The following is a 57,671-nucleotide window of genomic DNA, read 5'->3' on the forward strand; positions in this document are numbered from 1 at the left end:
CCAAATTAACAGAAGAAAGCTTAAAGAAACTATGGGGCGACATAGGAAACAAATATGGCAAAGCCGAATCTTTAGATGCAATTCAGAAGCTAAGGCTCAGGGCGAATTTTTTGCGGTAACCGTTGAAGGTAAATTTGCAAAGGGCGATCAGAATTTTATTTTAGGCTTTAATAAAATGCAAAAGATCGTTGGCATCTTTCTGGCACCGCCGAAAAGAACTGCCGTATATTTAAAACCGACTTATGTAGATACCAGTTTGTATAAAGAAAAATCGGTATATATAGGTCCTGCTGGAAAACAATTAGCAGCAATTATTACCACGCCAAAAAATGTTAAAAATTTCCCAATAGTTGTTTTTGTACACGGCTCCGGTCCTGGAGATATGGATGAAACCGTTGGTCCGAATAAACCTTTCAAAGATTTAGCAGGAGGCTTGGCATCAAAAAGAATAGCTTCCGTCCGTTATGTAAAAAGGACATTAATTTATCCAAACGAATTTACAAACGCTTATACCGTAAAAGAAGAAGTATTAGACGATGCAACCGCTGCTATTGCCATAGCAAGAACAACAGTTGGTGCAGATCCAAAAAATATATATGTATTTGGCCATAGTTTAGGAGGAATGCTGGCACCTAAAATGGCAACACTTACGCCAGATTTAGCTGGAATTATTTTAGCAGCTGCGCCGGCAAGAAAATTAACCGACATTATTATCGATCAGAATAAATACATGTTCGATTTAGCCAACGATACCACCGCGGCAGGTAAAAAACAACTTACGGATGCCTTAACAGAAATCGATAAAAGTAAAATAACGCAATTGGGAACAACAATAAAGCCTGATTCTTCTATTTTGGGTTTGCCTGCAAAATACTGGACAGATTTAAATACTTATAACCAGGTTGCAGTGGCAAAAAGCCTGTCGAAACAAAGAATTTATGTTTTACAAGGAGGGAATGATTTCCAGGTGAGCAAAACCGATTTTGATTTATGGAATGCAGCTTTAGAGAAAAAGAAAAATGTTCGTTTAAAGTTTTATCCTGATTTGAATCACCTTTTGAGTTCGCAAACAGGAAAAGGCACAATGGCCCAATACCAGGCCGCTGTAAGTGTATCAGAACCATTGGTTAATGATATTGCCCTATGGATTAAAGGTAAATAACAATATTTTAATATCCTTAATAGGTAAAAGCTCCGACTAATAATCGGAGCTTTTTTTGCTTTAAAATGCTATTATATTCCGCTATTGCTAATGAATAAAAACAATTCAAAAAATATGCGGTTTAAAATTATAGGATACATTTTAGAAATAGTTATGGCGGCAAAGAATAAAATCACTTTAAAAGGAATATGGGGCGTTTTAAAAGCGTCTTTTACAGGATTTAATGATCATAAGGTTACTAAACTTAGTGGTTCTTTGGCTTACTACACCGTATTTTCTATGGCACCGCTATTGGTGGTGATTATTTCTTTGTGTGGGATATTTCTAGGTCGTGAGATTGCCGAAGGCCAGGTTTACGCACAGCTTGAAGGTTTTTTAGGTAGAGAATCGGCTGTTTCTTTACAACAGTTGATTAAAAATGCCTACCTGGATGGTAAAAGTACTATCGCTTTAATTATCGGTATAATCACTTTGTTGATTGGCGCAACTACAATTTTTGGTGATGTTCAGGATTCCATTAATACCATTTGGGGCTTAAAACCGAAACCCAAAAGGGGATGGGTAAAGATGCTGCAAAACCGCTTTTTATCATTTTCGGTAATTATTAGCTTGGGCTTTGTGTTGTTGGTTTCATTAGGTGTTACCGCTTTGCTAGATGCCTTTAGCGATCGCCTGCAGGCAAGATTTGCAGAAGTATCTGTAGTTGTATTTTATATTATTAACCAGGTGGTTACGCTTGCTGTTATTTCTTTAATATTTGGGGTAATTTTTAAAGTTTTGCCCGATGCTATTATTAAATGGCGCGATGTATTAGCCGGAGCCGTAGTAACCGCAATTCTATTTATGATCGGTAAATTTGCCATCTCATTATATATTGGGCAAAGTAATGTTGGCGGTACCTATGGTGCAACTGGCTCATTAATTGTAATCCTGCTGTGGACTTATTATTCTTCGATCATTTTATATTTCGGGGCCGAATTTACCAAGGCCTATGCGGTTGCCTTCGGATCGGAAATTTATCCGTCACATTATGCAGTTACCACTAAAGAAATTGAAGTAGAAACCGAGGGTAAATCTATTCAGGATAATCATCCAGAAATTAAAGAAGAAGTTAAAAAGGCTTAAAGTTATTCTCCCCAGGCCGTAACAATCAATCTTCTCTGTCCGCCGCGATTGCGGTGTTCGCATAAGTAAATGCCTTGCCAGGTACCGAGTGCTAATCTTCCATTTCTAATCGGAATGGTTACTGAGTTACCCAAAAGTGCTGATTTTAAATGCGCGGGCATATCGTCCGATCCTTCGTAATCGTGTTCATAATTAGGATCGTTCTCCTTAACGGTTTTATTAAAGAACATTTCAAAATCTGTCCGAACCGTAGGATCAGCATTTTCATTGATGGTAAGTGAAGCAGAAGTATGCTGAATAAAAACCTGACAAATGCCAATATTTATCTCATCCAATTGGGGTAAAGCATCTTCAATCTCCTCCGTAATAATGTGGAAACCCCTTCTACGTTCTCTAAGCGATAAGGTTTGTTGGTATATTTTCATTTGACTTTGTACTATTTAGCGTTTCGTCATTTCGACTGTTGCATAGCGAAATGGAGAGATCTATGGAATATGATTTATATATCTCTAAGGAGATAACAACTGATCTACCTCAAAAACTCCACATTCCAGATTTTTTCTGCTTTTCTGCCAATTAACCAAAAAGAAGCAGCCAGCACTGAAAAAAATAATGCTTTATGCCAGCTATCCCAAAAATATTCGAAATAACGTGTATAAAGATTGATAAAGAGAAAGGTAATTCCGAATTCACGGGCGATATCATCGTGATATTTTAAACCAAAAAGAGTACTTGCAAGGCAAATGACGGCGGAAATTAAAGCCCAATAAAATAAGCTTAATTGCCTAACCGTATACCATTCTTCTAAACTGGCGAAATTACCAAATACTGATAAGGCCCAAAGTGATACGAACAAATAAACCATACCAGCTATATAGGTTACCTGAAAGAAATGCTGTGTTTTAGGAAAAGCTTTCATTATAAATGATGCAGCAGTTAATGCAGCCCCAAAAACTACAAAACGTAACGGATAATTCATGCCCAGAAAATAATAGTTCCACCGGCTTAAATAACCTGTTTCAGTACCAAACCATGCACCTAATGAGATTAACGCAAAAATCCAGATTAACCGCGAATTGAAGATATATCCTAAAGCGCCATATATAAAAACAGATATTAGAATGAGGATAGAAAAATTACCCGAGCCGTTATCTATTGCCTTCCCGAAATAGGCAATGGCATTTGCAGTAAGTAAAATGGCAGAAAAAACAATGGCTTCGTTGCTAAATTTTAAATGTGATAATTTCTTTTTGCTCCTGAAGCCAAGAATATAAAGCCATCCTGCCAAACCACCAGATACAATGGCAATTACAATGTTTGGGGTGTTATAAACTCTTTTTAAGTAGTTTAAAATTGAATTATCAATCAGTAATGATCCGAGAGCGATAAAGCCACAGGCTAAAGCTACCCAAAAGGCATACTGCGCCAGCCGGAGCCAATCGAAATTTTTGGCTTCATAACTTTTACGGAGCTTATTACCGGTTTCATCATTGATCAGGCCATCATTCTGCCACTGCTCAATCATATCATCCAGAAACTCACTTTTTTCTCTGTCAACTTTCATAGGTTAGGTTATATACGAAGATATAAAATTTGATCGTTATTGATGTATTTAGGCATTGGTAGTCAATCTCTTCATATAATTTACCTTAATTAGATTGCTTTGCCCGCTGAAAAAACTATATCATAACGATGAATACCTTTATATAACCTCTTTAATCTTCCTGTTGTTCCCTACAATCCAGATAATATCACCATTGTCGAAAACGAAATCAGATGAAGGATTCAATATCCGATCAGAACCCCGTTCAATCCCAACAATTAAGGCCTGCGCTTTTTCTCGGATCCCTGCATTTCTAATGCTTAACCCATAAACCGGCGATTCGGTATGTACGACCACCTTTTGAAGTGTCATTTCTTTATTTGGAAAATTATTTTCTTCAGCAATTGCCGGCGCATCTACTTCTAAAAGGGCTTTAACGGCAGCCAATTGATCATCAGCACCAATTAATAACAGTTTATCATTTGGATAAAGCCTTTCATCTCTTCCCGGGGTTGGAATGTTGTTCCTTCCACGTTCTATTAAAGCAATATTAACCCCGTATTTTTCCCTGATCATTAATTCAGTAAGTGTTTTTCCTACCACTTCCGATTCAGGAGAGACGGTAAGCTTCAGTTAAGTGTGTATCCCAGGGTAAAATATTCGGTTTCTGATTTTCACGTGCATTTAAGTTCAGCATGAAACGTCTTTCCAGCTTATCGTAAAATGATTGCAATTTCCGCGAGAAAATTACCATTCCGAGGATAATTAAACCTAGCGCAATTACAGCTGCAACCCAGGTGTCGAAAAATTCGTACATCAGAAATCCTACAAAGAAAATCCCTAAGGCCACCCTAAAAAACTCGATTGCAATTAATGGTCCACGCGTATATTTTTTATTTAGCCAAAGGTGAGAATAAGCTGTTCTTTGAATCCTTCTGATGGATAAGGCCCACAAAAATGGCGACATCAATATAAACGAAACCACTACACTGATGATAATTGAAGTTAAACTATTTGCAATGTTGCGTACAATAAAAGGTTGCACATAGCGGTAAGCTAAAAAGATAATTGCGATGATGATTACAGAATGGATAATGGTATTAAAAATATAGGATCTTAATAAAATTTTCCAATCGCTTAGTGTGGTAATGCCTTCTGTACTGGAGCTATATCTATCAATGCCATCAAGCCATTTTTTGGGTAAAATACGGTTTAAGTACTGGTAAAAAGGTTCAGATAATTTAATTAAATAAGGAGTGGTAAATGTTGTAATTGCTGCTGCGGCTACTGCGATAGGATAAAGGAAATCACTCGTTACTTTAAGGGTTAAACCCAAGGATGCAATGATGAAAGAAAATTCGCCGATTTGCGCCAAACTCATGCCTGATTGGACAGAAGTTTTTAATGGCTGACCGGAAAGTAATGCCCCAAGTATGGTAAAAATGATTTTTCCTAAAATAATGACCAGAGTGGCTACTAAAATTGGAACTGCATATTTAACCAACATGGAAGGATCAATCAACATGCCAACAGAAACAAAAAATACGGCTGCAAATAAATCCTTTACCGATTTTGTTAAATGTTCAATTCTTTCGGCCTGAGCAGTTTCGGCCAAAATAGATCCCATAATAAAAGCCCCAAGTGCCGGAGAAAAACCTACTTTATCAGCAAGTAAAACCATTACCAGGCATAAAGCCAATGATACAACCAGCATTGTTTCATCATTCATTAATTTTTTGGTTGCCTTAAGAAACGATGGAACCAGAAAAATTCCACCTAAAAACCAAAGTACCAGGAAAAAAGCCAGTTTTAATATGGAATATAACATTTCTGTACCTGCCGATTGCTGGCTTACGGCCAGCGTGGAAAATAGTACCAATAATAAAATGGCTACAAGATCTTCAACAATTAACACCCCGAAAACCAAGCCAGCAAACTTTTTATGTTTTAAACCAAGTTCTTCGAAAGCTTTAATCGTAATCATGGTTGATGATATTGATAATATTCCTCCTAAAAACAGGCTGTCCATATCTTTCCAGCCCATGGCTTTACCTACCAGGTAACCGGCCAGAATAATAAATAATACTTTTACAATTGCGGTAATGGAGGCAGAGCCGCCTACTTTAACCAGTTTTTTAAAACTGAATTCTAAACCAAGACTGAACAATAGGAAAATTACACCTATTTCGCCCCAAATATTAATGCTTTTTGTATCTGTAACAGACGGAAAAAATTTCAAGTGTGAGCCAACCAATAAGCCGGCAAGTATGTAACCTAAAACAAGGGGTTGTTTAATTCTTTTAAATATGAGTGTGGTAATTCCTGCTGCGGCAAGAATTAATCCTAAATCGGCTATCAAATCGGGTAAATGCATCTATAAAAAATAGGTAATATGGGTTAAATAATTTATTGCCAGGCAATATTAATAACCTGGTATTTTACTGAAAATTCCACGTGATGTGGTTCAAATAAATGAAATTACTTACCAAAAAACATGTTTTGGATAAAGCATTTTAAAATGGCACCAATAATTATGTTTTAACCTTCTTATTACAACTTTAGCTGTGATGGCTTTGTTTTTTAAAAAAAGAAACATCAAAAAAGAAAGAAGTATAAAAGCGGCGAAAGATATTTTTACAATTGAAGCGTTAATGAAATCTTTTTGCAAGCTTTCATAGTCCTGATTAAAATCTGAAATAAGTTTATTGATTTTTTTATTGGTGATGAAACTTATTTTTAAGTTTTTGGCTGGAGCATCACTTCTATTTTCCTGCGTTGCGAATGACGAAAAATTAGTGGAAATAATAAGAAGAAGGATGATGTAAATAAGCCTCATTGCTGCTAATATAACGAAAAGGAGGCTTTTTTGAAAGGGAAATGTGATTTAAAAATGCTTTTTGGCTTCTATAAGCTTTTATTGTAATCTTAGGTTTTATTATAATTTACGTCATGCTGAATTTATTTCAGCATCTATTTTTAATACAACAGACCCTGAAATAAATTCAGGGTGACGCATGTTTGAGATCTAATTTAATCCATTAAAATAAGCGAGTGTTGCTTCTTTATCTTTTTGTAATTGAACTGTCAGCGCTTCTAACCCCGTAAATTTTACATCGTGACGAAGAAATTTTAAAAAGTTCATCTTAATATCCTGGCCATAAATTTCCTGGTTGAAATCGAAAATATTTACTTCAATGTTTCTGGTCATCCCGTTAATGGTTGGGCGCTGCCCGATGTAGGCCATGCCTTTGTAAGTCCGAAATCCGGAGTCCGTAGTCTGAAGTCTGTTTGTTGATTCTGAACCTTCTTCTTTAAATTCGGCGCTCATCTCTACCGTTACTGCATAAATGCCATCACCAGGAATCAATTTGTAGGTTTCTTCCACAAATATATTGGCAGTAGGGAAACCAATTGTTCTGCCGATTTTATCGCCTTTAATTACTCTTCCGAAAATAGAAAACGGATAACCGAGGTAGTCGCTGGCTAAACCCACATCGCCTGCCAAAAGTGCCTGACGGATTTTGGTAGAACTTACTGCAACATCGTGAATATCCTGTTCCATTATTTCTTCAACCGTGAAGCCATAATGAAAACCAGCCGCTTTTAAATCGCTTAAATTACCTGACCGGTCTTTACCAAAACGGTGGTCGTAACCAATTATAATATGTTTGGTGCCAATAGTATTGACCAATATATTTTTAATATAATCTTCAGGCAACTGATTGGAAAAATCTCTTGTAAATGGTGTAATAATCAGATGATCCACACCCAAACCTTTTAAAATTTCTGCTTTTTCATTAATGGTATTGATCATTTTTAAATCCTGGTTTTCAGGATCGATAATCATCCGTGGATGCGGGAAAAAATGTTAAAATTACACTTTCTCCATGATCAGCCTTTGCCTTTTCTACAAGTTGTTTAATGATTTTTTGATGTCCGAAATGTACACCGTCGAAAGTACCAATGGTTACAATGGCATTGTCTAATTTTTTAAAATCCGAAAGGTTATTATATATCTTCAATGGTAAAATCTATTTATTTATATGGGTTTTGCATGCGGGTAGGTAGCTGGTTAGCATACAACCCGAACCTTGGCATAGCTTAAGTGCTTACCCAAATTTCTGTTGTTTATTAATGTAAGGCATGGCGTTTTACCACCCCGCCTTTTAAATCGGCAATTTGTTGTTGAATCACAAAAGCATCCGAATCAATCTGCCGGATAGCAGTTTGTAATTTGCTCATTTCCAGTTTGGTTACTACGGTGAAAATAATATCGATATCTTTCTTTTCTCCATAACCGCCTTCGCCCTTGTAAATGGTAACACCGCGCCTCATTTCGTTGATGATAAAATTTTTAATGTCTTCCTGATGTTCTGAAATAATCGTTACACCGGTATATTGTTCTATTCCGTTAACGATAAAATCGATGGTGCTCGAAGCTGACAAATAAGTTAATATAGCGTAAAGCGCAGTTTCGATGTTTAAAAAATATGCTGCGAAGGCAAAAATGATGATATTTAAAATTAGAATGATATTCCCGACAGTTAAAATACTGTTTTTACTGATGTAAAGTGCCAAAACCTCAGTACCGTCAATTACGCAGCCGCCGCGCATGGCTAAACCAATACCACCACCTAAAAACAGGCCTCCAAAAAATGCGATGAGCAATTTATCGTGTGTAATGGGCTGAAAAGGCAGTATAATTAGCGCTATGGAAAGTGTAGCGATGGCAATAGCCGTTTTAATTGCAAAACCTTTACCAATTTGCCTGTAACCCAAAATTACGAACGGAATATTAATAATGGCAATAAGATACGATAAATTCCAGCCGGTTAGGGTGCTTAATAGCAGAGAGATACCGGTTACACCACCATCAATAAAGTGGCTGGGCATTAAAAAACTTTTTAAACCGAAGCATGCCGAAGTTACACCTGCAATAATTAACAGAATTTCTTTGATAAACCTGGTTTTTCTGTTTTTAATGTGGTTCATGGTTGAGCTTCAGTTTTAACTTCTTCTTTCTTGCTACGAATATAATTAACAAGTTCTAATACCTCAAACGCATCATTAAGTAAAAAGTTTCCGCTTCGGGTGCGCGTAAGTTTGGAAAGGTACGCGCCACTGTTTAATTGTTTGCCGAAATCAGACACTAATGAACGGATGTATGTGCCTTTACTGCAAACAATTCTGAAATCAATTTCCGGCAGCTCGATCCGGGTGATCACAAATTCCGGAACACTAACAAAACGTTTACGTAATTCTACCTCTTCACCTAGGCGCGCTTTTACATATAAGCGATCAGCCGTTTACTTTAACCGCAGAGTGTGCCGGCGGATATTGTTCAATATCGCCAATAAAAGGTTTGCAAGCTGCATAAATTTCCGCTTCGGTAATGTTGCTGATGTCAAAAGTTTGATCAACCTCAGTTTCCATATCGAATGATGGGGTTGTGGCACCTAAAATCATGGTGCCTGTATATTCTTTTTCTTCAGCTTGAAAATTGTCTATTTGCTTAGTTAACTTGCCAGTGCAAATGATTAATAAGCCTGTGGCAAGGGGATCTAAAGTGCCGGCATGGCCAACCTTCAGTTTTAACGGTTTTAAAGAATTACGGATTTTGCCTACCACATCAAATGAAGTCCATTTGTATGGTTTGTTGATTAAAAGCAATTCGCCTTCAGCAAAATTGAAATCTTTAAATTTTGAATTTTCGGTACTCACAAATCTTTTTTGCGCAAAGATACGGATTCGATGTGGTTTGCTTAAGTTTTTTTACCACAGATGTATACAGATAAACACGGATGCTTATTCTCTGTTTATATCCTTTTTATCGTGGTTGAGTTGTTTCTATATCTATATAATTTGTAAGTTGTGGCCGCTTAATAACAAGATGATAATAATTAAGCCTGCTGCAATTCTGTACCATCCAAATACTTTAAAGCCATTTTTATTCAGGTAACCGATAAAACTTTTAATGGCCAATAGTGCCACAACAAAGGCAACAACGTTACCAATAATTAAGAGGTTGGTTTGATCGTGGGTTATGGTATGTCCTTCTTTGTAAAAATCGTAAAGTTTTTTGGCTGTTGCTGCAAACATGGTGGGTACGGCAAGGAAGAATGAAAACTCTGCAGCAACTTTTCTGCTTAATTTCTGACTCATACCGCCAACGATGGTCGCTCCTGAACGTGATACACCAGGTAACATGGCAATACATTGAAAAAAGCCAATTTTTAATGCAGTTAAATAACTTATATTTTCTTCTTCATTGATGGTTGGCTTATTAAACCATTTATCAACAAACAATAAAATAATGCCACCAACTAAGAGGGAAATACCAACAGCAATTGCGACTCTCCAGCAATTCGTCGATTTTTTTGCTTAAAAGTAAACCAAATACTGCTGCCGGGATAAATGCAACCAATAATTTGATATAGAAGTTTATCGATTTAAAAAATCTTTTAAAGTAAAGTACCACCACCGAAAGTATGGCCCCGAGTTGAATTACTATGGTAAAAAGTTTTACAAAAGGTTCTGATGCAATGCCCATAAAAGATGAGGCAATAATCATATGCCCGGTGCTCGATACAGGTAAAAATTCGGTTAATCCTTCAACAATGGCAAGGACAATGGCTTCGAAAGAGTTCATATTGTTTAGTTAATGGGTTAATCCCATTGTAATTTTACGTTATAGTTTTTTAATTTTTTATCTCTTGAGATTAAAGTTAAATCTTCAGAAATGGCTTGCGAAACATTTATACGATCAAAAGGATCATTGTTGAAAAACTCCTGTTTTAATAAGGTTGTAAGGTGCGTTTCGTTAATAGCGATTATTTCGATCTGATTTCGTTCAGCAAACCGGAAAAGTTCATCAAAGTCTATTTGTAAATCGAGCTTTCCAATTTGTTTTTTTATCGCGATTTCCCAAAGTGAGGCGATACTCAAGATACAGGATTCGCTAACATTAAATAGTGTTTTTTTGATAGAAGCAAGCAACTGATCATCTTTGGCTACAAACCACAAAAAAGCATGGGTATCTAGTAAATATGCCATTAAATGTAATCAGCAAACATTTCCAGCGGTTCATCAAAATCATCAGATAGTTTGATTTTACCTTTTGCATATCCGAACATTCGTGATTTTAGTTTTGGCTTATTATGATGCTTGGTTTTTAAAAATTCTACAAAATCTGCAACTTCCTGCCTAAGGTTTAGGGGAAGAGAATTTATTTCGATTTGCAAACTTGTTGTAGTCATAATAGAAATTTAAAAAAACACACTAGTTATTGCAAGCAATTATTTTTTTAAAATTGCATAAATACCGAAAGCAAAGCCTGCCAGCACCACTACAGGAGCCAATAAAGTTCTTCTAAAATCGTAGATATCGCCAGTTGTACCCATCATCAGGATAAAACCAACAGCCACGATTGCAATGCTGATCAATAATAACTGATAATTTTTTTTGGTAAAAACCAATTCATTTTTAACGTCCTTAACAATCGGACTTGTTTTTTTTTCTGCCATTATCTATAAAGATGATAAGATTTTAAACGTAAATATCTGCTCACTGCAAACCATGTACTAATGCCTGTTATAAAAATACCAACAATTAAAAGGCCTATAAACACAAAGCCAAACTCCTGGTAGTTATTTAAAATAATTATCTCCGGCACTTCTTTACGGGCATAAATTAGCGTAGCCAATAAAATGATGATGGCAATAAACGCAGCGATTAAACCATGTAAAGCAGCATACAGTAAGAAAGGACGTCGGATAAAATTTTTCGTTGCACCAACCAGCTGCATACTTTTAATTAAAAAGCGTTGCGAGTAAATTGCAAGTCTTATGGTATTGTTAATCAGCGCGATAGAAATTATAAGAAGCAATGCAGCAAAGGCTAAAATAATTAAACCAATGGTATTGATATTCTTATTAACCATATCAATTAAAGAACTTTGGTAAACCACTTCTTTAACAACCGGATTTTTAGAAATACTTGCTTTTAATGCATCAATGCTCTTATTGTTGGCATATTCTGCTTTTAAATACACATCGAAAGTAGAGGTTAGCGGGTTGTAACCTAAAAAGTTAACAAAATCTTCGCCTAAATCCTGGGTTAAATTTCTGGCAGCAAGCTCCTTATTTACATATTGTGTTTGCTTTACCGCAGGGTTCGTATTCAGCTCTTTCTGAAAAGCAAGAACATCGGCTTCTTTTGCACCTTCATCAACAATTATGTTTAAAACAATGTTTTCTTTAACGTAGTTAGACAGGTTTTTGGCATGTACAAGTACCAACCTAAGCAGCCCCAGCATCAATAAAACCAACGCAATACTAATTATAGTAGATATATAAACGGTTTTGGTTTTTTTAGATGCATCACTTACTTCGAATTCTTCCATGTATTTCATTTTTGTTTCTGCGAAAATATAAATTATACCTGATAAACACCAATTAATGATTGTTAAATGAATATAAACGAATCAGTAAAGCTTTTAGTTTGAGCATTAATTCGTTAATGAAATTCACTTTTTCTAAAATCACGGTACGAAATTTGTTAAAACGCCGTTAATTATGGATATCTTAAAACTAAATTTAACTATGAAAAGACAAATTACTATCCTTAGCCTCTTACTATTAGTCGCGTCATCAATTATTTCTTGCCAAGAAAGATGATACTTCGTTAAAAGCACAAATGTTGGGCCGATGGACGTTAAATAAGATTGTAACTACAGGTTATACTGATGATAAACTTAATGGAGCGATTACTTATGGTAAAACCACTGATTACATCGACTTCAAATCAAATAATGATGACCAAGTGGAGATCAGTTTATCAGGAAACAGGACAATTGGTGAATATGTAATCATTTATTCTGATCAGTTTAGCATGAGCATCAATGATGGATTGAATTATTGTAAAATCAATAGTATCAATGCCAATAAATTGGAATTTACTGCCAAAATTGATAAAACAAACGTTACTAAAGTATACTCTTTATCAAGATAAGAACTTAATCCCCCGATTATTTGCTTGCGCCATTGGTTTTTAATATCAATGGCGCATTTTTTTGTTTGTTCTCTCCGTACTGACGCGAAAAATACATTCTGCGCATTCCTTATAATAAAGCATAAACTGAATACGGAGCAAGAAGAGATTACCAGTGAATCATTTTTGATGGAATAAATTCACATATTATGATTTCAGTATCTAATTCGATAAAAACAATAGTGTATTTTTTTTTGTAAGATATGCACTTATAGCCCATTAGTGTTCTTTGCGGCTCTCTACAAGTTTTATATCTCTTCCTGTTGTCTCCTAATCTTTCAATAAAATCATAAACGTCATCTGCAAATTTTTCTGCGGTAGCAGGTAAACCTTCAGATTCTAAATACCACGAAACCTCCGCAATACTTTCTGCAACGGTTTGCTTAATTACTATTTTTCTGCTGACCATTTCCTGATTAAATTTTTACTATGGGCTCTTGCCTCATTAATAGAAAATGTTTTTTCAGGATGATGTTTCAAAGCTGCATTTTTTTGCAACTCTTGATAATTTTCTTCAGGAATGAGTACGTATTTCTTATTTTCGATAGTAAGATGTGTCATAACACTCATTTTTATATACGAAGATAATAAATAATTAATAAATGTTAACCTGATTTTGTTCCATTGTTAAAACACCGCATTTCAATCCTAACATCTTCTGATTCTGCATTTCTGTCGGCAAAATATTATAATGAATCTCCTTTTTAAAGCCCCTTAATTTCCGTATTTTTGCACCTTTAAAAATTTAAAACGTGCAATGGATTATCAATTCAAAGAAATAGAACAAAAGTGGCAGAAATTCTGGGCAGATCATCAAACATTTAAGGCCGAAAGTAATTCTGATAAACCAAAATATTATGTGTTAGATATGTTCCCATATCCATCAGGAGCAGGTTTACACGTTGGTCACCCACTGGGTTATATTGCATCTGATATTTTTTCTCGATACAAACGCCTTAAGGGCTTTAATGTATTGCACCCAATGGGATACGATTCATTCGGCTTACCAGCAGAGCAATACGCCATACAAACCGGTCAGCATCCGGCAATTACCACTGAAGCAAACATTGCAACCTACCGCCGCCAGTTAGATCAAATTGGTTTTTCTTTCGATTGGAGCAGGGAAGTACGCACAAGTGAGCCATCTTATTACAAATGGACGCAGTGGATTTTTATGCAGTTGTTTAACTCCTGGTATAATATCGAAAACGATAGGGCAGAGGATATTACCACATTGATTGAAAAATTTAATGCTTCTGGTACTGCAGATGTTAAGGCCGTTTGTGATGAAGATACCAAAGAATTTCTTCCGAGCGACTGGGCTACCTTTACTGATGAAGAAAAACAGATAGAACTGTTAAAATACCGGTTAACATACCTTCGCGAAAGTACTGTAAACTGGTGCCCTGCTTTAGGAACTGTTTTAGCTAATGATGAAGTGAAAGATGGTTTTTCTGAACGTGGGGGTTTTCCTGTTGAACAAAAGAAAATGATGCAATGGAGCATGCGCATCACTGCATATTCCGACCGTTTATTGCAAGGCTTAGATACGATTGATTGGCCGGAACCGATTAAAGAAATGCAACGCAACTGGATTGGTAAAAGCGTTGGGGCATCGGTAAAGTTTGCTGTCGACAATTCACAGTTTGCAGTTGAAGATACTGAAAATGCTAAACCGAAAACTGCAAAATATATAGAGGTTTTTTGCAACGAGAGTTGATACGATTTTTGGTGTTTCTTATCTTGTTTTGGCACCAGAGCATGAGTGGGTGGCAGAATTAACCACACCTGAGCAAAAACAGGAAGTTGCCGACTATATTGCCTTAACTAAAAAGAAATCGGAATTAGACCGTATGGCCGATACCAAAACAGTATCAGGTGCTTTTACAGGTACTTATGTAATTAATCCGGTAAGTGGCGAACGCGTTCAATTGTGGATTGCTGATTATGTTTTGGCTGGATATGGAACAGGTGCTGTAATGGGTGTGCCAAGTGGCGATCAGCGCGACTGGTTATTTGCGAAGCACTTTAATTTGCCAATTATACAGATTTTGGACGGTCAGAAAGATATTGATACACAGGCCGATCCAACAAAAGAAGGGAAATACATCAATTCTGGTTTTATTAACGGATTGGAATATAAAGAAGCTGTTTCCTTTTTAAATAATTGGTTAGAAATAGAAAAAGTAGGTAAAGCAAAGGTGAATTTCCGCCAGCGTGATGCAATTTTTGGTCGTCAGCGTTATTGGGGTGAGCCAATTCCAGTTTATTTTAAAGATGGCTTACCTTATTTGGTAAAAGAAGAAGAGTTGCCATTGTTGTTGCCAGAAATTGATAAATACTTACCAACTGAAACCGGAAGCTCACCTTTGGCCAGGGCCGAAAACTGGTTACCTCAAGATGGTGGGCATTACGAATTAAGCACCATGCCAGGCTGGGCAGGAAGCAGCTGGTACTGGTACCGTTATATGGATGCCAATAACAACAATGAGTTTGCCTCAAAAGAAGCTGTTGAATATTGGAAAGATGTTGATTTATACATCGGTGGTTCTGAGCATGCTACAGGCCATTTATTATACAGCCGTTTCTGGAATAAATTTTTAAAAGATTTAGGTTATACCAAAGAGGAAGAGCCTTTCAAAAAACTGATTAACCAGGGCATGATCCAGGGTAGAAGTAATTTTGTTTATCGCATTAATGATGAAAACGGAAAGCCTACCAATACATATGTTTCTGCTGGTTTAAGAAAAGAATATAAAACTTCGGCATTGCATGTTGATGTGAACATTGTTGAAAACGATACTTTAGATATTACTAAGTTTAAAGCCTGGAGAGAAGAATATGCAAATGCAGAATTTATACTCGAAGGTGGAAAATACATCTGCGGTGTGGAAGTTGAAAAAATGTCGAAGTCGAAATTCAATGTTGTTAATCCCGATGATTTGATTGAGCGTTATGGTGCGGATACATTACGGATGTACGAAATGTTTTTGGGGCCTTTGGAGCAGAGCAAACCATGGAATACCAATGGTATTGAAGGTGTATTTAAGTTCTTGCGTAAGTTTTGGCGTTTGTTCCACAATGAAGAGTGGGTATTTCAGGTAAACGACAATGAACCTACAAAAGCAGAATTAAAATCACTTCATAAAATCATTAAAAAAGTACAGGATGATATTGAGCGTTTTTCATTTAATACATCGGTATCAAGCTTTATGATTGCGGTAAATGAACTAACAGATCTGAAATGTAAAAACCGTCAGGTTTTGAAAGATTTGGTGGTAATTCTTTCCCCTTATGCGCCACACATCTGTGAAGAATTATGGGTACTATTGGGTAATGAGGCTGGAACATTGTCATACACTGCATTCCCTACCTTTAAGCCAGAATACCTGGTAGAAGATGAATTTGCTTATCCGGTTTCTATTAATGGTAAAATGAAAATGAACCTGAATTTGAGCTTAACTTTGGCTCAGCCAGAAGTAGAAAGTATTTTATTGGCTGATGAGCAATTCCAGAAGTTTTTGGATGGAAAACCCACTAAAAAGATCATTTTCGTTAAAGGAAAGATTATTAATGTAGTTGTTTAAGGAGGTAGAAGGCAGAAGGTAAAAGGGTGGATGGTTTTCCTTGCGCTTGCCTAAGCTAGAAATGTAAAAACCCGATTTGTGTTTTGCAAATCGGGTTTTTTGTTGAGAATTATTGGAAGGTTGGGTTTTCAGACCTTAAGCCTTCCTGCCTTAAACCTTCTACCTTTTTTATCTTTCACCTCTTTTTCTGTTTCCACCAAATCTTCTATTGTTGCTGGCGTTGCGTGGTTTGCCACTCATGTTGCCATCGCCACTTTTTTTAGCACCACCGCCACCTTTTGATTGTGCTTGTGGTTTGCGTTTCACCTGGTTTTTAGCCAACATGCTTTCCCAGCTTAACGGGTAAGGATGATCATCAACAACAGGTAGGGTAATTTTAATCAGTTTCTGAATATCCAATAAGTACTCATTTTCTTCGGCATCGCAGAATGATATTGCAATTCCGTTAGCACCAGCACGTCCGGTACGGCCAATTCTATGTACATAAGATTCAGGGATGTTCGGCAATTCAAAATTGAAAACGTGCGATAACTGATCGATATCTATACCACGCGCAGCAATGTCAGTAGCCACCAACACACGGATTTTTCTATCTTTAAAATCAGTTAATGCCCTTTGTCTGGCGTTTTGAGATTTATTTCCATGAATTGCTGCTGCTTTAATGCCGGCATGGGCTAAATCTTTTACAATCCGGTCTGCACCATGTTTGGTACGGGTAAAAACCAGTGCTGTTTGAATATCTTTATCTTCTAGCAGATGGATAAGTAATTTCTTTTTATCTGGCTTATCAACAAAATAAACCGATTGTACAATTGTTTCGGCAGTAGAAGAAATAGGGGTAACTTCTACTTTGGTTGGGTTGGATAAGATGGTATTTGCCAACTTCTGAATCTCATCTGGCATTGTTGCCGAGAAAAATAAAGTCTGGCGTTTTGCAGGCAATTTAGCCACAACTCTTTTCACATCGTGAATAAAGCCCATATCTAACATACGGTCAGCTTCATCTAATACAAATAGCTCAATGGTATTTAAATTGATAAAACCCTGGTTCATTAAATCCAGTAAACGGCCTGGTGTAGCCACTAAAATATCAATCCCTTTTTTAAGCGATTCTACTTGTGAGTGTTGATTTACGCCGCCAAATATTACCAGGTGGCGTAAGTTTAAGTTACGGCCGTAAGCTTTAAAGCTTTCTTCAATCTGGATGGCAAGTTCGCGGGTTGGTGTTAAAATTAAAGCTTTTATATTTTTTGTAGCTTTGGTATTAACGTGTTTTTCGTGCAATAACTGCAACATTGGGATGGCAAAAGCGGCCGTTTTTCCGGTTCCGGTTTGTGCGCAGCCTAATAAATCTTTGCCTTGTAATATTGTTGGGATGGATTGCTCCTGTATTGGTGTAGGTTGTGTATAACCTTCGGTCTCAAGGGCCTTTAAAATTGGCTCAATGAGGTTTAATTCTTTGAATAACATGTATGTTTTTATGTAATATTTATCGAAGAAGCTAGAACGATCATTTATTGAAGGACTAACTTGCGGAGAGAATATGCCATTGAGAACGACAAGCCCTTATTCCTGCTTCGGGGGCAAATATACATAAAATGTTTCAAAATCCGCTTAATGATAAATTTTGTGCTGGATTATTATATAAGATCTTCCTTTATATGCTATGCAAGGCATTAAATATAAGTAAGAATCAATTAATCTTTTTGCTAAATTATTTTTTGTAGTATAATTATTAATTATATGTATATTTATTTTAATTGAAGTGTATTTTGTACACTAGCAAATTGTTGACTAAAAAATACCAATATGTAATTAATCAATAAAAAACCAAATATCCCTAACTAACCAAAATCCTTATGAGAACAAAACTACCCATTATCAGGAGAAATCTTTCCTTTTTGGATACGCGCCTATTTTTCGGCAATTCAATACCCTTACAACCCAAAATACCCGATCTGTTGCCGTAAAAACCGCGACAATGAACTGATGCTGTTTTAAAGATCAAATCTTTAAGCAGGTCAGCTGTATGAGTAAGCTTATTCACCTAATCACTTATAAACTATGAAACAAAATCTATCTTTTATCAAGAGGAGTTTTCTTCTCTTGTGTTTGGGGATGTTATTTGCCCTTGGCGCAACGGCCCAATCAAAAATTACGGGTAAAATTATTGGCAGTGATGATAAACTACCTGTGATTGGTGCTTCAATTAAAATTAAAAATGCAACCGGAGGCACCACATCAGATGAAAACGGAGCTTTCTCATTAACTGCAAAACCTACTGATGTTTTGGTAATTTCCTTTGTTGGTTATGGTAGCAAAGAAGTTGCTGTTGGTAAACAAACCAATATCACCGTAGTACTACAAGCCGATAATAACAACCTAACAGACGTTATTGTAACGGGTTATTCTTCGCAGCGCAAAAAAGATTTAACCGGTGCAGTTGCGGTGGTAAACATGGATTTGTTAAAAGCTCAACCCGCGGCAAGTGCAGTAGAAGCCTTACAGGGTAAAGCTACTGGTGTACAAATTATTAATGATGGTGCACCAGGATCTACACCACAGATCAGAATTAGGGGTATTAGTACCATTAATAATAACGAACCACTTTATGTTATTGATGGCGTGCCTTTTGAAGGTAAATTGTCATGGCTTAACCAAAATGATATTGAAAGCCTTCAGGTATTGAAAGATGCTTCTTCGGCTTCTATTTATGGTTCAAGGGCAAATAATGGTGTTGTTATCATTACCACTAAAAAGGGTGTGGTAGGGGCACCAAGAATTACCCTCGATTCTTATTATGGTACCCAGGTGCCAAGGAAAAACAGTTTTCCGGAGATGATGAACCCTCAACAATATGCCCAGTATATATTTGATGGTTATACCAATGCAGGTTTACCTGTTGCCGCAGGAAAAAATTATGGATCAGGTTCTGTACCTGTGTTGCCAGATTATTTGGTAGCGGGTTTAAAACTTGGCCAGGATGTTACTGCCGCCGATGCTGATCCTTCTAAATACAATTATAACCGCGATCCTGATCTTTTTTATCAAATTACAAAAGCAAATAAGGCCGGTACCAACTGGTTTGATGAAATTACTGAGGTAGCACCTGTTCAAAATTATCAAATCAGTGCTACAGGAGGGGGTGAAAATGCCACATATACCTTTTCAGGAGGTTATCTTGATCAAAAAGGAACAATTAAAAATACCGGGTTTAAACGGTATAATTTCAGATCGAACACCAATATCTCGGCATTTAATAAGAGGGTTCGTTTTGGCGAAAATGCTCAGTACAGTTATTCTGAGGGTTTTGGTTTAGGGGTAAATCCCAATGTTTCTGGCGATTATCAGGATCAGGGCAGTGCATTGGGCTGGGCATACCGGATTCCTACCATTATTCCTGTTTACGATATTGCAGGTAATTTTGCAGGGAGCCGCGGCAGTCAGTTAGGAAACGCAGAAAATCCTGTTGCCTTTCTTTATCGCGCAAAAGACAATAAGAATAAAAGTAATTTCTTTTTTGGTAACGTTTATGCAGAAGGCGATATCATTCCCGGCTTAGTTTTAAAAACAAATTTTGGTATCCGCTATGAGAACTTTAATGGTTTATCGATGCGTTATCCGAATCTTGAATTTTCTGAAGGTAATAACTCAAATAGCCTCAATGAATACCAGGGATATAACACAGAATGGACTTGGACGAACACTTTAAATTATAGTAAAGTTTTTAATGAAAAACACAGGTTAAATGTATTGGTTGGTACGGAGGCCATCCGATCGAGAACAAGGCAACTCAATGCCGGTAGAAATGGGTATTTCATTTTAGGCAGTCAGGATTATTATTACCTCAATACAGGTTCGTCTAACATCAGCAATTCGAGTTATGGATCAATAGGATCACTCTTTTCATTGTTTGCAAAGGCAGATTATTCTTATCACGACCGTTATTTAGCGAGCGTTACCATTCGCCGCGATGGTTCTTCCAACTTCGGGCCTGCAAACAAATACGGTTATTATCCGGCAGCAAGTGCAGCCTGGAGGTTATCTGAAGAAGAATTTATGAAGGATGTTAAATGGATAAGTGATTTAAAATTACGCGTTGGATATGGCCAAACGGGTAACCAGCGGATTCCTCCATACCAGTACATCAACAGATACCAAAGTTCTATTGTTAACTCGGCTTATGCTGTTGGCGGGGGTAATGGCCTTACCACTGGTGTTTGGCAAAATGCCTATCAAAATGCTGATGTAAAATGGGAATCGTTAAAAGCACTAAATATTGGTCTTGATTTTACTTTCTTAGGAGGTGCTGTTGATGGATCATTAGACTGGTACAGCAAAAAAACATCCGATATGCTTTATAATCTGCCTCTACCCTCCAGCGTAGTAGGTTTAGGAAGTTCGCCTTATGTAAACATTGGCGATATGAGCAATAAAGGCGTCGAATTTAATATAGCCTATCATTATGGAAGAACAGCAGAGCATCCTTTTAAATTTGATATCGGTTTAAACCTTTCTAAAAACGACAATAAAATCGTGAGGTTGGCACCTGGTATTTTTAATCAGATTTATGGTAATTACCGAAGCTTACAAACCAGTGTATTACAAGAGGGAGAAGCTTTCGGATCTTTCTTTGGTTACAGAACTGCCGGAATTTATCAGAGTACTGCAGATATAAAAAACAACCCATCGTATGCGGGTGCAAGGGTTGGTGGTTTGCGCTACCAGGATATTAATGGCGATGGTATAATCGATCCTAAAGACCGAACCATTATTGGTAACCCAAACCCTGATTTTACCTACGGTGTAAACTTAAATGCTTCTTATAAAAACTTCGATATTTCTGCATTTGTATATGGTGTACAAGGCAATGAGTTATTTGAGGCTACGCGTTATTTTACCGATTTCCCATCATTTGCAGGTGCAAAAAGCACCAGGCTGTTAAATGCATGGAGCCCATCAAATCCATCGAGCCTTACCCCATCAGCATATGTAGGTGCATCAGATGTTGAACTGGCTTCTTCTAGTTACTATGTACAGGATGGTAGTTTTTTACGGTTAAAGAATTTGCAAATTGGATATTCAATTCCGGTAGCTAAAGCCTTTGGCGAAAAAGTGGGTATCAACAGGTTAAGGGTATATGTAAGTGCAACCAATCTTTTCACCATTACCAAATACACAGGTCTGGATCCAGAGGTAAGTCAAACCAGGGATGCTGCTTCTTCAGTAGGCAGTTCAGGTCCGCCGGCAGATACTTTTTCTGCACTAGGGGTTGATAAAGGAGTGTATCCTTCACCACGTCAGTTTTTAATCGGTATTAATGTTGGTTTTTAATTAAAAATATATCAAAATGAAACATATAAAATATATTCTGCTCTCCCTATTAATTTGCAGTACCTTTTCCTGCAAAAAGGAGTTTTTAACGCTTCAGCCACAGGGTGAATTAACGGAAGATCAGCTTACCACACAAGATGGTGTTGAAGGTTTATTGGTAGGGGCTTATGGCTTGCTAAATGGCAACGTAAATGGAACATATGGCAATTATGGCGCAGCACCAAGCCAATGGTTGTTTGGGGAGGTTGCTTCGGATAATGCACATAAAGGAAGTGAAATAGGCGATCAGCCACCAATGAATGCCATAGAACAACATGCACCAACCAGTACCAATGATAATTTATCGAATATTTGGGACAGGTGTTTTGAAGGCATTCAGCGGTGTAACAATACCCTTAAAATTTTAGCCAATTTACAGGCCGGCCAAGGAACTGCAAAATTTAGCGATGCCCGTGCAAAAGAAATTCAGGGCGAAACAAGATTACTTCGGGCACATTACTATTTCTTCTTGGTACGGATATTTAAAGTTGTGCCTTACATTACCGAAACTACAAGTGGTACTTTTGTTGCAAATGATAAAGACATTTATCCAAATATTGTAGATGATCTTCAGTTTGCTGTTGCCAACCTGAGTACAACTAAACCGAAAAACCAGAAAGGCCGTGTAGATAAATATGCTGCCCAAGCATATTTGGGAAAGGTATTTTTATACCAAAAGAAATATACCGAGGCTTATGACCTTTTGAATGCGGTGATATTGGCAAAACCAAGTTTAATTGATATGCCTTATACCGATAACTTCGACATTACCAAAGAAGATGGCCCTGAAACGATTATGTCTGTTCAGCATTCGGTTGGAACAGATGGTACCGGCGGAGACAATGGAAATGTTGGTGATATGCTTAACTTTCCATATGGTAATGCACCGGTTAACTGTTGTGGCTTTTTCCAACCAACCATTGATTTAGCCAACTCATTTAAGGTAAGTACTACTGGTTTACCGTTATTGGATGGTAGTTACCGCACTAACCCGTATAAATCTGATTATGGCTTAAGCGTTGCAGACAAAACCAGTTACACTGTTGACCAAACTTTGCCTCTTGATCCACGAATTGAATCGACAATTGGCAGACGTGGGGTGCCATACCGAGATTGGGGTTTAATGCCTGGTGATACCTGGATTCGTGATGCAAGTAACGGCGGCCCTTTCCTTGCCGTTAAAAACACCATTGATGTGGCGCAAATTTCGAGCGGAACAGCCCCTGGTAATACAAACGTAACCGGGTTAAATGTAAATCTGATCAGGTTAGGTGATGTTTATTTAATGGCTGCAGAATGCGCAGTAGAAAAAGGCGATTTGGCAAGGGCTTTAATATTGGTAAACATTGTGAGGGCGCGTGCAGCTAAAATAACACCTAAAACTATAAATGGTGCACCAGCTGCCGCATATAAAGTTAGTGAGTACTTATCATTTCCGAATGATACCTATGCCCGAAATGCAGTGCGTTTTGAACGCCGGTTGGAATTGGCATTGGAAGGCCACCGGTTTTTCGATCTTGTACGCTGGGGCATCGCTAAACAAACGCTTGAGAGTTATTTTTCTTTTGAAGGTGGATACTTTAATTACCTAAAAGGAATCACCATCGAAAGCAGAGATGATTATTTCCCGTTACCACAAGATCAGATTGATAGAAGTAAAGGAGTACTGAAACAAAGTCCGGGTTATTAGCGATTTTGGATATTAATAAAATATATGGGTGGAGTAATTGCTAACTACTGGCATACCTCCATTCATGTATTTTTATATAATAAATTGGCTGTTTATTAAATTAGTTCAGGCTAAAATCAAAAGTGATTCGGTGGGGTTGCTGCTTTTGCATGGTTTGATTTAGCTTATCCACCATGTGGTTAAATTCTATATTGTTAATCACTTCATTGTTGGCTAACCACACCAGGTTCTGGTAATTTTCTTCGCGGGTACAGCTAAAATTGATCTGCCCATATTTATTCAACAAAAATGTATTTCTTGTTTCTATTAACACATTGATAAAAGTATTTACTGCTGCTTTTGATGGTTTATGCTGTAAAAATTCTATGGCCTCTACATTGCCATGTTTCACCAGGTAAAAATTTCTTTTGTAGGTTAGTAAATACAAAAGCAAAAGTATCAACGATATCCCGAAATAAAAAAGATACACCGAGCTGTCTACACCCTCTCCATCATTTCTTAACAAGTATAACAGTACCGATACTAAGCCCACCAATGCTGATGAAAATAGCAGTCCGTAAATACCCTTATTGTCTTTATAAATTCTTGTGCCCACATTTTCGTATGCCAACAGGTATTCTCTGAGCGGAGCAGGCTTTTATGTTTTACCTGAAGGCCGTTTTCGGTAATTAAAAATGATTTGTACCTCAACCTCAGGTCTTTTTGTACAAGTAATTCGTTCATGTTTATTAGATTGTGTGGGGCCCTAACTCAAAACGCTTCATGCCAAGCTATTTGTCCTCTTTAAATCTGCTGAAAAACAATAGCGCAATTAAACAAAGTCCGAAGCCCACAATTCCATTAAGGCGCAAGCCAAAATCGTTGCCCGGGTCTTTACCATAAATGGTGAGCATGGCAAAAATGGCAATGCCACAGGTTTGCCCCAGTTTTACAAAAAGGTATTTCACGGCGAAAAACATGCCCTCGTGGTTTTCACCTGTTTCCAGGGTATCTCTTTGTGCAATATCAGCTAAAATAGCGGTAGGTAAAATGCCCAATGCTGCTAATGGAAAAGAAGCCGATAAAACGAGTATGTAAATCTGCGTATATGGACCAAAAGGTAATTTACCTAAAAAGAAAATGGTGATAAAAATGAGGCATAGCACACCAAAAGCGAGTAATACGAAAGGTTTTTTACCAATTTTAGCAGATCCAAAGTTCACTATAGGGTAAAATAGGAGTGAAGCCAATACCATTGCGCCCATAAACTTGCCGCCCTCAGATTCTGACAAACCGAGTAAAACCGTGCAGAAAAACAGTAAGCCACTCGAGATGATACTCAGTGCAGTGTAAAAAGCAAAATCGGAAATGAGGTAATATTTAAAATTGCTGTTTTTAAAGGTACTTTTAATTGCAGGCCACAAGGGAACATGGGTAGGTTTTGCCACCGAAAATTCCTTTTCGTTGATGAAAAATATGGGCAATAGCATCACCAGGCCAGACAGAATGCAGAGGCCCCAAATTGCAATCTGGATGGCTTCGCTGCGGTTGGCCACATGCAAATTATCTTCAACCAGATCGGCAAAATTATTGGTACAGGCCGATAAAATAATTCCAATTACAAAACCCACCTGTTGGTAGCTCGAAAGCTTAACTTTTTGCCTTGGTGTATTGGTTACTTCGGCCAACAGTGCATTGTATGGGATAATATAAGTGGTAACTGATACGAAAAACAGGCAGAGTGTAATGGTAAGCCACCAGGCATTGTGCAGGCTTTCTGTTTTTTGTATTGGGTAAAAAACAAGTCCGCAAAAAAGCATTGCAGGAAAAATTGCCCATTTCATAAAAGGCATTCTGCGGCCATTTTTATTGGTACTGGCATCACTTTTTGAAGCAATAAATGGGTCATAGATGGCGTCAACAAGTCGGCCAGAAGCGGCAATGATAGAAAGAATATTAAACGCACCCAATAAAACGAGCTGCGGCACCAAAGGCGGTAAACCAGCATTGCTGGGCGGTAAGTAAAAATAAGGAAGCATTACGATGATGATATTGGTCATCGTGCTCCAGCCGATCATACCGGCGGCGTAAGCAATTTCCTGTTTTAAAGAGAGTGTTTTGTTCATTAACTTTTTTTAATAGTGTTTTCTAAACCTTGCAGATTCCGAAAACCTGCAAGGTTTGAAGGAAAAGCGATTAACCCAGAACTATTTCTTACTAAACCATCTGCTTACAAAATAGATTGCAAGAAAGCCAACAAAAATATATAAACCGTTTAGGGCCGCGTCGGGGTCATCGGCATAAATGCTAAAAGCCACGAAAGTGTAGGCTGCAATAAATATAATAGGCAATATAGGATATAAAGGAACAGTATAGATGGTTTTTTTATCAAGATGTGCAGTTCTTTTTCTCAATATAAAAATTGTTGCTGCAGAACTGGCCATACTAATGCTTTCGAGGAATATGGTATAGTTTAAAATCTTATCGAAAGTTTTTGCGTAAAAAATAATAACTACCGCAATTAAGGTAAAAACTGTTAGGCTTATTGTTATTACCTCGGTTTTTTTATTCATCCTGCTGAATATTTTTGGCAGTGCGCCTTCTTCACCCATGGCAAACATGGCTCTGGGGTTACTCAGCAGGTTTACATTGATGTAGCCCATTACAGAGAAAAAAATGATAACTGAAAGCGCATTAAAACCTGCGGGGCCAAATATTTTTGAAGCCAATATTGCAGCAATACTTTCTGCCGATTTTAATTCTTCGAAGCCGATAACTTTTACATACACATAATTAATGGTGAGGTAAACCATTACAATAATGGTTAAACCGATAATAATGGATCGTGGAATTACTTTCTTGGCTTCTTTTACCTCGCCACCAAAATTAATGGTTTGTGCATAACCGGCGTAAGAGAAAGAAACGGCAATTAAGCATAAACCCAATGCTTTACCATAATCTGCCCAGTTTGGTAATGCGCCGCTTGTGGTTTTAAAAACAGGGGTTACGGTTTGTGCCTGCCCGCCGAAAAATACCGCACATATTAAGGTTAAAATCATTCCGATTTTAATAATTGTTAACACGTTTTGTGTTTTCGAACTTGCTTTTAAGCCAAGTAGATTAATAAAATAAAAGGTTAAAATGGTGGTAATGGCAATAACAACGCGGTAGGTTTCATTCTGTTTATCAATAGGAAGAATAATTTTGCTCAGGTACTCGGCACCAATAATTGAAATGGCTGCAACAGATGCTGCGCTTGATATAATTACAATACAATTAATGGCAAAAGCAATGGAAGGGTGGTAGGCTGATGAAAATATTTTGTAGTAGCCGCCGGTTACCGGATAACGCGACCCGATTTCTGCATAGGTTAATGCACCACAAAAAGCAACAAAGCCACCAATAAACCAGGCAAGGTAAAAAAGCTCTGGCACCTGAGCCTTTGCAGCTACGTTTACAGGCGTACGGAAAACTCCCATACCAATAACCAAACTTACCACTATCATGGATAAATCGAAGAGCGAAAGCTGTTTCTTTTGTTGCATTAAATAAGATTTTGAATAATTGGATGAAGATAGGGAAAATTGAATGATTGAAGGCCGAATGATTGAAGGAGCACTCATGGTTTAATGGATTATAATTGATGGCCAAATGGCATATGATATTCGCTACAACTTTAAAGAATGATCATCAGGCACCAGGGCATGAACCATCAACCCTATACGTCTAACTGTTGACATGTGGAAATTTTCTTTTGCGAGCCTCATAGAATAAATCTATTATTGTATGATAATGCTGAAGAGCATAGCTGAAAATATTTTATTTCAGTTTTCAGTATTATTTCTATAAAATCTTCATCGCTTTGCAAAGCAAAAAATGCAGAGTTTTCAAATGGAGTGCAGATAAACATAGTATGGCAGAAGTAGTTTATAACGACGACAGTATTCGTTCATTAGATTGGAAAGAGCACATCAGGCTTCGTCCGGGTATGTACATTGGTAAACTTGGCGATGGTTCTGCCCAGGATGATGGTATTTATGTTTTGCTTAAAGAAATTGTAGATAATTCCATCGATGAATTTGTAATGGGTACCGGCAAAACCATCGAAATTACCCTTTCGGAGCAAAAGGTTAACGTTCGCGATTATGGCAGGGGAATTCCATTGGGTAAGGTAATCGATTGTGTAAGCAAAATTAATACTGGCGGTAAATACGACAGTAACGCTTTCCAGAAATCTGTTGGTTTAAATGGGGTAGGTACAAAAGCAGTTAATGCACTTTCTACCAGTTTTACCGTACAATCTTACCGTGATGGGAAAACAAAAAAAGTTGAGTTTTCTAAAGGAGAAATAGTAACTGAGCAACCTGTTATCGATACTACACAGCGTAACGGTACTGCAATTACGTTTTATCCCGATGAAACCATTTTTAGAAATTACCACTATATTCCTGATTTTGTAGAGAGCATGGTTTGGAACTATGTATTTTTAAACACAGGTTTAACCGTTAATTTCAATAACCAGAAATATTTTTCAGAAAGAGGTCTTTACGATCTGCTTTCTAAATTTAATAAGCCAGAAGAAATCCGTTATCCGATTATTCATATGATTGGGCCTGATATCGAGATTGCCATGACTCACGGGCAGCAATATGGCGAAGATTATCACTCTTTTGTTAACGGCCAGCACACTACCCAAGGTGGTACGCACCAGGCAGCATTTAGGGCAGCGGTAGTAAAAACCGTTCGCGAGTTTTTTAAAAAGGAATTTGATGCAGCCGATGTACGCTCGTCAATAATTGCAGCAATTTCCGTACGTGTACAGGAGCCTGTTTTCGAATCGCAGACCAAAACAAAACTTGGTTCACAGAATATGGGGCCCGAAGGTCCGTCTGTGGCCACCTTTATAAACGATTTTGTTAAAAAGGAACTTGATAATTACCTGCATAAAAACCCTGATGTTGCAGATGCATTGCTAAAAAGAATTATGCAATCGGAGCGTGAACGTAAAGATATTGCAGGGATTAAAAAGCTAGCAAACGATAGGGCCAAAAAAGCATCGCTTCACAATAAAAAGCTCCGCGATTGCAAAGTGCATTTTAATACCACGCACGAGAAACGTTACGAAACTACGCTGTTTATTACTGAGGGTGATTCGGCGTCAGGTTCGATTACAAAATCTCGCGATGTTGATTGTCAGGCCGTATTTAGTTTAAAGGGTAAGCCATTAAACTGTTATGAGCTTACAAAGAAAGTAGTTTACGAAAATGAAGAGTTTAACCTTTTACAGCATGCTTTAAATATTGAAGATGGCCTGGAAGGATTACACTACAACAATATTGTAATTGCCACTGATGCCGATGTGGATGGCATGCACATCCGTTTGCTGATGATGACTTTCTTCCTTCAGTTTTTTCCTGATCTGGTTAAAGCGGGGCATGTTTATATTTTGCAAACACCACTTTTCAGGGTAAGAAATAAAAAGGAAACCATTTATTGTTATAGCGACGAGGAACGTAAAAACGCGATCGAAAAGTTAGGCAATAAGCCAGAGATTACCCGATTTAAAGGTTTGGGTGAAATATCGCCAGATGAATTTGGCTTGTTTATTGGAAAAGATATCAGGTTAGACCCAGTTATTTTAAAAGACCAAACAATTAAAAGCCTGCTTGAATATTACATGGGTAAAAATACACCAGATAGGCAGCAGCACATTATTCGCAATTTACGCGTAGAAAAGGATGAAGTGAAAGAGGAGCCAAAAGTGATTGCTGAGGAAGTTGCGTAGGAGGCTTGGTGGTGGTGTTTTAAAGGCTCAACATGCCCAGGATTGCTTTAAGATTCCCACCTGCGCGGGAATGACGACTTCATATACTACATCGTCCTCGTTTGTAACGAGGACTATATAAGATATCGTCATTGCGAGAAGGCTTTTTCAGCCGACGAAGCAATCTTACAATGATCGCTAATAGTGTGTGTTTTATGATTGCCTCGTACCTGAGCAGTAACCACCGCTTTATTGAAGCCTGTTAATAGTAGTTGTCGAAGGACTTTAACCACAGATTTACACAGAGATCAGTTTTTGCCACGGAAACACAGAAAGCACGGAGAATTCATAGATGATATTCCTTAGTCACATCGTCCTCGTTTGTAACGAGGATGTACGAGTAAGGCGATTTTATTGCTCTTAAATGAACTATTTTCGCATTGCAAATGCGTACCTCAAAAATCCTCGTTACAAACGAGGACTATTTAAGTTATCGTCATTGCGAGAAGGCTTTTTCAGCCGACGAAGCAATCTTTCAACGATCGCTAGTAGCGTATGCTTTAGGATTGCTTCGTACCTCAGCAATGACCACCGCTTTACCGAAGCCTGTTAATGGTAGCTTGTGGAAGGACTTTAACCACATACTTACACAGAGATCGGTTTTTACCACGGAAACACAGAAAGCACGGAGAATTCATAGATAATCATATACATCGTCCTCGTTTGTAACGAGGATGTATGAGTAAAGCGATTTCATCGCTCTTAAGGGAGCTTTTTTCGCATTACAAATGCGTACCTCAAAAATCCTCGTTACAAACGAGGACTATTTAAGCGAGAATGACGACTTCATATTAAAAGATTATTCTCCAGCTTCCTTAAGAATTTGTGAAGTTAATAAGTCAGAAATTCTGAAATTAGTTTGTTGTATTTTTATAATATAAGGCTTAACGGCTGGAATAATGCCATTAAGTTTTGCGCTAAGTATTATACCGATTGTACCAATAATATTAAGCTCAAGCTTTTTAGCAAATCTTCTTGCTTTCGCATCATCTATAATAAGTAAGTCTGCACTGATTTCTGTTGCAAGAGCCATTGCACTTGCCTCACCAATATCTATAGTTTCAGCGTAGTCATATAGTAAGTCGCGATTCAAGACTGATTTCACATCAACCCAAGCAGGTAGTCTTTTGCCAAATTCAGCAGCTATCTCTGGAGTTGTTATCACCTGCTTATATAGGGAATGCAGTAAATTTAAACCTTCTATTTTGTCTAGCGTAATGAAACAGCTAGCATCAGTTATTACAATTTTATCCTTTAAGCGCATTCCTGAATGTTTCAAGATCGTCAGTAGCACCTTCTTCTAAATAATGAACATTGTACTTAATCAGGATTTCAGCAAAATCCCATTTTTTCATCTGGCACATTTCAGCGGCTTGTTTTAAAGTAAGCTTACCGGCTTCATATAATTTGGCTGCAATGAGGCGCGTGGTCTCATCATGCTCTTTCTCGAGGGCTTCAGGAACTTGTATGGTCATTGTAGTCATTATATAAAGATACATATTATTAAAATTTAAAACAAAGTGCATGCTGATAGGTTCACCGCGCTAACTTTAAATGTAGATTTAATTGATCTCAATCGTTAGATTTCTTCGCTCCGTTGCACAGTACATCGTACTCGTTTATAAGAGGATGTACGAGTAAAGCGATTTCATCGACCTAAAAAGGAACTATTTTCGCATTGCAAATGCGTACCTCAAAAATCCTCGTTACAAACGAGGACTAGATAACTCAAAATGAAATAATTAAGGAAGAATTGCTTTAAGATTCATTTGTCAACAATCTTGCGTCTTGCTGAACTTGTTTCAGCATCTATGGGATATATGTTCATTAGATTTCTCTGCTCGAAAGGCTCGGTGCCGACTCTTTGAGGGGTGGTTAAGTGTGCAAAAGGCTCGAAACCGGAGCAAAAAGGCTCGGTGCCGGCCCTCTGAGGGGTGGTTAGGGGTGCAAAAGGCTCGAAGCCGATGCAAAAAGGCTCGGTGCAGACCCTCTGAGGGGTGGTTAAGGGTGCAAAAGGCTCGAAACCGGGGCAAAAAGGCTCGGTACCGACCCTCTGAGGGGTGGTTAAGGGTGTAAAAGGCTCGAAACCGGGGCAAAAAGGCTCGGTGCCGACCCTCAGAGGGGTGGTTATGATCTAATCCACTCTAATTGAGGAATCATTTTTGAAGTATATGTTATTTAAAGATCCTGAAACAAATGCTGGATCACAATTGATATTGAATATTTGTTGCGATGGTTCATAATGTTGAATCCATCTCCGCGAACAGAATTATTCTTTATTTACTTCAACAGTATCTTCAGGGTGCTGTGGTGGCAATACATCTACCTTTTTCTCTACAATAGTAATTTTAGTAAAAACAGCATATTTACTTGGAGAAATTCCATTGTCATACTTTTCTGCATAGGCCTGGGTAAATTCAGCTCCAAAGTAAAGTATAATTGAGGTATAATATATCCACAATAAAATTACGATGATGGAACTTGCTGCGCCAAAGGCAGATCCTGGATTACCTTTTTCTATATAAATCCCGATCAGGTATTTACCCAAACTAAAAAGTAAAGCTGTAAACAAGGCCCCAATTATTGCCGATTTCCATCGGATGATCACATCTGGCAATACTTTAAAAATAACAGCAAATACAGCAGTAACGGCAGCAAGGGTTATTACATTGTTTAAAATATAAACCAGAATGGTCATTGTATCGTTTGCAACGGGGATAACTTCATCTATTTTACTTTTCGAAAGCAGGTCGCCTAATTTAGATCCCAAACCCACTACCACAGTGTTAACCACCAGCGAAACAAGTAGTAGAAATCCCATCGAAACAATTAATGAGAACGACAACAACCTGTTAGAAAGCATTTTTATCCAGCCTTTTTTGGGCACAGCCTTTACTTTCCAAATCATGTTGATGCTATCTTGAATCTCAATAAAAATTGCAGTAGAACCAATAATCAATGTGCCTATTCCAATAATTAAACCAATGGTAGATTGCCCCGATTTATTGGCATGTTCTACAAAACCTTGGATTTGTGTAGCTGCATCTTTGCCAACCATCTCGGTGATCTGCCCATAAAACTGGCCCCTTGTTTCCTCATTTCTTTTGTCGCCAAAAAATAGGGTAGCGGCCGATAGCATGATTATAATAAGCGGTGTAAGCGAAAAAATAGTATAATATGCTAATGACGCACTTAGTTTTGTTACCCTATCCTCTACAAAGCCTTTTCCGGCAGCAGTAAAAAGGTGGTAAAGCGCAATAAAGAAACTCTTGATTGTTTGGAATACTTTCATCGAAAAATTAAAACGGATAACCTATCCCAATGTTAAAAATTAAATTCTGTCTGCGCCAGTCTTTGTTTCCAAATGCGATGTCATCAAATACCCATCTCTGCCCTTCAGGAAGGTAAGGTTTACGTACAGGGAATGCAACATCTAAACGTACCACGAAAATTGTAGCATCAACCCGTAAACCTGCTCCTGTACCAACAGCCAATTCATTAAATGTATTCTTTAATTTAAAGCCCGATCCAAGTCTTGCCGTTTCCGGTTTGCCTGGTTCTCCCAAATCCTCTTTCCTTAGCCAGATATTTCCGGCATCTACAAATAATGCCCCATACAATACGCTTACAATTTTGAAACGGAGTTCTGAATTCAGCATTAATTTAATATCGCCTCCCTGATCGGCAAAAATGGCATTATCAGGAACTTTGTAAGTACCCGGACCTAATGTACGTGCCGGAAATGCCCTGATATCGTTACTTCCGCCCGCAAAAAACTGCCTTACAAATGGTAACGAAGTACTGTTGCCGTACGCGTATCCATAACCAAGGTTTAAACGGTTTGCCCAAATCAGGTTGCGGTTAATTTTGTAAAAATCCCTGAAATCGGCTTCTGCTCTTATGAACTGAGTAAGGGGTGTATTGAATAAAGTTTTTTGTCCTAAATCGTTTGTCGGTGTAAATAAGCCCCACACATTACCACCTGTTTCTAAACCACCAAAGAAATAAACATTATTTCTGCGGTTGGTTTCCATTTGGTTGGTGTAAGTAAAGTTATAATTGCTTCCAATGATAAATTGGTTTTCTAAAGTACTCCTTAATAGTGGGTTCACTTCATATAAACTGTCTCTTCTGTTTGAATCAGGAAAGCCTGTAGAAATATAACTGATTGAAATCGGATTAAAGTTATGCTCCTTATATTGGTTTTCTTTAAAATTATATCCAAATTCTCCTTTTATGGCATGTAAAGTATATTCAGAACCACGGTTTAGCATCTGATAAGAAAGCGAAGCAATGGTTTTAGGGATGAAAGCCGTTGTGCTGTTCGGTTTATAAAAGGGCACAATAAAACGAGGGAAAGTTAATTTTGCTTCCGTTGTAAGCGAAAGCGAATTCCGGCCTAAAGAAGTACCTCTTACCTGTGTTTCAAAACCACCGCTTACACTTACATCCAACTGTTCTGCACCTCTGAATAAATTTCGGGTAGTTTGCGTCACTTTTACTTCCGAGCCTACAAAGTTATTTGATTTACTGGTACCTGTAACCGAAAAGCTCAATGAGTTTTTCTTTAACGGGGTGAGGTATATGTTCAAATCTAACTGGTTGTTCTTAAAAGTATCGATTGGCAAAAACTCTGCCCGCACATCTCTAAAAGCACCAATGTTTACCATTCTGTTTAACGATTGATTATGGTCTTTACGGTTATAAGGTTCACCTTTTTGGAAAAACACCAATCGATCGAACAATCTTGGCTTAAAGGTATTCCTATCATCATAAATGCTAAAATCGTGGTACTCCAGTGGTTTTAACTTTCTTAATATGGTATCTCTCCGCAAGCTATAACTCGGGTAAATGTTGATATTCCTGATCGAATAAGGTTTTAAACCAGCATCAGGCGCAATATCTTTTACCTTAACCGTAACGTTTACCAGGTTTTTGCCAATGGTACTGTCTACCTGCAAAATCAGGTAATCAGGACTAAAATAAAAATAGCCTAGTTCTTTAAGGTCGTTATCTATTCTAATGCGTTCGTTTTTGTAATTATCAAGGTCGTAATAATCACCTACTTTCAGCAGGGTTTTATTTTTATTCTGGTTGATGATTTTGGTTAAAGCCCCGGTATCTGGTGGGAAAGTTATTTTGTTAATTTTATATCGGTTTCCGGTTTCTGCAGTATAAACAGCTTTGCCTTTTTTATCCTTCACTACAGTATCGCCAGTAACGGTGGCCTGCAGGTAACCCTCACTAATTAGGTAACTTGTTAATACATCGTTGTTATATTTTAGTTTTACCTCGCTAACCAATACAGGTGGCTCACCTTGCTTGCGCAACCAGTTTCTAAAGCCTTTTGGTTTTTTTGGTTCTCCTGCAAGGTTGTAAATGCCAAGTTTTACTTTTACACCCAAAATAGATTTATTCGGACGGGGCCTGGTTTTACTTTCAAGGTCCGTTTTTACTTGTTTTTCATCATCAATTTTGCCCGAAGAATCTGGATTGATCTTTACTTCAGCACCTGTATATAGATGTTGCCCCGGTTTTAAAGATTTCGTAGCGCTACATCCCGCCAAAACTAAGCAGGCCAGTGCAAATAAAATTGGTCTAGTTAGTTGTCTCATTTTTAGGTTTTTGTTCAATGTTTCTTCTGTTTCGTTTTTTCTGGAAGATTTCTCTAAATCTATTGTAATCAACAACTAGCGTGAAACCTAATCCTGTTTCGATAATCTGTCCTTGTACTATTACGTCGTTCTGGTTGCGTCTGTAAGCCCTTAATCTATATCTTCCATCGGCTGATAATGCATATTCTACATTAACATTTCCACCAATATCTGTCGATTTTTCTCCCGGAGCCTGTGGTCCTTCCAATGCAAAAGAGCTGCCCACAGTTACGGTTAACCTATCATTTAATAGTTTTTTTGATAAACCTACTTCCAGGTCTGTTTTCTGTTGCAGCGAGCCTGTAGAATAATCTTCGGATGAATTTACCCCAAAGTTTAATTCTACACCCTGAATTAAATCAGATGCCAGGTTGTTTAATTGTTCTGTCAATAATTTACTTACGCTAGATCGAGCCAAGGTAGATACACCTCCGCCGCCACCGGCTAAACTTTCGAAAGGGTTGTTGGCGATAAACCTGTTTAGTGCCAGTAATGCAAAAACCTGTTTGTTGAGCTCACTTTCATCGCGGTTTACATTAATTAATCTGGTATAAACCGTTCCGTTTAGTGCCCCGCGTTCATTTTCAGGTAAGTCTAGCTTAAAGGAAATGATTGGTTTTAGCAATTCACCTTTCATCATTAAATAAACCTGGAATGGCAATTTAGTTTTCGCCTGAATATTATCCGGCTCATTGATGAGATCAATAGGGGCAGCGTTTACTTCGTACAATGCAGTTAAATTCACATTTGCCGAAGTAGGTTCACCCGTCCAGATAATGGTGCTTCCTTTAACCAGTTTAAATGCTTTTTTGCCTAGCGGCCCAACTGATAAGTTATAAGAACCATCTACAATTTCGTAACGGCCTGTTAAACTTATTTTACCACTCGGATCCATCGTTGCATTAAGATCTGCCTCACCTTTAATATTAAGTGCATCGCCATTTGATGGGTCTACAACTACATTCAGCTCAGCTTCAGGATCGATGGTAATTGCCGCAACAAGGTTAATGCCTTTCATGGCCGATTTATTTATACTGTCTACCTTTAAAGCTTTTTGGCCGTTAAAAGGCGGTGCATCGGCATCAATAAATTGTACAATTCCTTCCTGATCGATGATTGAAGGATCGCTAGATGGCAGTGCAAAGAAAAACTTGGTACCTTTATTTACCTTGATGTTCATGTTTACATCAGGCTGGTTTAAATCTCCACGTACTTTAATGTCGCTCGTTAAAAATACCGTTCCATAAATCATGTCATTATCAGCAGCAGTAGAATTTATCGCCCTGAAATTGTTCATTTTAATATCTAAACCGAAGCGGTAATTTTTAAAATCGGTGGTGAGCACTTTTCCGTTAATGGTTGCTTTTTGATTTAAAGAATCAATCAGTGTGAAGTTATTAAAACTGATCCCTTCATCGGTGAAGGAAATCTTTTCGTTTGGCATCCGGAAAAATGAATTTACATACGCCACGTTAAATCCTGCATTATTAAAAGTTAAATCGCCTAATACCTTCGGCGCAGTTAAAGCTCCTTTTACAGTTAATGCCCCTGTTAAAGTTCCTGTGCCACGTTTTAGCTGACCGGCAGATAAACTCTCGATGTTTTTCATTTCAATTTTATCGATGTTTACCGTAAGGTCTAATGCACTTTGCGGTGCGGTATAATAAAATCCGTTAACCCTCAGCTCATGTACACCGGTTAGGGCTACATTTACTTCGAATGCATTTTGGGTATTGTTGTTTACCGCTACGCGTAATGTACCCAGCTGATCTTTTTGGTAACGCAGCTGATCGATGGTTAAGTTTGCTTCGAATTTTGGACTTGATGCCAAATCTTTAACGTTTGCAGTTCCGTTTAAGCGACCGCCAACAAGTGTGGTGTCCGTTTCTGCAAATTTCGTCAGGGTTTCCAATTGGAAATCTTTAAAAGCTACAGCCAAAGGTGCATTCGGCTTCAGTGGGGTTGCTATTTATGGAAAGCGACTGGCCACTGTTGCTGATCTGGAATTGATTTACTAAAATTCCTGAAGCTCCAAACTGTATATAATTATCTTGCGAAACTACCCACTTCTGGTAATCGAGCAATAATTTTTGTGGATTAAGAGAGAATTTAAAGTCTTTATTTATCGATTGGAAAGTACCACCAATTACATATTTGTTTTTAAGCTGCCTATCGCGTAAAAAGATATTTACACCAAGGTTGTTGTTTGCCGCATCGCCGCTTACTTCAGTATTAAACAATGCAATTGATGGGCTTTGAAGGCTTTTTACCGTTAAACTGTAGTCTAGTTTATTATTATCGTTGTTGATGTTAAGAACAGTTGTATCTACTTTAAAATCGCCATAAACTACCTGCGGAAAATTACCTTTGATTTTTAAACTATCTTTCTGTGTATCGATTAAACCGTAAAACTGCGATTGTTTAAAAACCGTTAACTCAGGTACAAAACTTTTTAAAAGCTTGGAATCGTAAACCTGTACAAAAAACCGCAAACGTTGGTCGGGTACTTTGGTTACTGTTCCAAAAGCATAGTATTTATTAATTTGATTAATAATTGCGCTACCTATTTTGGTCAATTGGTATTTACCATCAATTTTGGCAGATAATATTTCAGATTTAAGGGTTAATTCATTTTCTGTTGCAGTAGATTTTGCACGGATGGAAATCGTATCTACATTAATTTTTTGCTTGTCTTTAACCAGTTGAAGGCTGGTAACATCAACCGAACCGTTTAAATAATCGGCGTCGGCTGTGGCAAGATCTACCTTAACAATACCAGCAGCACTTAACACGGTTGGGCTAAAGTTTAGTGCCTGAAGATCAACTTGTTTTAAGTTAAGATTGGCTTTTACAGATGGATATTTTCCTGCCATATTTACTTTGGCATCTAAATTAAAGTTGGCATTGCTATCGGGCATGCTGCTTTTAATGCTAATATTCTGGTTACTGTAATTACCGGCGAGTAATAAATTGCGGTAAGTATATTTGTTGTAATAGGCACTTAAAACCCTCGCATTAAATTTGGCATTAATCTTTTTAGGATCGAGCCCGGTACCTGCAACATTTGCCTTAACAGTTACGCGGCCCAGTTTAGGTTGCATTTTAAGCAATCTGCCAACGTTAAAGTTGTTTAAGCTCACATCTGCCTTGTAGCTTTCCTTTCCTTTTGGCCCATTCATGCCCGCAACAACAACTGCACTACCCATATCGGTGGCAATATTTAAGTTGGTGTTAAAATCGGTCATAGAGCCTTTAAAGTTACCTTTGGCATCAATTACATTCGGTAATTCGATAGATGGTGGTAAAGATTTTTTAGGCACAGCAACGAGGATATCGCCTTTGGTAACATGCAGTTTTTTGATGTTTAAATCCAAGAAAGTTTTCTTAACATCTGGTAATCCTTTCGCTTTTCCGCTGATGTCGATCTGGGTATTTTTTAATCCGCTTACCTGCAGTTTAGGGATATTCAGGTTATTGAGGTAGCCGTTTACTTCTGCATTTACTCTTATTTTTTCATTGCGGTAATTGGCTGGTACGGCATTACTGAAAAAACCAGCATCTTTTAAACCGATGGAGGTATTTTTAAGGGCAATATTTAATTTTACACGTTCAGGATGTTTTGTTAAATCTTCCATTGAGGTGAAATTTAACTCGGTGGCATTCTCAATGGAGGTATTTGGTGTTTTAAGGATAAAATTGCTCAGTTTAATCTGTTTATCATTATATACGGCATCACCACGAAGTTCATCGAGTATAAAACCGCTTTTCTCTTTTAACGATCCGTTTTTAACATTTACTTTTATACCTGCTGCGCTATAATTTACATCACTTGCCCCTAAGTTAAGCTGGTTAATTTTAAGGTGGTTAAAATCCATCCCTTTGGGTGCGGGTTTGGCCCCGAGATTATCAAATTGTACGTTGTTATCGGCAAGGCTAATGTTTTTAATGATCAATCCCAAAGGAGATTTTTCGGGCACTACAGTATCTTTAACCTTCTTTAAATTGTTGCTCGGTGCAGGCTTAAAGGCAAAAAGGATGTTCGATTTGTTTAAATGGGCATCATCAACCGAGTATTTGCTGTTGGTTAAATCTACTTTAAGGTTGGCCAGGCCTAAATCATTCACATCTGCAATGGCTTTTGTGGTCGATATCTGGTCGTCGTAATTAACCTTTACATTGCTGAAAATGAAGTTTTGTACTTCAATTAATGGCAGTTTACCTTGTTCTTTCTCACTGCTATCTACACTGTTTGTAATGTGCTGCACCAATTGGGTAAGTGGCTTTTGTTGTAAATAGCGCAATGAAGTGTTAACCAAGCTTAATTCTTTGATTACATAATGTTGATTGGCGAGATCAAAATCCTTTATTTTGGTTTTAAAAGCACCTAAATATAATTTCACATCATTACCGGCAACATCGTCACGGTAGTTAATACCAATATCTTCGAATGATACTTTATCTACAGAGAATTTTAAGGTAGAAGTGGTATCTTTTTTTACTTTTTCTTCGGGCTTTTTCTGATCGCTTGCGAATGCATCAACAAGGAATGAAAAATTAAATGTTGTATCGGGATTGATGCGTTTTACATTGGCACGTACATTTTTTAGTTCAATGTTATTAATCTCAACAGTGTTTTTTAAAAGCTTGAATAAGCTGATGTCTACCGCTAATTTTTCTGCATATAATAAGGTATCACCCTTGCGGTCTTCGATGTAAAATTTGTTCAGCACCACATCTTTTGGCAATGCAATTTTAATGCTTTCTAAACTAACTTCTGTCTTGGTTTTAGTTTTAAGGTAGTTTATGGCCTTACCTTTAACAAAATTTTGAACTGCAGGGATATTTAAAGATAATGCTATTCCAACAACCAGGATGATGATGGAAGCAATTACCCACAATAAAATTTTGAGACTTTTACGTACGTATTTATTCAAAGCTATGCGTGTTTGGTGATCGACAAATGCCAAAAGCATGCCATTAAAATTAAATTTAAGGCAGGTTTTATTAAATAATACAAAAAATAACTTAAATTGTTCGCCCGCCATAAAAATTTAACACTAGCGGTTTGATAATTTGTTAAAAATGAATGTAATAAACCTAAATATATCTTTTGAGCAATACGAAAGTATTAATGAATTAACATTGGCAGATAGATTACTTTGCGAAAATGCAGAGCGTGCTTTGGCCACTTCTTATTCACCTTATTCCAAATTCAGGGTGGGTACGGCAATTCGCCTGGCCTCGGGTGAAACCATATTGGGGAGTAACCAGGAAAACCTGGCTTACCCATCAGGGCTTTGTGCCGAAAGGGTAGCACTTTTTAGTATCGGTTCCACACATCCGGATGCGGTAATAGAAAGTATGGCGATTACCGCGCAAACGGATAATTTTGAGATTTTGAAACCAGTAACATCTTGTGGAGGCTGCTTACAGGTAATGGCCGAGTTCGAACGCAAACAAAATAGGGAGATTGAGGTGATTTTTTATTGCTTAAATGGTGAGGTGCTTAAAGTGCCAAGCGTAAAGAAGCTTCGTTGCCTTTTTCTTTTGTAGAGGATCGTTTAGAACGCTAAGTGGGAGTTACCTCTAATCAGGTCGTCATTACGAGATGGCTTTTTTAGCCGACGAAGCAATCTTAATGTGGTAGCTAAAAGCCATCATTTTAAGATTGTTTCGTCGATTGTGTTTGCAATAACGATTTTCCTATCAGAACGTATTTCCGTCTTCCAATTCCTTACCTCATACCTCCGACTTTTATACTTATATTTGGTTTTTTTAACCACATGAAGCATTTCTACATCCTTATACTTTCTGTTCTGATTTCTTTTGGCGCAAACGCCCAGGCGGTACTTAAAAGTGGCTCTACCTATAAAATAACTTATTTCCGATCATCAGATGGGAAACCGAAAGAAGACCGGAATGCCACTGTGGTATTGGCTTCGGCAATGCAAAATTTAATCAGCAATGCGGCTATACTCGATAATAAGGCAAAATATCCCTATGAGCAAAGTATTGTAACCAAACCAGCAGGCATTTTATTTCAGCTGGCAGATTTGAGTATTAACAACCAGATTGCCACTGCAGATACGCTTGCCATCAGTAAGCAAACTTTTGAGTTGAGCAACGAAACCAAAGTGATTTTAGGTTATACCTGTAAAAAGGCTACAACGGTTGTAAATTCCAACCGGATTGATTTGTGGTACACCAGCGATGCAGGCATTAAAGCTGCCCCAACCAGTTTAGGCCAAAACCTGGGTTTGGTTTTAGAGCAGGTACGTAATGGCAACAGCTTTATTACGGCTACTAAGATTGAAGAGGTTAAAAAGTTTAAAGTGATTGATATACAGAAAATCAGTGCAAATTTAACTGATGGATTAAGCTATAAAGATTTACTCTGGAAGAGCAGGTTTACCACTTTAAACATTTTCAATAATGAGCAGATCAACTTTATTGATAAACCGCAATCTACCGATTCTATTTTTCGCTTTGCGGGAGGAACCGTAATTGCCAGAAAGGTTAAATTCCCTGAACTGAAAAACAATCCGAATGTTTTTGTCGATTTAACTGAACAATCAAATGGTGATGCTTATGATCGAACGGGCTCGGTTTTTATTATTCCTACAGATAAACAGATCAGTTTGATAGATGCCCTTAAAAATTCTGTTAAAAACCTGCCAATTTATGATAATGGTAACGGAAAGCAATACCAGGGCGTAGTTGCCACCGCAAATTACAATCCGGTTATTGAATTGATGCGCTTTTTTACTCCTTTTGGAGTTGGTAAATACAATAATTTAAAACTGAAGGATAAAACCTGGGCTGAAAAAGTTTATTACAGACAGGATGTATCAGAATTGTTTCCCCTAGTAAATGGCAAAGAGGTTTGGATAGCGGTTTTTATTGGTAATTATGATAAAGGCGGACATAAAGTTTCGTTAAATATTACATTACATAATGGCGGGAGAGAGAAAGAAGTTAAAGAGGTGATTTTGCCCCTGTTTAACTCAACCAACGTAATGGAAATGGCAGGACAAGAATATGCCACAATGTTTAGCAGTGAAAAAGGTTTGGAAGTTACTTTCACTTTAGCCAAAGATTTAAAAGATGCCAGGTTGCGTTACATTACAACCGGCCATGGTGGCTGGGGCAATGGTGATGAGTTTGTGCCACGCAAAAATACCATTTGGCTGGATGAAAAGGAGGCTTTTGCTTTTACCCCATGGCGACAGGATTGCGGTTCGTACCGATTGTTTAACCCGGCTTCCGGAAATTTTGAAACAGGTTTATCATCTTCTGATTTAAGTCGTTCTAATTGGTGCCCAGGCACAGTTACCAATCCAAATTGGATTAGTTTGGGAGATTTAAAGGCTGGTAAGCATACTGTAAAAGTAACAATCCCTATGGGCAAGCCTGAAGGTGGTAGTTCGAGTGCATGGAATGTTTCTGGCGTTTTATTGGGGGTAGAGTAATTACATTTTAACTGTTAGAAACGGGCTTAGGTAAAATCATCATCTCCGCATTGGAAAAACCTTCGGATTTGCCATTAAGATAAATTCATCATCCTTGCCCTGCTCGCGCTCTTTTTAAAAAAATGCATAAATAGGTTTAAGATTGTATGGTTTAAAACAATCAATCATTCAGCGCTCATTAGAAAACAAGTGCTAGCACAAACTAATGGACTTTTCTAAGCTCAAACTAACAACCCTTATACCAAAACCAACAACCTTTAGACGGGGCTGATTTTATGCGCCTTATAGCCCTAAATAGCAGCACAACACTACCTTTCTAAACCGGATTGCAGAGGAGATCCTTTTTTGCTGCCCGGGCCGGGCTGGAGCGCAAAAAAGATCGCATCGTAAAGCCGGAGCAAACTTTAACAAAGCCATTTAACCTTGATTTACTAATCTTTAAAAACAATCACCGATCTTACAATATATATAGTTTGCAAATGTGTGGAGCCTTTTAAATTGTTGGTGCTTTAAATTCTGGTAGAATAATGACAAATGATCAAAAAAATCCGTTTTATTTTCCCTTAATCATTCCTGTAAAAACCAATTTTCCACTTTGGAATGTGAATAACCTCTCTTTATTCTATGCAATCATTTTTATTATATTTACGGCTGCCAATTTCTGTAAATAAATGAGTGAAGAATTAGATCAAAACGTAAACGAAGAGCACAAACATACCATAACCCCAATCAACGGTTTATACGAAAACTGGTTTCTCGATTATGCGTCTTATGTAATTCTCGATAGGGCTGTACCGCACATAAATGATGGTTTAAAGCCCGTTCAACGTCGCATTATGCACTCGCTAAAGGAGATGGATGATGGGCGTTTTAATAAAGCAGCCAACGTAATTGGTAATACCATGAAATATCACCCCCATGGTGATGCATCGATTGGTGATGCGATGGTGCAAATTGGTCAGAAAGATTTACTGATTGATATGCAGGGAAACTGGGGCGATCCGGTTACAGGCGATAGCGCGGCGGCACCCCGTTACATTGAGGCCCGTTTATCAAAATTTGCTAATGATGTGGTTTTCAATCCGGATACTACGGAATGGCAATTGAGTTACGACGGACGTAACAATGAGCCCATCACTTTGCCGGTAAAATTTCCGCTGTTATTGGCTCAGGGTGCAGAAGGTATTGCTGTAGGTTTGGCAACTAAGGTAATGCCGCACAATTTTATCGAACTTTTAGATGCCTCAATTGAAGCATTAAAAGATGTGCGCCCAAACATTCTTCCAGATTTTTTTACTGGTGGGATGGCCGATTTCTCGAATTATAATGAAGGTCAGCGTGGAGGTAAAATCCGCGTAAGGGCTAAAATAACTGAAAAAGACAAAAAAACTTTGGTAATTACTGAAGTTCCGTTCAGCACCACAACGGGTTCAGTGATAGATAGTATTTTATCGGCCAATGATAAAGGCAAAATCAAGATTAAGAAAATTGAGGATAATACCGCTGCCAATGTAGAAATTGTGGTGCATTTGGCTCCCGGCATATCGCCCGATGTAACCATTGATGCACTTTACGCTTTTACGGCCTGTGAAGTATCCATTTCGCCAAATACCTGTATCATTCAGGGGGATAAACCACTCTTTTTGAGTGTAAATGATATCCTGATTGAAAATACAAAGCATACAAAACACCTGCTAAAAAGGGAACTGGAAATCCGCCTGCACGAATTGCAGGAAAAGATTTTCTTTAGTTCTTTGCTTAAAATATTTATTCAGGAAGGGATGTATAAAAATCCTGAATATGAAAACTCAAGCAATTTCGACACTGTTGTTGAGGTTTTACACATTTTATTTGATCCGTTTAAACCATCACTCTACCGCGAAATTTTACCTGAGGATTTTAAAAAGCTGATTGATAAGCCAATGAGTAGCATCACCCGTTTTGATGTGAAAAAGGCTGATGAGCAGATGAAAAATCTTGAAGATGAAATCAAGGTTGTTAAAAACCACTTAAAACACCTCACTGATTACGCCATTGCCTGGTACCAGAAATTGAAAGATAAATATGGGAAAGGAAGGGAGCGTAAAACTGAAATCCGCTTGTTTGATCGCGTAGAGGCTTCTAAAGTGGCACTTGCGAATGTTAAATTGTACATGAACCGTGAGGATGGTTTTATCGGATCGGGTTTACGCAAGGATGAATTTGTGGCAGATTGTTCGGATATTGATGAGGTGATTGTTTTTCGCGAGGATGGCAAATGCATCATTACGAAGGTGGCCGATAAAACCTTTGTAGGAAAGGGCATTGTACACGCACAGGTATTTAAAAAGAATGATGAGCGGACCATTTACAACATGATTTACAAAGATGGTGCTAGTGGTACTGCTTATATAAAAAGATTTGCTGTAGTTGGGGTAACGCGCGATAAGGAATACGATTTAACAAAAGGATCGAAAGGTTCGAAGGTGTTGTATTTTACTGCCAACCCTAATGGTGAGGCTGAAATTGTTAACGTGGCCCTGAAACCGCATTCCAAATTGCGTAAACTTCAGTTTGATCAGGATTTTGCCGAAGTGGCAATCAAAGGTCGTGGCTCGCAAGGGAATATTATTTCGAAATATCCGGTTAAAAAGATTATTCTGAAAAGTAAAGGTGTTTCTACTTTATCTGGACTTAAAATCTGGTATGATGATTTGTTAAAACGCCTCAATGTAGATGGTCGAGGAAAATACCTTGGCGAATTTGACGGCGATGACCGCATTTTGCAGGTACATAAGGATGGTTTTTACGAGTTAAGCTCATTCGAGTTAAGTAACCACTTTGATGATGGATTGATCCTGATCCAGAAATTTGATCCTGAGCGGATTTTTGCCGCGGTTCATTTTGATGGAAAGGCTCAGAACTATTTCATTAAGCGTTTTACATTCGAATTGCAGGCTAACGGCAGGAAAACAATTTTTATTAGTGAGGAGCAGAAGTCGAAATTATTGTACCTCACTTCAAATCCGGGTGCGAAAATTATTGTTGATGTTTTAAAAGGCAAAACCCAAATTCCGGAAACATTGGATTTATTATTGTCGGAATTGATTGATGTAAAAGGATTAAAGGCCAATGGTAACCGTTTATCTCCACATGATGTACAGAAGGTGGTATTGGAAGAACCTGAATTAGCGGTGGAAGAGATTGAGGAAACAACTGCAGAAACAGATGCGGAAGATGGATCTGTTGATGAAGAAAATGTAGCTGAAGAAGAAAATTCTGTTGATTCTAAAGAGGAAACAGCTGAAAACGAAACGCTTGAAAAACCTTTGGCAGAAAAGCCAAAACCGAAATTTGAGCGGACGGAAGAGCCTGAAGAAGTGCCTGTAGTTAAGCAAGAAAAACCAGGGGTAGAAGAAAAGCCTGCTGTGGTTGAAAAACCTGTTAAAAAAGAAGAAACGAAGGCTGAAAATAAACCTGAGAAAGAAAATAAACCGGTTAAAACCAAGGATAAACCAGAAACAGAAGAAAAACCTGCTAAGAAGATAGGTTTTGAGATCACCAACCCGGATGATATCGAAATTGATGATAAAGGACAGTTGGGGTTATTCTAAATAAATTTGAGCGTTGTTAACTTTAATGTCCTTGTGGTAAGAAAGTTGACAACTCTTCACATTTCAATCAAAACATTTCATTTTTAAAACTATATTTGCCTTGCTCAAAGGGGTGCTTTTTGATGCTGCAATTTCTGTTGCCATCAATTTGCTGAGATTATACCCATTTAGAGGTTTAAGCCAAACGGTTTAAGGTATTGTATTTAACCTTACACCTCAAAACTTATCCCTTCTAATGAACCTGATGCGGGTAATGCCGACGTAGGAAGAGGTTAAAAAGATACCGTACTGTTTCGCCCCGAAAACAGGCTTTAATTTATTTTACCTGCCTTGTGGCAAAATATTGTAAATGAATTTTCAAGATTGGTTTAAGCTTTTTCAAGAGCAGATTTTACACACTTCTTTAATAGAATGGTTGGCTGTTGGTTTTGGGGTTTCTGAAGTTTTATTAGCAAAGAAAAACAGCATTTGGCTATATCCAACCGGGATAATTTCTGTCCTATTGTGGATGTATTTGCTGTTGGACGTTAAGTTATATGCAGAAGTGCTTTTGAATATATATTACCTCACGATGAGTATTTACGGCTGGATGATCTGGAAGAAAAGAAAACTGGATGGAGAAAACCAGGTTTCATGGTCGAGCAATAAAGAATTAACCATTGCTGTTTTAATTTCAGTTATTGGGTTTGGGGTACTCTACCTCATCTTAAGGCATTACACCGATTCGGACGTGCCATTATTCGATGCCTTTGTTTCATCAACAGCCTGGGCTGGCATGTGGCTTTTGGCCAAACGCAAAATAGAAAACTGGATTTTTCTTAATATCTCCAACATCGTAGCAATTCCACTGCTTTTTCATAAAAAATTGCCTTTAATGGCTTGTTTAACTACCTTTTTATTTGTTGTTGCCATTTTTGGGTATTTAGATTGGAAAAAGATCATCAATAAAAGCAGATTAAAACCGGCTTAATTAAGTTAACATGCAAGAAACATTAACTAATACCTGGCAGGAAAAAGTGAAAGCATATGCTGCTCTTTCAGAAGAAATGGGAAAACTTTACCCCGAAATTCTGGAACTGGCTTACCAGGAAAACTGGTTTAAACTTTTTGTTCCTGAGGTTTATGGTGGGCCAAATAAAAAGCTTCCTGAAATTTTGAGGTTGGAGGAAGAACTTGCCGAAGCTGATGGTAGTTTAGGCTGGACAGTTACACTTTGTGCAGGAGCCGCCTGGTTTGCAGGTTTTTTAAATCCTGAACTCGCTGCGGAAATACTAGCCGATCGAGAAGTTTGCTTTGCCGGGAGCGGGGCTGTTGGTGGTGTAGCAATTAAAACTGAAACGGGCTATCTTTTAAACGGCAGGTGGAATTACGCCAGTGGTGCTTTACATGCTACTGTGTTTACAGCCAACTGTACACTTAAAAATGAACACGGCGATGACCTTTTGGATGAAATGGGAGTGCCTGAAATTAAATCTTTTATCCTAAAAAAAGAGGAGGTAAATATTTTAGCCGGATGGTCTTACTTCGGTTTAATTGCCACCGGAAGCCATGCTTTTGAAGTAAAGGATTTACATGTACCCTTAAACAGGACTTTTAAGATTAACCAAGACATTGAAATAGCAGATTCGGGTTTTGATTATCCCTTCTTACAACTTGCAGAAACTACGCTAACCGTAAATACGCTGGGGATGACGAATCATTTTATTAAACTGGTAGAAACCGCTTTTACTTTACGTACAGGGTTGAAAAGATATACCCATCAACAGGTTTTGTTCTTTAATGATGAGTTAAATCGTTGCAAGGAAGAGATTCAAGATCTTAGAGCAAGGTTCTATAGCGCATTTGATGAATCGTGGAGCGCCCTGGTGAATGATGGTAATATTGCAGAAGATAAACTGGCAGAAGTTAGTGCTGCGAGCCGCAAATTGGCTCATGCCTGTTGGAAAGTTGCTGCCATATTATTCCCTTACTGTGGTTTGGAGGCCGCAAAAAAAGATTCAGAGATAAATCGCGTTTGGCGTGATATACATACGGCAAGTCAGCATGCCTTACTTACTTTCGAAAGTTAATTATTCGAGAAGTTCAGGCTTGATCTTATCTTTAAAATCTTTAACAAACTTATTTAGTTTTGGCTGTATTACGAATGCACAATAGGGCTTGCCTTGGTTTTCGCTGAAATAATTTTGATGATAATCTTCAGCCTCATAAAATTCTGCAATAGGTAAAATCTCAGTAATTATTGGTTTGTCGAATACTTTCTCGCTATTTAACTCGGCAATTATTGTTTCAGCCTGTTCTTTTTGATCTTCATTTTCATAAAAAATTACTGAACGGTATTGCGTACCGATATCATTGCCCTGCCTGTTTAAGGTTGTTGGGTTATGCGTTTTAAAAAATATGAGTAAAAGCTCGCTAAAAGAAATAATACTTTCATCAAATATAATCTGTATAACTTCTGCATGCCCGGTATTGCCATTACAAATTTCCATATAGGTAGGGTGCTTCAATTCGCCACCCATGTAACCTGATGTAACCTGGCTCACTCCGTTTAACGTCTGAAATACGGCTTCGGTGCACCAAAAGCAGCCTCCCCCAAATGTTGCTGTTTCCATATACTACTTATCTAAAATCTATTCCAGTTTTAATTTAATTATCAAAAAAAGACATTTTTTTGATATTCAAGGTATCATCAGTAACCGATTATTCTTATAAGTTTTAAAGCTATGGTTCCCTAAAGATGAATATAGTATTTATAGGTGATCTCGCAAACTATTAACTTTTGTTAACGATAAATTAGAGGACAAATGAATGAGGCTTTATCTTGATTTTAGATTTATCATCATGAGCTTGCCGAAGAACTTATTTATACCTATTCTGGTATTTCGACAAGCTCAAAATGATATAATTAATAAACTTCCTCGTATTGCTATGAAGTGATTATTTACAATCCGGGCTGGGTTGTATTATTCAATAAATTAAAGTGTTTTAGCCTTTATTTTTTTTAGCTCCGATTCCAATTGTGTGGTCGTGGTTTTTTCGCTCTTAGCTTTTTCGATTGCAATTTCTTGCGTTTTAATAGCCTCTTCATTATAACCCATGCGGTAAAGAATGTGCGCTAAAGTATCGTAATATCCAGCAATTGGTTTTAGTTCTATTGATCTTCTACTCCAAATCATTGCTTTGCTCAGGTAATTAAGATTTTTAGTGCCTGTTTCATAAAATTTCCAGGCAGCATTGTTTAATTCATTTGCATATGAATTTGATGAACTATTGAAAGAAAAAACAGATTGGGTATAAATAACTTTTCCTGGAAGTTTTTTCAAACTATCCATCTTTTCCTTAGAAACGGGATTATTAGTGGTAGGGAAGTGCGTTTTTGTAAAAGCTTCGCGCTCTTTTATTTCAATTTTTTTAATACTGTCAGCACTGATATTCATATAGAAGCTGTCGTAAAAATAACTGGCTGTCTTTAAATAACTGGTAGTATCTTTAACTGTGCTGTAATACCATAAAATCTGGTTGTTGTATGCTTTTTCTCCACCTCTGTAATCTCTGGTCCAGGTATTTCTGGCAAAATTGGCTCCCGCGTAGGCTTTAGCAATATTTTTATTCTTTGCTGCTTCTGCCATCGTATTGGAAATGATTGCATTATTAATTGCCACCCTTTTTTGAACAGGTTCCGTTTTATAAATGCTATCTACAATTTTACGGTTGGTGTAAGCTAGTTTATATGCATTTCCATCGCTGTAAGGGCCAGCTTCCAGGATATACAATACATTTTTATAGTTGTTGAAATCACCAATCTTCAAATTATTTGCATACTGTTCAATAAGTTCAGCATTATTCGTTATCCCAACCTTCTTTCTTGCATCAATAAGATTAACTAGCGAAACGTTATTGCTTTTATCAGCATTAAATGCTGTTTCCAAGTCAGAAATAGACTCGCTTTTGAATGCCATCAATGCGCTATCGATTAGTGTGGTATATTTTTGCTTATCAGGAGAATTGCCAAAATCTTTAAAAAATACTTCTTTGTTAGCGCGTAGAAAAACATATGCAGGAAACGATCTTATATTCGATTTTCCAAGTATCGATCTGATGGTGGTATCAGTCATTTTAGTTTTATAAACAACAAAGTTTTCATTTATGCTGTTGATAACTTCCTGATCTTCCAAGCCTGATTTAAAATTAACTTTTACATTGGGAGGTAAATTGGTTGGTTTCGGTATTCCAATAACATCCACAATTAATAACAAAGGTTTTTTTGCTATTGATGATTGTTCTAAAGCTGTTTTAAGCGATTTTGAAGTTTTTAACTCCTGGGCTATGCCAGATGTATAAATTAAAAATAGTGCGCAGGTAAGCGTAATAAGATTTTTCATGTTGAGAGCTGATTGTTTTATTTAAATAAAAACGCCCATGATTTTAGTCACAGGCGTTAAATACAATTTTATTGATATTGAATGTATATCGGTTTTGGAGTAAGCTTTAACGAGCTCTCTGGAGTCATTAAGCGTTTAGGATCTTTCTTTAAATCATTTTTATAAAATAATTTAAATCCTGTAAACTGTACAGGTTCTCCTTGTATAAAGTGGCGGTAAGTACCTTTTTTAATTCAGGTTCGCCCCACCCATCCATGTGTACCACAACCTGCACTTCTGGACGAAGTTTAATACTTGCCGAATTGGTTACCATTTTCTTAGTAAAGCGGTGTAAAACAAATACTTTTGGAGGCAAATTGTATTTTTTTACAATGTCAGCTAGGTATCCAGTTACATAGTTCACATCAGCAGCATCGTAAGTTCCGATTTTTTTTCCTGGCAACGTTCCATCTTTCATCGAAAATTCAGGGTCTATACCCAAATGAACGTAAGGTAGCTCGAGGTATTTTTCAATATGAGGCAATTCAGCTTTGATGGTGCTTAATGCTACCTGAAGATCTAAAAATACAATGGTATTTGGTTGCATTTTAGCAATTTTCAATACAGAATCAATCTGTTTGTTACCCATTCTATTGATGTATTTTCCATCTTTACCAGGTGTTCCGCTTGCTACAGCAGCAATATAATGCAAACCTGGCTGTACCGGGGTAGTTGGATCTGCTTTTTCCCAATGTTTTACTTCGGCATTTAAGCGCTGCCACATTTCTTTTGGTGCATATTCGCCCAACGCCCCCATTTTTTTAGAGTGTAAATTTCCATAATAAACAACAATGCGTTTAAAAGGCAAAATGGCTCCGGTTAAAGGATATGGTTGTTTTTTTACAGGCCACCTTCCAGTGGTATCGCCATTCGCTAGCTTTTTACCAATGAATCGTAAAGTTTAGGGTCAACAGGTTTCATTACATTCGCTGTTGAATCGGTTTTCTTTTTAGTCGAATCAGTAGAGAAGATTTTACCAATGCCGTTGCTGCCCTTGCCGTCTGAATTACAGTTGGCAAACAAGCTGATTGCGGCAAATCCCAGGATAATTGTGCCTGCTAATTGAGGGAATTTCATAGATATATTATAGAATTAAAATTTAGAACAGTTTTCCGATTCTGTTTTGATGAAAGTAGGTTGGAAATCTGGTAGTTTAAAATAAAGTAATCAACATTTACACATTGCAGAATTTGCCAAAAACGCCCAATGGCAATTTAATGCCTGATGTAGCCTGTAAAAAAAGTTCTCCGGTTTCAAGATTTTTGACCGAAGGAAAAGATGTACGGATTAAATTTTCTACAATTACAGATGAGAAACCAAGGGAATAGGTATTAAGAATCAGAAAATGTTCTTTTTCATCTAATAATTGTACAACATCCTGCATCATTTCCTGAATATGATCTTCAAGTTTCCATTTCTCACCATTTGGGCCATGGCCATATGCTGGTGGATCGAGAATGATTCCATTGTATTTTTTACCTCTTTTTTAGTTCTTTTTTTACAAACTTTAATGCGTCTTCAACCATCCAGCGGGTATCTTTCAGGCCCGAAAGTTCCTGGTTTTCATTTGCCCAGGTAACCACTTGTTTAATCGAATCAACGTGCGTTGTTTCTGCACCCGCTGCATTTGCAATTAATGAAGCTGCACCAGTATATGCAAAAAGATTTAAAACTTTAGGCTGAGGAGTTTTAAATTTTTTGATTGATGAAGATATAAAATCCCAGTTTACAGCCTGCTCAGGAAATACGCCAACATGTTTAAAAGAAGTTAAACCCAGGCGGAGTTTTATCGCCACCTCATCATTTTTATATTCTACATGCCAACGATCAGGGATAGATTGGTTTTTCTTTACCCATTCGCCTGAAGTTGCGGAACGGCCTCTGAAAGTAATGTTAGCTGTTTTTTTCCAATCCTGTTCCGAATACGTTTTTTTCCATACGGCCTGCGGTTCCGGACGGATAAGGGTTACATTTCCAAAACGTTCTAATTTTTCAAAATCCCCGCAATCAATCAGTTCATAATCTTTCCAATGGGTGGGGGCAAGTAATTGTATCATGTATTTAAAATAACTTTAAATTTGCATAGCTTTTGATGTATTGATCATCAGTTATCAAGGTTAGATCATTTGCTAGTGCCTGTGCTATAATAAGTCTATCAAATGGATCCTTATGTATTAATGGTAATGTAGAATAAGTAGTAAAGTCATCTTTAGAAGGCTGAAGAATTTTTACTCGGTACTTATCAAGTAATTCATAAATTGAGTTAATATCGTCTTTTAACTTTAGCTTTCCGATATTAGTCTTTATTGTAATTTCCCAAATGCTTACAATGCTTATATATTTTTCTGTTACAGGATTGTTTATGATCTCTACAATCTTTTTTGAAATTGAGTTATCTCCATTAATAAAGAATAGGAATATGTGTGTATCTAGCAAAAAACGCATCACATATAATCCTTGAGATCATCTAATGGTTCGTTAAAATCATCAGAAATATAAAGAATTGTGCCTTTTGCAGCGCCATATAAGCCTTTTGGTTCTTCAACAATATTCGTTTTTTCGCTTGCCGATTTAGGAAAGCTCTTCGAATGTTTAGCTTTTAAAAAATCAACAAAATCTTCTACTTCGTTTACCATACTTTCTGGTAAGGTTTCCAATTTATGAATGATATTTTTAGTGGCCGTAGTCATATACAAATATAAAAATTTTATTAAAACTTATCTTTTGCAGCTTTCATAAAGCGACTGGCAAATACGAAATCGTTTAATTCTTTAATATCGGTATGTGCGATTTCCTTATTGCTGCCCTCCCAGAATTTCTTTCCTTCATGCAAAAACAAAATATAATCGCCAATACCCATAACCGAGTTCATATCGTGGGTAACTACAATGGTTGTGGTTTTGTATTCTTCCGTAATTTCCTGGATCAGTTCATCAATAACGATCGAAGTTTTTGGATCTAAGCCCGAGTTCGGCTCATCACAGAATAAGTATTTTGGATTCATTGAAATGGCACGTGCAATACCCACACGTTTTTTCATCCCTCCTGATAATTCTGCCGGAAACAACTTGTTTTTACCTGCAAGGTTAACGCGTTCCAAACAAAAATCAACCCTTTCGAGCTTTTCTTTTCTGCTTTGATCGGTAAACATATTTAAAGGAAACATGATGTTTTCTTCAACAGTCATACTGTCGAACAAGGCCGAACCCTGAAAAAGCATACCGATTTCTTTCCGTACTTCAATCCTTTGTTCGTAGGTCATCGGTGTAAAATCCCTGCCATCGTATAATACCGAACCCGAATCTGGCTGATGTAAACCCACCATACATTTTAACAGGGTAGTTTTTCCTGATCCGGAACCACCGATAATTAAATTGGTTACGCCTTCTTCAAACTTACCAGAAATGCCTTTTAATACGTCGTTGCCGGAGAATGATTTATATATATCTTTAATTTCGATCATTACAATAAAAGTTGAGTAACTAAATAATCGCAAACAAGAATAGAGATACAGCTAATTACAACTGCTCTGGTACTGGCCTGCGATACCTCTAAAGCACCACCACGAACATAAAAACCTTCGTAAGCAGGTACTGATGTAATAATAAAACCAAATACAAATGCCTTAACAAGGGCAACAGTGATGGTGTAAGGATTAAAATCAGTTGTAATACCCTGAATGTATTCTGCAGGAGTAACCGCACCCGAAATTGAACCACCAATATACCCACCAGAAATACTCAAAAACATAGATATGATTACCAACATAGGTACCATGGTTATGCCAGAAATAATTTTAGGAAGAATTAAGTAGCCCGGTGCATTAATGCCCATAATTTCTAAGGCATCAATTTGCTCGGTAACACGCATCGAACCAATTTCTGATGAAATGGCAGAGCCGATTTTTCCAGCCAATACAATTGCACTAATGGTTGGACTTAACTCTAAAATGCTCGAATCCCTGTTAACAGAACCGATAATTGTTTTTGGAATAAAATCACTTACCAGCTGGAAAGCAATTTGTAAAGTCATTACTGCACCAATAAAAGTAGAGATAATGGCAATTAAGCCTAAAGAGCCCACGCCAACATAATCCATTTGCTTGGCGATTTCTTTCAGGTATATTTTCAGTTTTTCCGGCTTTCTGAATACAGACTTGAGTAGCAGGATGTATCTGCCGAAATTGGTAAAATTCATTCCGTATGTATTTGCTTAATTTAAATGATCATTCTTATACTACTACAAAGAAACGATAAAAAAGTTGACGCTCTTCGCTAATTACAAAAATATTCGTGGTTTTGAATATAAATATGGTTTTTTGTCAACAAAAATTAAACCACAAAAGATGAAAGCTGTAATAACTGGCGCAACTAAAGGCATTGGCAGGGCCATCGCAATTAAATTGGCGCAAAATGGATATCATTTAATTTTAGTTGCAAGAGGTAAAAGTGATCTTAAGATACTTGAAGAAGAATTAACACCTTATGGGAATGCCATTTTTACCCATGCTGCAGATTTTACAGTTAAAGATGATGTATACGCTTTTTTAAATGCCGATGGAATAAATTTTGATGATGTAACCGTTCTGGTAAACAATGTGGGGATTTTTTTACCCGGTAGCCTGCTTGATGAAGATGATGCCACATTTGAAAAACAGCAACATTTAAATACGAATGCCAGCTATTATACCAGCAAATTTTTTGGAAAAAAAATGCGCTCAGCAAAGCGTGGCCATATATTTAACATCTGTTCGGTAGCGAGTAAGGCACCAGTAAAAAATGGTGGCAGTTATAGTGTAACAAAAGCAGCGATGTTAAGTCTTAATCATGTATTGCGGCAAGAGTTAGCCCCTCATAACGTTAAAGTAACTGCGTTTTTGCCAGGTTCGACAAAAACTTCTTCCTGGGAAGGAACAACCATCCCCGACGAAAAATTTGTACAGCCTGAAGATATTGCAGAAACATTATTCACCATTTTAAACTTAAGTAAAGGTGTAAACGTAGATGAGGTTTTGATTACCCCGCTCGATTTTTAACACAAAATGAACAACGTTATGGAAAAGAAGCTTTTTAGAAACGAACACGATAAGATGATTGCCGGTGTAGCTTCAGGACTTGCAGATTATATGCAGGTAGAGGTTACCATAATTAGATTATTGTTTGCATTATCGGCTATATTTATGGCTGGAGGTGGCTTAATTGCCTATATTATTATGTGGATTATTGTTCCGGTAAATAACGATCCTGCAGCAAGATTCTCAAAATTTAATGATTACTTCGGTAATAAAACACCAAATACGCCGCCATTTGGAAATGCAGATTCATTTGCCGGCCCAACCAACCAGGGAAATGCCAATTGGACACAGCCTGTTGATGGAAGCACGAAAACACCTTTTGAAACACAGGCCGATTTTGGTAAACTCAATAAATCAAACGATACCGGCCGTACAATCGGTGGATTATTGCTCCTGGTAATTGGATGCTTTTTCCTGATGCGTGAAATGGATTTTATACCGGAATGGTTTAGTATCCGCAATTTATTCAGGTACATGTGGCCATTAATATTCATTGCTTTAGGCGTTAGTATCATTGCTAAATCAAAAAGAAAAAATGATTGGGCAGCTTTTCAGAGTCAGCAAGAATCAGAACAGCAAAAAACAGCCGATTTTTCTGGTGTTGTTCCAGAAAATGAGCCTTCAACCCCAGTTAATAAAGACAACAATTCAACATCCCCTAACCCTCAAGTATAAATAAAATGAAATTAGATAGATTAATATGGGGTATTATCCTGCTTTTTATTGGCGGTGTACTTCTACTCGAAAATTTTGGCGTAATCGATTTTTATTGGCGCAACGTATGGAGCTTTTGGCCAGTGTTTTTAATTATTGCAGGTTTAAATATATTGTTTAATAAAAACAACTCACAAACAGGAAGCATGATTTCCATTGGTGTTTTGGTTGTAGCATTGGCTTTTCTTTTTTATAAAGGGCAGCAGGTACCAGAAAACGGAAATTGGTGGGGACGGCATTTTAAAAAGGACATTGATGTGAACATCGATCGCAATGATGATGATAGCGATAATGACAACGACGATGACCAGGATACAACAACCTTTCATTCAAGTTTATCAGAGGCGTTTGTAGCCACTGATAACGCCAAAAAAACAATATTGAATATTTCGGGAGGTGGTATTTCGTTTAACCTTGATGGCGAAACTTCACAATTGATCAGTGCTGACGTAAAGAAAAAACATGTTAATTTTTCACTAAAAAAAGTACTTACTGATAGCGCAACAGTGCTTACTTTCCAAATGAATGATAAAAAGAACAAATGGAATTTTGGCGATAGTGGAAATGACGTGGATTTTAAGTTGAACAAAGAAGCGAATTGGGATATTTTGATGAAACTAGGTGCAGGCGAAGCAAATTTCGATTTTGCCGGTTACAAAGTGCGAACCTTCCGTTTTGATGGTGGTGCAGCGGCTTTGGATATTAAATTTGGCGATTTATTACCCATAACCGATGTAATCGTAAAATCTGGCGTAGCCGATGTAAAAATTAAAGTACCTACCAATTCGGGTTGTAGAATTAAAACTAAAACAGGTTTATCGGCTAAAGATTTCGACGGATTTGAGAAATTGAGCGATGGAGTTTACGAGACATCTAATTATAAAACTTCCGCTAAAAAAATCTTTATTAATTTAGATGGTGGATTGAGTAACTTTGAAGTAAGCAGATACTAGAAAGTTGAAGGTTTGAGGGTGGAAGGCTTAAGGCTTAGACTTCGCAAACTGAAGTCTTAACAGCGCTTTAATCCTGCAATCCTAAATCCAAACAATCCCGATCCTATCTAATGAATGCTGATCAATACACCGTAGTAATTAATGGTAAGCCACAAGGGCCGTATAGTTTAAACGAACTGAAAGATTTAAACATTACTGCGAATACTTTTATACGCAAACCCGGAATGGACGATTATAAAGAAGCTCATGCAATTTCCGAATTGCGTGAGCTTTTGGGTTTTAGCTATCAAAAAACTGCTCCCCAATATTTTGCTGCTTTCGATCAACGTTTGCTGGCCACGGTAATTGATCATTTTATCATTTTTGGGTTTTATACCGTCATTATTTTAACGAGTTTTCTCTTTATAGAAGGTAAAGATCAGCGAATAATGGCTTTTCTAATTCCATTTCCATCTATATTTA

General features: G+C 37.5%; 43 protein-coding genes and 6 pseudogenes (2 of these 49 only partly in view). 17 read left to right on the top strand and 32 right to left on the bottom strand.

The features are described from left to right. The 3 genes from AC0IWE_RS25735 to AC0IWE_RS25745 form a co-directional block, all read left to right on the top strand. Positions 1 to 119, top strand: the 3' portion of a protein-coding gene (locus AC0IWE_RS25735) for a DUF3887 domain-containing protein (protein WP_471795271.1). The gene continues 160 nt to the left of window position 1, outside the view; the window shows 119 of its 279 coding nt (coding positions 161-279); its start codon lies beyond the left edge, outside the window; the stop codon is at positions 117 to 119. 56 nt (positions 120 to 175) lie between these two features. After that, a complete protein-coding gene (locus tag AC0IWE_RS25740) occupies positions 176 to 1,162 on the top strand; it encodes a serine aminopeptidase domain-containing protein (RefSeq protein ID WP_471795272.1) in 987 nt (328 codons plus the stop codon). A 153-nt stretch (positions 1,163 to 1,315) separates the two neighbouring features. Next, a complete protein-coding gene (locus AC0IWE_RS25745; RefSeq protein WP_471795273.1) occupies positions 1,316 to 2,287 on the top strand; it encodes a YihY/virulence factor BrkB family protein in 972 nt (323 codons plus the stop codon). A 2-nt stretch (positions 2,288 to 2,289) separates the two neighbouring features. On the opposite strand, the gene AC0IWE_RS25750 is transcribed toward AC0IWE_RS25745, so the two are convergent. From AC0IWE_RS25750 to AC0IWE_RS25805, 12 genes and pseudogenes are all read right to left on the bottom strand, one after another. After that, positions 2,290 to 2,712 carry a secondary thiamine-phosphate synthase enzyme YjbQ gene (locus tag AC0IWE_RS25750; protein WP_471795274.1) on the bottom strand — a complete coding sequence of 141 codons (423 nt, stop codon included), beginning with the start codon at positions 2,710 to 2,712 and terminating at the stop codon, positions 2,290 to 2,292. Positions 2,713 to 2,816: 104 nt separating this feature from the next. Then, the gene (locus tag AC0IWE_RS25755) at positions 2,817 to 3,851 is read right to left on the bottom strand and encodes a DUF2157 domain-containing protein (protein WP_471795275.1); all 1,035 of its coding nucleotides are present in this window, start codon (positions 3,849 to 3,851) and stop codon (positions 2,817 to 2,819) included. A 138-nt stretch (positions 3,852 to 3,989) separates the two neighbouring features. Continuing rightward, the gene (locus AC0IWE_RS25760; RefSeq protein WP_471795276.1) at positions 3,990 to 4,433 is read right to left on the bottom strand and encodes a cation:proton antiporter regulatory subunit; all 444 of its coding nucleotides are present in this window, start codon (positions 4,431 to 4,433) and stop codon (positions 3,990 to 3,992) included. Positions 4,434 to 4,440: 7 nt separating this feature from the next. After that, positions 4,441 to 6,204, bottom strand: a complete 1,764-nt coding sequence (locus tag AC0IWE_RS25765) for a cation:proton antiporter (protein ID WP_471795277.1) — start codon at positions 6,202 to 6,204, stop codon at positions 4,441 to 4,443. Between the two features lie 651 nt (positions 6,205 to 6,855). After that, a pseudogene (locus AC0IWE_RS25770) lies at positions 6,856 to 7,852 on the bottom strand (bifunctional riboflavin kinase/FAD synthetase). Positions 7,853 to 7,961: 109 nt separating this feature from the next. Continuing rightward, a complete protein-coding gene (locus tag AC0IWE_RS25775; protein ID WP_055907391.1) occupies positions 7,962 to 8,822 on the bottom strand; it encodes a YitT family protein in 861 nt (286 codons plus the stop codon). Further along, positions 8,819 to 9,551 (bottom strand): annotated as a pseudogene (gene truB, locus AC0IWE_RS25780) (tRNA pseudouridine(55) synthase TruB). Before truB ends, AC0IWE_RS25775 begins: the two are co-directional and overlap by 4 nt. 132 nt (positions 9,552 to 9,683) lie before the next feature. Further along, positions 9,684 to 10,479 (bottom strand): annotated as a pseudogene (locus AC0IWE_RS25785) (undecaprenyl-diphosphate phosphatase). 17 nt (positions 10,480 to 10,496) lie between these two features. After that, on the bottom strand, positions 10,497 to 10,883 hold the full coding sequence (locus AC0IWE_RS25790; protein WP_471795278.1) for a type II toxin-antitoxin system VapC family toxin: 387 nt from the start codon (positions 10,881 to 10,883) through the stop codon (positions 10,497 to 10,499). Next, positions 10,883 to 11,086 (bottom strand): type II toxin-antitoxin system VapB family antitoxin, encoded by a 204-nt coding sequence (gene vapB / locus AC0IWE_RS25795; protein WP_471795279.1) that lies wholly within the window; start codon positions 11,084 to 11,086, stop codon positions 10,883 to 10,885. Before vapB (AC0IWE_RS25795) ends, AC0IWE_RS25790 begins: the two co-directional genes overlap by 1 nt. Positions 11,087 to 11,125: 39 nt before the next feature. Further along, positions 11,126 to 11,353: a DUF3098 domain-containing protein gene (locus AC0IWE_RS25800; RefSeq protein WP_055907377.1), complete on the bottom strand. Its 228-nt coding sequence runs from the start codon at positions 11,351 to 11,353 to the stop codon at positions 11,126 to 11,128. Then, entirely contained in the window at positions 11,353 to 12,231 is an 879-nt protein-coding gene (locus AC0IWE_RS25805; RefSeq protein WP_471795280.1) for a cell division protein FtsX, read from the bottom strand. Before AC0IWE_RS25805 ends, AC0IWE_RS25800 begins: the two co-directional genes overlap by 1 nt. 293 nt (positions 12,232 to 12,524) lie before the next feature. Here AC0IWE_RS25805 and AC0IWE_RS25810 point away from each other — a divergent pair, with 293 nt between their 5' ends. Further along, the gene (locus tag AC0IWE_RS25810) at positions 12,525 to 12,839 is read left to right on the top strand and encodes a hypothetical protein (protein ID WP_471795281.1); all 315 of its coding nucleotides are present in this window, start codon (positions 12,525 to 12,527) and stop codon (positions 12,837 to 12,839) included. Between the two features lie 148 nt (positions 12,840 to 12,987). Here the strand turns inward: AC0IWE_RS25810 and AC0IWE_RS25815 are convergent, their stop codons facing one another. Together AC0IWE_RS25815 and AC0IWE_RS25820 are read right to left on the bottom strand one after the other, a co-directional pair. Then, positions 12,988 to 13,287 (bottom strand): type II toxin-antitoxin system RelE/ParE family toxin, encoded by a 300-nt coding sequence (locus tag AC0IWE_RS25815; protein WP_471795282.1) that lies wholly within the window; start codon positions 13,285 to 13,287, stop codon positions 12,988 to 12,990. Continuing rightward, positions 13,269 to 13,439: a hypothetical protein gene (locus tag AC0IWE_RS25820; protein ID WP_157255385.1), complete on the bottom strand. Its 171-nt coding sequence runs from the start codon at positions 13,437 to 13,439 to the stop codon at positions 13,269 to 13,271. The genes AC0IWE_RS25815 and AC0IWE_RS25820 overlap by 19 nt, the downstream gene beginning before the upstream one ends. A gap of 196 nt (positions 13,440 to 13,635) precedes the next feature. Here AC0IWE_RS25820 and leuS point away from each other — a divergent pair. Then, a pseudogene (gene leuS / locus AC0IWE_RS25825) lies at positions 13,636 to 16,465 on the top strand (leucine--tRNA ligase). A 168-nt stretch (positions 16,466 to 16,633) separates the two neighbouring features. Here the strand turns inward: leuS and AC0IWE_RS25830 are convergent. Beyond that, positions 16,634 to 17,935: a DEAD/DEAH box helicase gene (locus AC0IWE_RS25830; protein WP_055907362.1), complete on the bottom strand. Its 1,302-nt coding sequence runs from the start codon at positions 17,933 to 17,935 to the stop codon at positions 16,634 to 16,636. Positions 17,936 to 18,529: 594 nt separating this feature from the next. Between AC0IWE_RS25830 and AC0IWE_RS25835 the strand changes: the two genes are divergently transcribed. Both AC0IWE_RS25835 and AC0IWE_RS25840 read left to right on the top strand, forming a co-directional pair. Continuing rightward, complete coding sequence (locus AC0IWE_RS25835) at positions 18,530 to 21,799, top strand: SusC/RagA family TonB-linked outer membrane protein (protein WP_471795283.1); 3,270 nt, start codon at positions 18,530 to 18,532, stop codon at positions 21,797 to 21,799. A gap of 16 nt (positions 21,800 to 21,815) precedes the next feature. Further along, entirely contained in the window at positions 21,816 to 23,528 is a 1,713-nt protein-coding gene (locus AC0IWE_RS25840) for a RagB/SusD family nutrient uptake outer membrane protein (RefSeq protein WP_471795284.1), read from the top strand. Between the two features lie 100 nt (positions 23,529 to 23,628). Here the strand turns inward: AC0IWE_RS25840 and AC0IWE_RS25845 are convergent, their stop codons facing one another. The 3 genes from AC0IWE_RS25845 to AC0IWE_RS25855 all read right to left on the bottom strand — a co-directional run bounded on the left by AC0IWE_RS25845 (position 23,629) and on the right by AC0IWE_RS25855 (position 27,052). Next, positions 23,629 to 24,138, bottom strand: a complete 510-nt coding sequence (locus AC0IWE_RS25845; RefSeq protein WP_471795285.1) for a hypothetical protein — start codon at positions 24,136 to 24,138, stop codon at positions 23,629 to 23,631. Positions 24,139 to 24,298: 160 nt separating this feature from the next. Next, the gene (locus AC0IWE_RS25850; RefSeq protein WP_471795286.1) at positions 24,299 to 25,633 is read right to left on the bottom strand and encodes an MFS transporter; all 1,335 of its coding nucleotides are present in this window, start codon (positions 25,631 to 25,633) and stop codon (positions 24,299 to 24,301) included. Between the two features lie 81 nt (positions 25,634 to 25,714). Beyond that, positions 25,715 to 27,052 carry an APC family permease gene (locus tag AC0IWE_RS25855; RefSeq protein WP_471795287.1) on the bottom strand — a complete coding sequence of 446 codons (1,338 nt, stop codon included), beginning with the start codon at positions 27,050 to 27,052 and terminating at the stop codon, positions 25,715 to 25,717. Positions 27,053 to 27,420: 368 nt separating this feature from the next. On the opposite strand from AC0IWE_RS25855, the gene AC0IWE_RS25860 reads away from it, so the two are divergent. Beyond that, entirely contained in the window at positions 27,421 to 29,292 is a 1,872-nt protein-coding gene (locus AC0IWE_RS25860; protein ID WP_055912787.1) for a DNA topoisomerase IV subunit B, read from the top strand. A gap of 838 nt (positions 29,293 to 30,130) precedes the next feature. Here AC0IWE_RS25860 and AC0IWE_RS25865 read toward each other — a convergent pair. From AC0IWE_RS25865 to AC0IWE_RS25890, 6 genes are all read right to left on the bottom strand, one after another. Continuing rightward, positions 30,131 to 30,610, bottom strand: coding sequence for a PIN domain-containing protein (locus AC0IWE_RS25865; protein WP_471795288.1), 480 nt, complete (start codon positions 30,608 to 30,610; stop codon positions 30,131 to 30,133). After that, positions 30,579 to 30,830 (bottom strand): UPF0175 family protein, encoded by a 252-nt coding sequence (locus AC0IWE_RS25870; protein WP_471795289.1) that lies wholly within the window; start codon positions 30,828 to 30,830, stop codon positions 30,579 to 30,581. Before AC0IWE_RS25870 ends, AC0IWE_RS25865 begins: the two co-directional genes overlap by 32 nt. Before the next feature lie 770 nt (positions 30,831 to 31,600). Next, positions 31,601 to 32,623 carry a YihY/virulence factor BrkB family protein gene (locus tag AC0IWE_RS25875; RefSeq protein ID WP_055912777.1) on the bottom strand — a complete coding sequence of 341 codons (1,023 nt, stop codon included), beginning with the start codon at positions 32,621 to 32,623 and terminating at the stop codon, positions 31,601 to 31,603. A gap of 7 nt (positions 32,624 to 32,630) precedes the next feature. After that, positions 32,631 to 34,946: a translocation and assembly module lipoprotein TamL gene (gene tamL / locus AC0IWE_RS25880; protein WP_471795290.1), complete on the bottom strand. Its 2,316-nt coding sequence runs from the start codon at positions 34,944 to 34,946 to the stop codon at positions 32,631 to 32,633. Further along, positions 34,930 to 36,897 (bottom strand): translocation/assembly module TamB domain-containing protein, encoded by a 1,968-nt coding sequence (locus AC0IWE_RS25885; RefSeq protein ID WP_471795291.1) that lies wholly within the window; start codon positions 36,895 to 36,897, stop codon positions 34,930 to 34,932. Before AC0IWE_RS25885 ends, tamL begins: the two co-directional genes overlap by 17 nt. A 10-nt stretch (positions 36,898 to 36,907) precedes the next feature. Next, complete coding sequence (locus tag AC0IWE_RS25890; RefSeq protein WP_471795292.1) at positions 36,908 to 40,030, bottom strand: DUF748 domain-containing protein; 3,123 nt, start codon at positions 40,028 to 40,030, stop codon at positions 36,908 to 36,910. A 37-nt stretch (positions 40,031 to 40,067) separates the two neighbouring features. Here AC0IWE_RS25890 and AC0IWE_RS25895 point away from each other — a divergent pair, with 37 nt between their 5' ends. The 5 genes from AC0IWE_RS25895 to AC0IWE_RS25915 all read left to right on the top strand — a co-directional run bounded on the left by AC0IWE_RS25895 (position 40,068) and on the right by AC0IWE_RS25915 (position 48,116). Continuing rightward, a complete protein-coding gene (locus AC0IWE_RS25895; RefSeq protein ID WP_471795293.1) occupies positions 40,068 to 40,538 on the top strand; it encodes a cytidine deaminase in 471 nt (156 codons plus the stop codon). 230 nt (positions 40,539 to 40,768) lie between these two features. Then, positions 40,769 to 42,454: a PNGase F N-terminal domain-containing protein gene (locus AC0IWE_RS25900; protein ID WP_471795294.1), complete on the top strand. Its 1,686-nt coding sequence runs from the start codon at positions 40,769 to 40,771 to the stop codon at positions 42,452 to 42,454. Positions 42,455 to 43,125: 671 nt separating this feature from the next. Next, positions 43,126 to 46,047 (top strand): DNA gyrase/topoisomerase IV subunit A, encoded by a 2,922-nt coding sequence (locus AC0IWE_RS25905; RefSeq protein ID WP_471795295.1) that lies wholly within the window; start codon positions 43,126 to 43,128, stop codon positions 46,045 to 46,047. Between the two features lie 349 nt (positions 46,048 to 46,396). Further along, positions 46,397 to 47,017 (top strand): nicotinamide riboside transporter PnuC, encoded by a 621-nt coding sequence (gene pnuC, locus AC0IWE_RS25910; RefSeq protein WP_471795296.1) that lies wholly within the window; start codon positions 46,397 to 46,399, stop codon positions 47,015 to 47,017. A 10-nt stretch (positions 47,018 to 47,027) separates the two neighbouring features. Further along, complete coding sequence (locus tag AC0IWE_RS25915; RefSeq protein ID WP_471795297.1) at positions 47,028 to 48,116, top strand: acyl-CoA dehydrogenase family protein; 1,089 nt, start codon at positions 47,028 to 47,030, stop codon at positions 48,114 to 48,116. Here AC0IWE_RS25915 and msrA read toward each other — a convergent pair whose 3' ends face one another. The 8 genes and pseudogenes from msrA to AC0IWE_RS25955 all read right to left on the bottom strand — a co-directional run bounded on the left by msrA (position 48,117) and on the right by AC0IWE_RS25955 (position 54,665). Beyond that, positions 48,117 to 48,659 carry a peptide-methionine (S)-S-oxide reductase MsrA gene (gene msrA / locus AC0IWE_RS25920; RefSeq protein WP_471795298.1) on the bottom strand — a complete coding sequence of 181 codons (543 nt, stop codon included), beginning with the start codon at positions 48,657 to 48,659 and terminating at the stop codon, positions 48,117 to 48,119. It lies immediately after the preceding gene. 363 nt (positions 48,660 to 49,022) lie between these two features. Then, complete coding sequence (locus AC0IWE_RS25925; RefSeq protein ID WP_471795299.1) at positions 49,023 to 50,429, bottom strand: hypothetical protein; 1,407 nt, start codon at positions 50,427 to 50,429, stop codon at positions 49,023 to 49,025. A gap of 68 nt (positions 50,430 to 50,497) precedes the next feature. Next, a pseudogene (locus tag AC0IWE_RS25930) lies at positions 50,498 to 51,545 on the bottom strand (hypothetical protein). A gap of 97 nt (positions 51,546 to 51,642) precedes the next feature. Then, a pseudogene (locus tag AC0IWE_RS25935) lies at positions 51,643 to 52,525 on the bottom strand (RsmD family RNA methyltransferase). A gap of 4 nt (positions 52,526 to 52,529) precedes the next feature. Continuing rightward, complete coding sequence (locus AC0IWE_RS25940) at positions 52,530 to 52,913, bottom strand: type II toxin-antitoxin system VapC family toxin (RefSeq protein WP_471795300.1); 384 nt, start codon at positions 52,911 to 52,913, stop codon at positions 52,530 to 52,532. Continuing rightward, positions 52,913 to 53,158 carry a type II toxin-antitoxin system VapB family antitoxin gene (gene vapB / locus AC0IWE_RS25945; RefSeq protein ID WP_471795301.1) on the bottom strand — a complete coding sequence of 82 codons (246 nt, stop codon included), beginning with the start codon at positions 53,156 to 53,158 and terminating at the stop codon, positions 52,913 to 52,915. Before vapB (AC0IWE_RS25945) ends, AC0IWE_RS25940 begins: the two co-directional genes overlap by 1 nt. 20 nt (positions 53,159 to 53,178) lie before the next feature. Then, on the bottom strand, positions 53,179 to 53,931 hold the full coding sequence (locus AC0IWE_RS25950) for an ABC transporter ATP-binding protein (RefSeq protein ID WP_025145953.1): 753 nt from the start codon (positions 53,929 to 53,931) through the stop codon (positions 53,179 to 53,181). Next, positions 53,931 to 54,665 (bottom strand): MlaE family ABC transporter permease, encoded by a 735-nt coding sequence (locus AC0IWE_RS25955; RefSeq protein ID WP_010602507.1) that lies wholly within the window; start codon positions 54,663 to 54,665, stop codon positions 53,931 to 53,933. The genes AC0IWE_RS25950 and AC0IWE_RS25955 overlap by 1 nt, the downstream gene beginning before the upstream one ends. A 148-nt stretch (positions 54,666 to 54,813) precedes the next feature. Here AC0IWE_RS25955 and AC0IWE_RS25960 point away from each other — a divergent pair, with 148 nt between their 5' ends. From AC0IWE_RS25960 to AC0IWE_RS25975, 4 genes are all read left to right on the top strand, one after another. Next, the gene (locus AC0IWE_RS25960; RefSeq protein WP_471795302.1) at positions 54,814 to 55,503 is read left to right on the top strand and encodes an SDR family NAD(P)-dependent oxidoreductase; all 690 of its coding nucleotides are present in this window, start codon (positions 54,814 to 54,816) and stop codon (positions 55,501 to 55,503) included. An 18-nt stretch (positions 55,504 to 55,521) separates the two neighbouring features. Continuing rightward, positions 55,522 to 56,217: a PspC domain-containing protein gene (locus AC0IWE_RS25965; RefSeq protein WP_471795303.1), complete on the top strand. Its 696-nt coding sequence runs from the start codon at positions 55,522 to 55,524 to the stop codon at positions 56,215 to 56,217. Positions 56,218 to 56,222: 5 nt separating this feature from the next. Continuing rightward, positions 56,223 to 57,209, top strand: a complete 987-nt coding sequence (locus AC0IWE_RS25970; protein ID WP_471795304.1) for a LiaF transmembrane domain-containing protein — start codon at positions 56,223 to 56,225, stop codon at positions 57,207 to 57,209. A gap of 110 nt (positions 57,210 to 57,319) precedes the next feature. Next, positions 57,320 to 57,671, top strand: the 5' portion of a protein-coding gene (locus AC0IWE_RS25975; RefSeq protein ID WP_471795305.1) for an RDD family protein. The gene runs 260 nt beyond the window's last position; 352 of the gene's 612 nt are visible here — the first part of the coding sequence; it begins with the start codon at positions 57,320 to 57,322; its stop codon lies off the right edge, out of view.

It is taken from the genome of Pedobacter sp. AC402 (assembly GCF_979252805.1).

What these genes read in the sequence shown, in the direction of transcription:
- AC0IWE_RS25740 (WP_471795272.1), top strand. Translation starts at nt 176, where the DNA reads ATGCAAAAGATCGTTGGCATCTTTCTGGCACCGCCGAAAAGAACTGCC.
- AC0IWE_RS25745 (WP_471795273.1), top strand. Translation starts at nt 1,316, where the DNA reads ATGGCGGCAAAGAATAAAATCACTTTAAAAGGAATATGGGGCGTTTTA.
- AC0IWE_RS25750 (WP_471795274.1), bottom strand. Translation starts at nt 2,712, where the DNA reads ATGAAAATATACCAACAAACCTTATCGCTTAGAGAACGTAGAAGGGGT.
- AC0IWE_RS25755 (WP_471795275.1), bottom strand. Translation starts at nt 3,851, where the DNA reads ATGAAAGTTGACAGAGAAAAAAGTGAGTTTCTGGATGATATGATTGAG.
- AC0IWE_RS25765 (WP_471795277.1), bottom strand. Translation starts at nt 6,204, where the DNA reads ATGCATTTACCCGATTTGATAGCCGATTTAGGATTAATTCTTGCCGCA.
- AC0IWE_RS25775 (WP_055907391.1), bottom strand. Translation starts at nt 8,822, where the DNA reads ATGAACCACATTAAAAACAGAAAAACCAGGTTTATCAAAGAAATTCTG.
- AC0IWE_RS25790 (WP_471795278.1), bottom strand. Translation starts at nt 10,883, where the DNA reads ATGGCATATTTACTAGATACCCATGCTTTTTTGTGGTTTGTAGCCAAA.
- vapB (WP_471795279.1), bottom strand. Translation starts at nt 11,086, where the DNA reads ATGACTACAACAAGTTTGCAAATCGAAATAAATTCTCTTCCCCTAAAC.
- AC0IWE_RS25800 (WP_055907377.1), bottom strand. Translation starts at nt 11,353, where the DNA reads ATGGCAGAAAAAAAAACAAGTCCGATTGTTAAGGACGTTAAAAATGAA.
- AC0IWE_RS25805 (WP_471795280.1), bottom strand. Translation starts at nt 12,231, where the DNA reads ATGGAAGAATTCGAAGTAAGTGATGCATCTAAAAAAACCAAAACCGTT.
- AC0IWE_RS25810 (WP_471795281.1), top strand. Translation starts at nt 12,525, where the DNA reads ATGTTGGGCCGATGGACGTTAAATAAGATTGTAACTACAGGTTATACT.
- AC0IWE_RS25815 (WP_471795282.1), bottom strand. Translation starts at nt 13,287, where the DNA reads ATGGTCAGCAGAAAAATAGTAATTAAGCAAACCGTTGCAGAAAGTATT.
- AC0IWE_RS25820 (WP_157255385.1), bottom strand. Translation starts at nt 13,439, where the DNA reads ATGACACATCTTACTATCGAAAATAAGAAATACGTACTCATTCCTGAA.
- AC0IWE_RS25830 (WP_055907362.1), bottom strand. Translation starts at nt 17,935, where the DNA reads ATGTTATTCAAAGAATTAAACCTCATTGAGCCAATTTTAAAGGCCCTT.
- AC0IWE_RS25835 (WP_471795283.1), top strand. Translation starts at nt 18,530, where the DNA reads ATGAAACAAAATCTATCTTTTATCAAGAGGAGTTTTCTTCTCTTGTGT.
- AC0IWE_RS25840 (WP_471795284.1), top strand. Translation starts at nt 21,816, where the DNA reads ATGAAACATATAAAATATATTCTGCTCTCCCTATTAATTTGCAGTACC.
- AC0IWE_RS25850 (WP_471795286.1), bottom strand. Translation starts at nt 25,633, where the DNA reads ATGAACAAAACACTCTCTTTAAAACAGGAAATTGCTTACGCCGCCGGT.
- AC0IWE_RS25855 (WP_471795287.1), bottom strand. Translation starts at nt 27,052, where the DNA reads ATGCAACAAAAGAAACAGCTTTCGCTCTTCGATTTATCCATGATAGTG.
- AC0IWE_RS25860 (WP_055912787.1), top strand. Translation starts at nt 27,421, where the DNA reads ATGGCAGAAGTAGTTTATAACGACGACAGTATTCGTTCATTAGATTGG.
- AC0IWE_RS25870 (WP_471795289.1), bottom strand. Translation starts at nt 30,830, where the DNA reads ATGTATCTTTATATAATGACTACAATGACCATACAAGTTCCTGAAGCC.
- AC0IWE_RS25875 (WP_055912777.1), bottom strand. Translation starts at nt 32,623, where the DNA reads ATGAAAGTATTCCAAACAATCAAGAGTTTCTTTATTGCGCTTTACCAC.
- tamL (WP_471795290.1), bottom strand. Translation starts at nt 34,946, where the DNA reads ATGAGACAACTAACTAGACCAATTTTATTTGCACTGGCCTGCTTAGTT.
- AC0IWE_RS25890 (WP_471795292.1), bottom strand. Translation starts at nt 40,030, where the DNA reads ATGGCGGGCGAACAATTTAAGTTATTTTTTGTATTATTTAATAAAACC.
- AC0IWE_RS25895 (WP_471795293.1), top strand. Translation starts at nt 40,068, where the DNA reads ATGAATGTAATAAACCTAAATATATCTTTTGAGCAATACGAAAGTATT.
- AC0IWE_RS25900 (WP_471795294.1), top strand. Translation starts at nt 40,769, where the DNA reads ATGAAGCATTTCTACATCCTTATACTTTCTGTTCTGATTTCTTTTGGC.
- AC0IWE_RS25905 (WP_471795295.1), top strand. Translation starts at nt 43,126, where the DNA reads ATGAGTGAAGAATTAGATCAAAACGTAAACGAAGAGCACAAACATACC.
- pnuC (WP_471795296.1), top strand. Translation starts at nt 46,397, where the DNA reads ATGAATTTTCAAGATTGGTTTAAGCTTTTTCAAGAGCAGATTTTACAC.
- AC0IWE_RS25915 (WP_471795297.1), top strand. Translation starts at nt 47,028, where the DNA reads ATGCAAGAAACATTAACTAATACCTGGCAGGAAAAAGTGAAAGCATAT.
- msrA (WP_471795298.1), bottom strand. Translation starts at nt 48,659, where the DNA reads ATGGAAACAGCAACATTTGGGGGAGGCTGCTTTTGGTGCACCGAAGCC.
- AC0IWE_RS25925 (WP_471795299.1), bottom strand. Translation starts at nt 50,429, where the DNA reads ATGAAAAATCTTATTACGCTTACCTGCGCACTATTTTTAATTTATACA.
- AC0IWE_RS25940 (WP_471795300.1), bottom strand. Translation starts at nt 52,913, where the DNA reads ATGCGTTTTTTGCTAGATACACACATATTCCTATTCTTTATTAATGGA.
- vapB (WP_471795301.1), bottom strand. Translation starts at nt 53,158, where the DNA reads ATGACTACGGCCACTAAAAATATCATTCATAAATTGGAAACCTTACCA.
- AC0IWE_RS25950 (WP_025145953.1), bottom strand. Translation starts at nt 53,931, where the DNA reads ATGATCGAAATTAAAGATATATATAAATCATTCTCCGGCAACGACGTA.
- AC0IWE_RS25955 (WP_010602507.1), bottom strand. Translation starts at nt 54,665, where the DNA reads ATGAATTTTACCAATTTCGGCAGATACATCCTGCTACTCAAGTCTGTA.
- AC0IWE_RS25960 (WP_471795302.1), top strand. Translation starts at nt 54,814, where the DNA reads ATGAAAGCTGTAATAACTGGCGCAACTAAAGGCATTGGCAGGGCCATC.
- AC0IWE_RS25965 (WP_471795303.1), top strand. Translation starts at nt 55,522, where the DNA reads ATGGAAAAGAAGCTTTTTAGAAACGAACACGATAAGATGATTGCCGGT.
- AC0IWE_RS25970 (WP_471795304.1), top strand. Translation starts at nt 56,223, where the DNA reads ATGAAATTAGATAGATTAATATGGGGTATTATCCTGCTTTTTATTGGC.